Origin of the sequence: Methylobacterium sp. 275MFSha3.1, from assembly GCF_900108435.1 — a bacterium.
Lineage (GTDB): Bacteria > Pseudomonadota > Alphaproteobacteria > Rhizobiales > Beijerinckiaceae > Methylobacterium.
On sequence record NZ_FNWP01000009.1, the window covers coordinates 219,026 to 269,723 of the forward strand.

43 protein-coding genes are annotated in these 50,698 nt (G+C 70.7%); 26 read left to right on the forward strand and 17 right to left on the reverse strand.

From position 1 onward, the window contains the following. The first annotated feature begins 137 nt into the window (after positions 1-137). Positions 138-644 carry a retropepsin-like aspartic protease family protein gene (locus tag BLW78_RS13195; protein ID WP_244526933.1) on the forward strand — a complete coding sequence of 169 codons (507 nt, stop codon included), beginning with the start codon at positions 138-140 and terminating at the stop codon, positions 642-644. Positions 645-1,042: 398 nt separating this feature from the next. Further along, positions 1,043-2,164, forward strand: a complete 1,122-nt coding sequence (locus tag BLW78_RS13200; protein ID WP_244526934.1) for a glycosyltransferase — start codon at positions 1,043-1,045, stop codon at positions 2,162-2,164. 89 nt (positions 2,165-2,253) lie between these two features. Here the strand turns inward: BLW78_RS13200 and BLW78_RS13205 are convergent, their stop codons facing one another. The 4 genes from BLW78_RS13205 to BLW78_RS13220 form a co-directional block, all read right to left on the reverse strand. Next, positions 2,254-3,513: an adenylate/guanylate cyclase domain-containing protein gene (locus BLW78_RS13205; protein ID WP_020093530.1), complete on the reverse strand. Its 1,260-nt coding sequence runs from the start codon at positions 3,511-3,513 to the stop codon at positions 2,254-2,256. Positions 3,514-3,589: 76 nt separating this feature from the next. Then, a complete protein-coding gene (gene rpoD / locus BLW78_RS13210; RefSeq protein WP_020093531.1) occupies positions 3,590-5,572 on the reverse strand; it encodes an RNA polymerase sigma factor RpoD in 1,983 nt (660 codons plus the stop codon). A 198-nt stretch (positions 5,573-5,770) separates the two neighbouring features. After that, on the reverse strand, positions 5,771-7,660 hold the full coding sequence (gene dnaG, locus BLW78_RS13215; protein ID WP_091680131.1) for a DNA primase: 1,890 nt from the start codon (positions 7,658-7,660) through the stop codon (positions 5,771-5,773). Positions 7,661-7,760: 100 nt separating this feature from the next. Then, positions 7,761-8,222 carry a GatB/YqeY domain-containing protein gene (locus BLW78_RS13220; RefSeq protein ID WP_020093533.1) on the reverse strand — a complete coding sequence of 154 codons (462 nt, stop codon included), beginning with the start codon at positions 8,220-8,222 and terminating at the stop codon, positions 7,761-7,763. A 192-nt stretch (positions 8,223-8,414) separates the two neighbouring features. On the opposite strand from BLW78_RS13220, the gene carA reads away from it, so the two are divergent. Together carA and BLW78_RS13230 are read left to right on the forward strand one after the other, a co-directional pair. Further along, on the forward strand, positions 8,415-9,638 hold the full coding sequence (carA, locus tag BLW78_RS13225) for a glutamine-hydrolyzing carbamoyl-phosphate synthase small subunit (RefSeq protein ID WP_091680133.1): 1,224 nt from the start codon (positions 8,415-8,417) through the stop codon (positions 9,636-9,638). 187 nt (positions 9,639-9,825) lie between these two features. Then, the gene (locus BLW78_RS13230; protein WP_020093535.1) at positions 9,826-10,203 is read left to right on the forward strand and encodes a hypothetical protein; all 378 of its coding nucleotides are present in this window, start codon (positions 9,826-9,828) and stop codon (positions 10,201-10,203) included. A gap of 33 nt (positions 10,204-10,236) precedes the next feature. Here the strand turns inward: BLW78_RS13230 and BLW78_RS13235 are convergent, their stop codons facing one another. Then, positions 10,237-10,626: a pseudoazurin gene (locus BLW78_RS13235; protein ID WP_091680135.1), complete on the reverse strand. Its 390-nt coding sequence runs from the start codon at positions 10,624-10,626 to the stop codon at positions 10,237-10,239. A gap of 353 nt (positions 10,627-10,979) precedes the next feature. Between BLW78_RS13235 and carB the strand changes: the two genes are divergently transcribed. The 7 genes from carB to BLW78_RS13270 all read left to right on the forward strand — a co-directional run bounded on the left by carB (position 10,980) and on the right by BLW78_RS13270 (position 19,083). Continuing rightward, a complete protein-coding gene (gene carB, locus BLW78_RS13240; RefSeq protein ID WP_091680137.1) occupies positions 10,980-14,453 on the forward strand; it encodes a carbamoyl-phosphate synthase large subunit in 3,474 nt (1,157 codons plus the stop codon). A 90-nt stretch (positions 14,454-14,543) separates the two neighbouring features. Next, the gene (gene greA / locus BLW78_RS13245) at positions 14,544-15,020 is read left to right on the forward strand and encodes a transcription elongation factor GreA (RefSeq protein WP_170855149.1); all 477 of its coding nucleotides are present in this window, start codon (positions 14,544-14,546) and stop codon (positions 15,018-15,020) included. A gap of 4 nt (positions 15,021-15,024) precedes the next feature. After that, positions 15,025-15,525, forward strand: coding sequence for a hypothetical protein (locus BLW78_RS13250; protein ID WP_020093539.1), 501 nt, complete (start codon positions 15,025-15,027; stop codon positions 15,523-15,525). A gap of 51 nt (positions 15,526-15,576) precedes the next feature. After that, entirely contained in the window at positions 15,577-16,626 is a 1,050-nt protein-coding gene (locus BLW78_RS13255) for a mitochondrial fission ELM1 family protein (protein WP_091680138.1), read from the forward strand. 14 nt (positions 16,627-16,640) lie between these two features. After that, positions 16,641-17,621, forward strand: coding sequence for a thioredoxin-disulfide reductase (trxB, locus tag BLW78_RS13260; RefSeq protein WP_091680140.1), 981 nt, complete (start codon positions 16,641-16,643; stop codon positions 17,619-17,621). Between the two features lie 269 nt (positions 17,622-17,890). After that, positions 17,891-18,781, forward strand: coding sequence for a LysR family transcriptional regulator (locus BLW78_RS13265; RefSeq protein WP_012317569.1), 891 nt, complete (start codon positions 17,891-17,893; stop codon positions 18,779-18,781). Between the two features lie 41 nt (positions 18,782-18,822). Continuing rightward, complete coding sequence (locus BLW78_RS13270) at positions 18,823-19,083, forward strand: YARHG domain-containing protein (protein WP_091680141.1); 261 nt, start codon at positions 18,823-18,825, stop codon at positions 19,081-19,083. A gap of 96 nt (positions 19,084-19,179) precedes the next feature. On the opposite strand, the gene msrP is transcribed toward BLW78_RS13270, so the two are convergent. The 4 genes from msrP to BLW78_RS13290 form a co-directional block, all read right to left on the reverse strand. After that, the gene (gene msrP / locus BLW78_RS13275) at positions 19,180-20,133 is read right to left on the reverse strand and encodes a protein-methionine-sulfoxide reductase catalytic subunit MsrP (protein ID WP_091680143.1); all 954 of its coding nucleotides are present in this window, start codon (positions 20,131-20,133) and stop codon (positions 19,180-19,182) included. Positions 20,134-20,294: 161 nt separating this feature from the next. Next, complete coding sequence (locus tag BLW78_RS13280; RefSeq protein ID WP_026604991.1) at positions 20,295-21,986, reverse strand: AMP-binding protein; 1,692 nt, start codon at positions 21,984-21,986, stop codon at positions 20,295-20,297. Positions 21,987-22,139: 153 nt separating this feature from the next. Further along, positions 22,140-22,871 carry a hypothetical protein gene (locus BLW78_RS13285; protein ID WP_091680144.1) on the reverse strand — a complete coding sequence of 244 codons (732 nt, stop codon included), beginning with the start codon at positions 22,869-22,871 and terminating at the stop codon, positions 22,140-22,142. 49 nt (positions 22,872-22,920) lie between these two features. Then, positions 22,921-24,432 carry a leucyl aminopeptidase gene (locus BLW78_RS13290; RefSeq protein WP_091680146.1) on the reverse strand — a complete coding sequence of 504 codons (1,512 nt, stop codon included), beginning with the start codon at positions 24,430-24,432 and terminating at the stop codon, positions 22,921-22,923. Positions 24,433-24,616: 184 nt separating this feature from the next. Between BLW78_RS13290 and lptF the strand changes: the two genes are divergently transcribed. From lptF to rsmA, 5 genes are all read left to right on the forward strand, one after another. Next, positions 24,617-25,777 carry an LPS export ABC transporter permease LptF gene (lptF, locus tag BLW78_RS13295; RefSeq protein WP_020093547.1) on the forward strand — a complete coding sequence of 387 codons (1,161 nt, stop codon included), beginning with the start codon at positions 24,617-24,619 and terminating at the stop codon, positions 25,775-25,777. Positions 25,778-25,785: 8 nt separating this feature from the next. Further along, positions 25,786-26,874: an LPS export ABC transporter permease LptG gene (gene lptG, locus BLW78_RS13300; RefSeq protein WP_091680187.1), complete on the forward strand. Its 1,089-nt coding sequence runs from the start codon at positions 25,786-25,788 to the stop codon at positions 26,872-26,874. Positions 26,875-26,951: 77 nt separating this feature from the next. Further along, complete coding sequence (locus tag BLW78_RS13305; protein WP_091680147.1) at positions 26,952-29,531, forward strand: LPS-assembly protein LptD; 2,580 nt, start codon at positions 26,952-26,954, stop codon at positions 29,529-29,531. 110 nt (positions 29,532-29,641) lie between these two features. Continuing rightward, positions 29,642-30,757, forward strand: a complete 1,116-nt coding sequence (pdxA, locus tag BLW78_RS13310) for a 4-hydroxythreonine-4-phosphate dehydrogenase PdxA (protein WP_091680149.1) — start codon at positions 29,642-29,644, stop codon at positions 30,755-30,757. A 10-nt stretch (positions 30,758-30,767) separates the two neighbouring features. Continuing rightward, positions 30,768-31,646 (forward strand): 16S rRNA (adenine(1518)-N(6)/adenine(1519)-N(6))-dimethyltransferase RsmA, encoded by an 879-nt coding sequence (gene rsmA, locus BLW78_RS13315; protein ID WP_091680151.1) that lies wholly within the window; start codon positions 30,768-30,770, stop codon positions 31,644-31,646. 43 nt (positions 31,647-31,689) lie between these two features. Here rsmA and BLW78_RS13320 read toward each other — a convergent pair whose 3' ends face one another. From BLW78_RS13320 to BLW78_RS13330, 3 genes are all read right to left on the reverse strand, one after another. Continuing rightward, on the reverse strand, positions 31,690-32,676 hold the full coding sequence (locus BLW78_RS13320; RefSeq protein WP_026604993.1) for a TIM44-like domain-containing protein: 987 nt from the start codon (positions 32,674-32,676) through the stop codon (positions 31,690-31,692). A 172-nt stretch (positions 32,677-32,848) separates the two neighbouring features. Next, positions 32,849-33,946: a two-component system sensor histidine kinase NtrB gene (locus BLW78_RS13325; RefSeq protein WP_020093553.1), complete on the reverse strand. Its 1,098-nt coding sequence runs from the start codon at positions 33,944-33,946 to the stop codon at positions 32,849-32,851. Between the two features lie 131 nt (positions 33,947-34,077). Further along, positions 34,078-34,710, reverse strand: coding sequence for a S24 family peptidase (locus tag BLW78_RS13330; RefSeq protein WP_012317556.1), 633 nt, complete (start codon positions 34,708-34,710; stop codon positions 34,078-34,080). A 316-nt stretch (positions 34,711-35,026) separates the two neighbouring features. Here BLW78_RS13330 and BLW78_RS13335 point away from each other — a divergent pair, with 316 nt between their 5' ends. The 4 genes from BLW78_RS13335 (at position 35,027) to BLW78_RS13350 (ending at position 39,240) form a co-directional block, all read left to right on the forward strand. Further along, positions 35,027-35,377, forward strand: a complete 351-nt coding sequence (locus BLW78_RS13335; protein ID WP_091680153.1) for a DUF952 domain-containing protein — start codon at positions 35,027-35,029, stop codon at positions 35,375-35,377. Beyond that, a complete protein-coding gene (locus BLW78_RS13340; RefSeq protein ID WP_091680155.1) occupies positions 35,374-36,450 on the forward strand; it encodes a quinone-dependent dihydroorotate dehydrogenase in 1,077 nt (358 codons plus the stop codon). Before BLW78_RS13335 ends, BLW78_RS13340 begins: the two co-directional genes overlap by 4 nt. A gap of 199 nt (positions 36,451-36,649) precedes the next feature. Then, on the forward strand, positions 36,650-38,947 hold the full coding sequence (locus BLW78_RS13345; RefSeq protein ID WP_091680157.1) for an FdhF/YdeP family oxidoreductase: 2,298 nt from the start codon (positions 36,650-36,652) through the stop codon (positions 38,945-38,947). Next, on the forward strand, positions 38,944-39,240 hold the full coding sequence (locus BLW78_RS13350) for a hypothetical protein (RefSeq protein ID WP_091680158.1): 297 nt from the start codon (positions 38,944-38,946) through the stop codon (positions 39,238-39,240). The genes BLW78_RS13345 and BLW78_RS13350 overlap by 4 nt, the downstream gene beginning before the upstream one ends. A 78-nt stretch (positions 39,241-39,318) precedes the next feature. On the opposite strand, the gene BLW78_RS13355 is transcribed toward BLW78_RS13350, so the two are convergent. Then, positions 39,319-40,212 (reverse strand): HpcH/HpaI aldolase/citrate lyase family protein, encoded by an 894-nt coding sequence (locus BLW78_RS13355; RefSeq protein ID WP_091680160.1) that lies wholly within the window; start codon positions 40,210-40,212, stop codon positions 39,319-39,321. A 215-nt stretch (positions 40,213-40,427) separates the two neighbouring features. Between BLW78_RS13355 and BLW78_RS13360 the strand changes: the two genes are divergently transcribed. Further along, on the forward strand, positions 40,428-40,769 hold the full coding sequence (locus tag BLW78_RS13360; protein ID WP_091680162.1) for a YMGG-like glycine zipper-containing protein: 342 nt from the start codon (positions 40,428-40,430) through the stop codon (positions 40,767-40,769). A 29-nt stretch (positions 40,770-40,798) separates the two neighbouring features. On the opposite strand, the gene BLW78_RS13365 is transcribed toward BLW78_RS13360, so the two are convergent. Both BLW78_RS13365 and BLW78_RS13370 read right to left on the reverse strand, forming a co-directional pair. Beyond that, positions 40,799-42,163, reverse strand: coding sequence for an MATE family efflux transporter (locus BLW78_RS13365; RefSeq protein WP_091680163.1), 1,365 nt, complete (start codon positions 42,161-42,163; stop codon positions 40,799-40,801). Between the two features lie 142 nt (positions 42,164-42,305). Beyond that, entirely contained in the window at positions 42,306-42,659 is a 354-nt protein-coding gene (locus BLW78_RS13370; protein ID WP_020093561.1) for a DUF6460 domain-containing protein, read from the reverse strand. A gap of 276 nt (positions 42,660-42,935) precedes the next feature. On the opposite strand from BLW78_RS13370, the gene BLW78_RS13375 reads away from it, so the two are divergent. From BLW78_RS13375 to pdeM, 3 genes are read left to right on the forward strand one after another with little or no spacing between them, the layout of a single operon-like run. After that, positions 42,936-43,892, forward strand: coding sequence for an alpha/beta hydrolase (locus tag BLW78_RS13375; protein ID WP_091680189.1), 957 nt, complete (start codon positions 42,936-42,938; stop codon positions 43,890-43,892). Then, complete coding sequence (locus tag BLW78_RS13380) at positions 43,889-46,486, forward strand: ligase-associated DNA damage response DEXH box helicase (protein WP_091680191.1); 2,598 nt, start codon at positions 43,889-43,891, stop codon at positions 46,484-46,486. Before BLW78_RS13375 ends, BLW78_RS13380 begins: the two co-directional genes overlap by 4 nt. Positions 46,487-46,527: 41 nt before the next feature. Next, a complete protein-coding gene (pdeM, locus tag BLW78_RS13385; RefSeq protein WP_091680165.1) occupies positions 46,528-47,241 on the forward strand; it encodes a ligase-associated DNA damage response endonuclease PdeM in 714 nt (237 codons plus the stop codon). A 9-nt stretch (positions 47,242-47,250) separates the two neighbouring features. Here the strand turns inward: pdeM and BLW78_RS13390 are convergent, their stop codons facing one another. Both BLW78_RS13390 and BLW78_RS13395 read right to left on the reverse strand, forming a co-directional pair. Further along, positions 47,251-48,711 carry a methyl-accepting chemotaxis protein gene (locus tag BLW78_RS13390; protein ID WP_091680166.1) on the reverse strand — a complete coding sequence of 487 codons (1,461 nt, stop codon included), beginning with the start codon at positions 48,709-48,711 and terminating at the stop codon, positions 47,251-47,253. A gap of 208 nt (positions 48,712-48,919) precedes the next feature. Then, the gene (locus tag BLW78_RS13395) at positions 48,920-49,906 is read right to left on the reverse strand and encodes a CorA family divalent cation transporter (RefSeq protein WP_091680168.1); all 987 of its coding nucleotides are present in this window, start codon (positions 49,904-49,906) and stop codon (positions 48,920-48,922) included. A 211-nt stretch (positions 49,907-50,117) separates the two neighbouring features. Between BLW78_RS13395 and groES the strand changes: the two genes are divergently transcribed. Both groES and BLW78_RS13405 read left to right on the forward strand, forming a co-directional pair. Beyond that, entirely contained in the window at positions 50,118-50,408 is a 291-nt protein-coding gene (groES, locus tag BLW78_RS13400) for a co-chaperone GroES (RefSeq protein WP_020093567.1), read from the forward strand. 71 nt (positions 50,409-50,479) lie between these two features. Continuing rightward, the coding region (locus tag BLW78_RS13405) for a TCP-1/cpn60 chaperonin family protein (protein ID WP_280142462.1) at positions 50,480-50,698 on the forward strand (219 nt) is incomplete at its 3' end.

Sequence of the window (50,698 nt, forward strand, 5' to 3'; positions counted from 1 at the left end):
CCAAGCGGAGCGGAATCGGCGCGCGCGCCGCGGCGGCGACCGCGATCGCGCACCATCCCTTCACCGGTCTGGCATCTCATCACCGGGATTCCGGAACGTCTCCGGTCGCCGGCACTCCACGTCACGGGCGGACTCGCGTGCGCGCAATCCTATTGATCTGCCTGCTCGGCTTCCTCGGTGTCACGGCCGCCTTGAAGTTGCGCGACGGCATGAGGCCGGCGCCGGTGGCCCTCGCCGTCACGCCGCCGCCGGAGCCCGTTCCCGCAGTCGACGCCGCCGGCGTGGCTCTCCAGGCCGGGCGCAACGGCCACTTCTTCGTCAACGCGCTGCTGGACGGCCGCTCGCTGCCGATGATGGTCGATACGGGAGCGAGCGCCTGCGCGTTCTCCGAGGAGGATGCCGCGCGGATCGGGATCCGAGTTACTCCGGCCGATTTCACCCGCGTCTGGAACACCGCGAACGGCACGGTCCGCGTGGCGCCGATCCGGATCGCCATCGTGCAGATCGGATCGATCACGGTCCGGGACGTCGATGCGGTCGTGATCCCGCGCGGGCTCCTGTCGACGAGCCTGCTGGGCATGTCGTTCCTCAGGCGTCTGCGCGATTTCGGCATCTCCGGCAGCACGATGACGCTCAGGGGCTGAAGCGGCCGGAGATCAACGCTGATCTGTCTGGTCGAGGCGCGCCTGTGGCGGGCCCACGGGCTTGCACCACGGGATCGGCTGCGGGCCCAACGCCCGCGCCGATGACCTACGGCGTTCGGGCCTCGTGCCAGCCCGATGGAGGGCGTCTCCTGATCCGATCGATCAGTCTATCGGTCGCGGGTATTTGCAGTCATAAGACCGTGAGCCGGAGTATTTACATATAAGTGGCCGATTATATGTCGTTTCAGATATTTAATCCAAATTTTTACGAAGGATATGTTTGTTTTGTCAGCGCATTCCGGCAATGCTAGGAGCGTTCATGACTGCGCATCCGACACGTGAGCGCACGACGGGACGGCTTCGGTATGAAGAATCGCGGATCGACGATCTGTTTGTCCATGATCGTGAAGGACGAGGCCCACGTTATCCGGCGTTGCCTCGATTCTGTTCGTCCGATCATCGATCATTGGATCGTCGTCGATACCGGCTCGACGGATGGAACCCAGGATGTCGTCCGTGCCGCGCTCGCGGACATACCGGGTGCCCTGGTCGAGCGCCTCTGGGTTGATTTCGCTTTCAACCGGAACGAGGCCTTGAAACTCGCGCGGCGTCACGCGCAGTACGCATTGATCATCGACGCCGACGATGAGCTGATCATCCCGGCGGACTTCACGATGCCGAAGCTGCGTGCGCCCGGCTATCGGTTCGAGATCATAGACGCGCACACGCGGTACTGGCGCAACCAGCTGGTCAGCACCCGGGAGAACTGGCGTTACCGGGGCGTCCTGCACGAATTCCTCAGCTGCCCCGGCGTGACAGAGACACCGATCCTCCCCCTCGCGATGCGTCGGGGCGACGACGGTGCCCGCCACCGCGACTCGACGGCGGACGCGCGGGATATCGCCGTCCTCGAGAAGGCGCTGGCGGTCGAGACGGACCCCTTCATGATCGCCCGGTACACGATGTACCTCGGCACCACCTACGACGCCGCCGGCGAGTACCGGAAAGCGCTCGCCTGCTTCCTGAAGCGGGCCGATCTCGGCGGATGGGACGAGGAGGTCTATTTCAACCTGCTGATGGCCGCGGTGAACGCGGAGCGCCTCGACGAGCCGGAGGACAGGGTGCTGCAGCTCTACGAGCGCGCCACCGCAATCCGTCCGGGACGGGCGGAGGCGCGCCACGGGGCCAGCCGATTCTGCAGGCTGAGGAAGCGGTTCGTGGAAGGCTATCGTTACGCCGAGGCGGGCTTGGCTCTCGAGCTTCCCAGCGAGGGCATCTCCCTGAACCCGTGGGTCTACGAGTATGGTTTGCTCGACGAGTTCGCCCTCAACGCGTACCACAGCGGCCAGTTCAGCGCCTGCGGACATGCCTGCCTGAAGATCCTCGAGCGAGCGCATGTCCCTCGGGAGGTCGCCATACGCGCCGGCGCCCTGGCCCGGGACGTGATGGCGCAGATGATCGATCCGGTCTGGGGTTGCCGGCACACACCCTACGCTCTGCCGTTCGTGCCGACGTGGTGACACGCACCGCGCGCGGATCGCCCGCGAGCCTCAGATCGCGGCGGATCTCCGCGAGCGCCGCGTGACGTCGGGTCCGATCGGAGGGCCGCTCAGCTGGACTTGCGCGGCCGCAGGAATTTCGGCCGGAACACCGCCATGGGCTCGTCGAAGCCGTTGAGCCGGTGCTCTCCCATTGGGATCGGGTCTCCCCAGAGGAAGTCCACGAAGGGCTTCGACATCAGCAGCGGCTCGCCGAGGGCGCGGTTCAGCTGCGCGATGCGGCTCGCGAGGTTCACGTCGCGGCCGATCACCGTGAAGTCGAGGCGTGAGCCGGACCCGACATTGCCGTAGGCGGCCTCGCCGTGGTGGAGCGCGATGCCGGCGGCCACCGGCACCGGGAACTGGTGCAGGGCGTTCGCCTCGTCGAGGGCCGCCAGGGCGTGCTGGGCCGCCGTGAGCGCGCCCTTGGCCGCGCCGCCCAGATCGTCGCCGGTTTCCCGGAAGATCGCCAGCAGGCCGTCGCCGAGATACTTCAGGACCTCGCCGCCCTCACGCTCGATCGGCGGCACGAGGCAGTCGAAGAACACGTTGAGCAGGCCCACCGCCTCCTCCGGCGTCATGTCGGCGGTGGTGCGGGTGTAGTCGCGCATGTCGGCGAACAGGATCGCCGAGCGGATCCGGGTCACCTGCCCGCGGCGGATGTCGCCGGCCAGGATCGCCCGGTGCGGCTCGTCGCCGACATAGAGCCGGAGCACGTGGTCGAGCTGCTTGTTGAGGACGCGCATCTCCATCACGGCCGCCAGCGCCGGCATGACGAAGCGGAGGATCGCGATGTCGTCGTCCCGGAACCCCTCGGGGGCCCGCGTGGCGAAGGTGATGCCGTTCTGCGTGCCGTTCGTGAAGAACAGGGGCGCGACGACGTAGTGGGTGTAGCCGCCGGCCTTCAGGTCGGGAACGATCGCGTAGGCGTCGTCCGGGGTCTTCGACAGGTCGAGGATGAGCCACTCCCCGGTCTCGTGGACCGTGTGGAACGGGCTGTTGAGGTACGCGTCCGTCGAGCGGGCCCCGTGGGGGAACAGCCGCACGGTGGTGCCGCCGTCCCGCGTCCAGATGCGGCCGACGCCGGCATATTCCGAGTGCAGGGTGTCGATCGCCGTGGAGGCCCGGTCCACCGGCACGCCGATCGCGATCAGGCGCTCGGCGAGCCCGGCCAGCATCTCCTCGGCGTTGGGCATCCGCGCGCCCTCGCCGAGAAGCCAGTCGCGGATGCCCACGGAGGGCTGGAGCGCGCCGAAGGGCACGTCGTCGGCCTCCGAGCCGTCCGCGAAGGCCGTCGGGGATCCGGGCGTTGGCGGGCGGCGTTCGAGCATGGCGCCAGACTGGATGCCGCGCGGCACCGAGGCAACGCGGGCGACGGGGAAGCGCCGCGCGGTCCGCGGCGCGGGCTCAGTTGTCCAGGAAGCTCCTGAGCTTCCGGCTGCGCGAGGGATGCTTCAGCTTCCGCAGCGCCTTCGCCTCGATCTGGCGGATGCGCTCGCGGGTCACCGAGAACTGCTGGCCGACTTCCTCCAGGGTGTGGTCGGTGTTCATGCCGATGCCGAAGCGCATGCGCAGCACGCGCTCCTCGCGGGGCGTGAGCGAGGCGAGCACGCGCGTCGTGGTCTCGCGCAGGTTCGACTGGATCGCCGCGTCGATCGGCAGGACGACGTTCTTGTCCTCGATGAAGTCGCCGAGGTGGCTGTCCTCCTCGTCGCCGATGGGCGTCTCGAGGGAGATCGGCTCCTTGGCGATCTTCAGGACCTTGCGGACCTTCTCCAGCGGCATGGCCAGCTTCTCGGCCAACTCCTCCGGGGTCGGCTCGCGGCCGATCTCGTGCAGCATCTGGCGCGACGTGCGGACGATCTTGTTGATCGTCTCGATCATGTGCACCGGGATGCGGATGGTCCGGGCCTGGTCGGCGATCGAGCGGGTGATCGCCTGCCGGATCCACCACGTGGCGTAGGTCGAGAACTTGTAGCCGCGGCGGTACTCGAACTTGTCGACCGCCTTCATCAGGCCGATGTTGCCCTCCTGGATCAGGTCCAGGAACTGCAGGCCGCGGTTCGTGTACTTCTTGGCGATCGAGATCACGAGGCGCAGGTTCGCCTCGATCATCTCCTTCTTGGCCTGCCGGGCCTCGCGCTCGCCCTTCTGGACCATGTTGACGATGCGGCGGTACTCGCCGATCTCCAGGCCCGTCTCCGAGGCGAGGTCGAGGATCTGCGCGCGCAGCTCCGCCACCTGCCTCGAGCCGCGCTCGACCAGGTTCTTCCAGCCCTTGCCGCCGAGCGTACCGACGCGCTCCATCCAGTTCGGATCGAGCTCGTAGCCCTGGTAGTGGCGCAGGAACTCGTCGCGGGCCACGCCGTGGCTTTCGGCGAAGCGCATTAGCCGGCCCTCGTGGCCGATCAGCTGCTTGTTGATCGAGTAGAGCTGGCCGACCAGCGCCTCGATGCGGTTGTTGTTCAGAGACAGGGACTTCACGTCGGCGACGACGATGTCCTTCAGCTCGATCTGCTTCTGGTTCTGGGCCGGGGTGTTCTGCTCGCCGGCGGCCTTGCGCTCGGTGCCCTCAATCTGGAACTTGCGCAGCTTGCGGTAGTTCGCGGCGATCGCGTCGAAGGTCTCGAGGACCCGCGGCTTGATCTCCGCCTCCATGGCGGCGAGCGAGACGTTGTTCTCGAGGTCGTCCTCGTCGTCGCCACCCTCCGGCGGCGCGGGCGGCTCCGCGTCGTCCCCGCCATCCTCGCCCTCGGCGATCTGCGGCGCGTTCTTGCCGTCCGGGCCCGCGTAGGTCGCCTCGAGGTCGATGATGTCGCGCAGGAGGACCTTGCCCTCCACGAGCTCGTCCCGCCAGATGATGATCGCCTGGAAGGTCAGCGGGCTCTCGCAGAGGCCCGCGATCATCGCCTCGCGGCCGGCCTCGATGCGCTTGGCGATGGCGATCTCGCCCTCGCGGGACAGGAGCTCCACCGAGCCCATCTCGCGCAGGTACATGCGCACCGGATCGTCGGTGCGGTCGGTCGGCTCCTTGGTGGTCGTGGCGACCGCGACGGCGCGCGCCGGCGCGACCTCGGCGACCTCGCCGCCTTCGGCCTCCTCCTCCTCGCCGTCCGCGGCCTTCTCGCCCGCGGCCTCGTCGGTCTCCTCGGCCTCGACGACGTTGATGCCCATCTCGGAGAGCTGCGAGAGCACGTCCTCGAGCTGGTCCGGATCGGACTGCCCCTCGGGCAGGACCTCGTTGACCTCTTCATAGGTCACGTAGCCGCGCTTCTTGGCGAGCTTGACCATCCGCTTGACCGAAGCATCCGTCAGGTCGAGGAGCGGCCCGTCGGTCTGCTGCTCGGGGGCAGCGTCCGTCTCGTCCCGTTCCGTTGCCTTCGTCGCCATGATCAGCCTATTGTTTCGCACGCGGCGCGTAGCGGAGGCCCCGATGAGGCCGGTCCACGCCGTCGGCGCCGCTGTATGAGATCGGCGCCGGATCGCTCCGGTCGCCGTGAGTCGTCGGTTTCCGTATGCAAGCCCGAGGCTTGACCGATTGTTAACTATGGCGGGACACGTCACCCCGCCACCGCCATGACACAGGCATCACACGGCCGTCGAGTCGCTCGACACCGGTGCATCGGCCTCCGCCTCGGCGGCGATGACGGTTTCCAGCCTCGCCTTCACTTCGCAGAGCCATGCCCACCCGGCATCGGTCGGATCGTCCTCAAACGCCTGCCGTGCTTCGCGAAGTTCGCTATGTAGCGCTCCTGCCTGCCGGTGCAAGATCATCGCCTGTCGGAGCGCGTCTGCGCGGTGGGCAGGATCGGCGTGCGGGGCCAGGGTCGTGCGGTCCCGCGAGCGGGCCAGGGCGAGGATTCGGTCGGCCGCCCCTGTGAGTCCAGCGCGATTGATGCGGTTCTGCAACACCTCGGGCGCCGTGTCCTCGTCCTCGGCCGCGCAGGCCAGCAGGACCGACAGCAGCGCCCGGGCGTCGGGATCGGCGAAGTCGAGCTCGGCCGCCTCCTCGCCGAACTCCGCCATCATCTCGGGATGGGCCAGCAGGGTGCCGACGATCACCGCCTCGCGCACCGGGGCGGCGCCCGTGAAGCCCGCCGAGGCCGTCACCGAGGGACTCGGGCTCCCGGTGATGCGCGGCGAGACCGGCTCGCCGGGCCGGGTGAAGCGCTGGCGCCCGCGCGGGGCCGCGCCGGCGGCGCGGTTGGCGCGGGGCGACAGGCCGCGCAGGCGCTCCTCGACATCGTCGCGATAGTAGCGCCGCACGGTCTCGTCGCGGATCGTCGCGACGGTGGTGCGCAGAGTCTGGGTCAGGCCCGCGCGGCGCTCCGGCGTGTCGACCGGTCCCGCCTCGAGGGCGCGCCGCCACAGCAGCTCCGAGAGGGGAAGCGCGGCCGCGAGCACCTGGTCGATGGCCGTCGGGCCACCCGAGCGCAGCAGGTCGTCCGGATCCTGGCCGCCCGGCAGCAGCGCGATCCGCAGCGAGCGGCCGGGCTCGAGGAGCGGCAGCGCGATGTCGAGGGCCCGGAAGGCCGCCCGCTGGCCGGCCTTGTCGCCGTCGAAGCACAGGATCGGCTCGTCGGCGTGGCGCCAGAGCAGCCCGAGCTGGTCCTCGGTGAGAGCGGTGCCCAGCGGCGCCACCGTCTCGGGATGGCCCGCGAGCGTCATGGCGATGACGTCGACGTAGCCCTCCACCGCGATGATCGAGCCGCGATCATGCGCGGCCTTGCGGGCGCCGTGCAGGTTGTAGAGCGTCCGGCCCTTGTGGAAGAGCGGCGTCTCCGGCGAGTTGAGGTACTTGGCGCGCACCTCCTTGGCGAGCGCCCGGCCGCCGAAGGCCACGACCCGGCCGCGGGTGTCGGTGATCGGGAACATCACCCGGTCGCGGAAATAGTCGTAGGGGACGGAGCCCCCCTCCCCCGCCGCGAGCAGGCCGAGTTCGACCATCAGCGCCTTCTCGACCCCCTGCCCGGCGAGGTGGTCGCGTAGGGCGTAGCGCTCGCCCGGCGCGTAGCCGAGGCGGAAGGCCCGCTGCGTCTCGTCCCGCAACCCGCGCCGCTCGAGATAGGCGCGGGCCTCGCTGCCCTGGCCCGACCGCAGGCGCTCCTCGAACCAGCGCGCAGCCATCTCCATGACCTCGATCGCCCCGGCCCGCTTCTGCTCGCTGGCCCGGTTGTCCTCGGTGGGCGCCGGCAGGCTGACGCCGGCCTCGCCCGCCAGCCGCTCGACCGCCTCGGGGAAGCTGAGGCCCTCCGTCTCCATCAGGAAGGTGAAGATGTCCCCGTGCTTGGAGGACGAGAAGCAGTGGTAGAACTGCTTCTGGTCGTTCACGTAGAAGGACGGCGTCTTCTCGGCGTTGAACGGCGACAGGCCGCGCCACTCGCGGCCGGCCTTCTTCAACTGCACGCGGCGGCCGACCACCGACGAGGCCGGCAGCCGGGAACGGATCTCTTCCAGGATGTGGGGCGGATAGCGCACGGGGCCTGGGACGGGTTGCGTGAACCCGCTCCTATAGCGCGAGAGGCGTGACCGAGTCCCTCACACGCCCGGAATCCGGTGGAGGATTGCGGGGAGAGGTTCAGCCCTTCGCCGCCAGCGCGGCCTTCACCAGGCCGCTCGCCTTGCCGAAATCCATGCGGCCCGCGAAGGTGCCCTTCAGGGCGGCGATCACCTTGCCCATGTCCTTCGGGCCGGCCGCGCCGGTCTCGAGGATCGCCGCCTCGACTGCGGCCTTCGTCTCGGTCTCGTCCATCTGCTTCGGCAGGAACGTCTCGACGATGGCGATCTCGGCGCGCTCGTTGGCGGCGAGTTCCGGCCGGCCGCCCTGCTCGTAGACCGCGGCCGATTCGGTGCGCTGCTTGATCATCTTCTGGAGCAGCGACAGGATCTCCTCGTCGGAGATCGGCTCCTTGCCGTTGCCGCGGGCCTCGATGTCCCGGTCTTTCAGGGCGGCCTGAATCATCCGGACGGTCGCCAGCCGCTCCTTGTCGCCGGCCTTCATGGCCTCCTTCATCTCGGTGGTGAAGCGCGCGCGCAGCATCTCGATGAACCTTCCAACGGTCGAAGCGGGGGGCTGGCCTGCGATTTGCGGGTGTTGAGCCCTGCCGGCAGCGGAGCCACATTGACCCCATCGCGGGCCGCTCGCTAAGAGCGCCGCACACGATCATGCCGCAAGCCGAGAGCGCCGCAACCCGGCGCCCGCCTTCGGCCGGACATAAGCGAGACTCAGCCCATGCTGCAAGACGCCGCCGCGCATGCCCCCGAGCCTCAGGCTCCCGAGCCTTGGGCCGAGCCCGTCGCGACGGCCCTGCTGGTCCTGGCCGACGGCACCATCCTGGAGGGATTCGGCATCGGCCAGACCGGCGTGGCCGACGGTGAGGTCTGCTTCAACACCGCGATGACCGGTTACCAGGAGATCCTGACGGACCCGTCCTACGCCGGTCAGATCGTCACCTTCACCTTCCCGCATATCGGCAATGTCGGCACCAACGACGAGGATCTGGAGAGCCTCGAGGCGGCGCCGGCCTCGGGCGTCCGCGGTACCGTCATCGCCTCGGCGGTGACGAATCCGTCGAACTGGCGGTCCTCGTCGCATCTCGACGGCTGGCTCCGGGCCCGCGGCATCGTCGGCATCACGGGCGTCGACACCCGGGCGCTCACCGCCCGCATCCGCGACCAGGGCATGCCGAACGCGGTGATCGCCAACGATCCCGAGGGCAAGTTCGACCGCGAGGCCCTGAAGGCCCGCGCCGCGGCCCTCGCGCCGATGGAGGGGCTCGACCTCGTGCCGCCGGTGACCAGCCGCGCGCCGTCGGAATGGTCCGAGACCGTATGGGCGCTCGGCAACGGCTACGGCAAGCGCGCCTCCGGCGAGGGCCTGAAGGTCGTGGCCATCGATTACGGCGTGAAGCGCAACATCCTGCGGCTGCTGGCCCAGGCCGGCTGCGACGTCACCGTGGTGCCGGCGACCACCACAGCGGACGAGATCCTGGCGCTGAAGCCGGACGGCGTGTTCCTGTCGAACGGCCCCGGCGACCCGGCCGCCACCGGCGCCTACGCGGTCCCGGTGATTCGCAAGCTTCTCGACGAGAAGGTGCCGACCTTCGGCATCTGTCTCGGCCACCAGCTGATGGGTCTCGCCCTCGGCGGCCGGACCGTGAAGATGGGCCAGGGCCACCACGGTGCGAACCACCCGGTGAAGGACAAGACCACCGGCAAGGTCGAGATCGTGTCGATGAACCACGGCTTCGCGGTGGACCCGGACAGCCTGCCGGAGACGGCCGTGGAGACCCACGTGTCGCTGTTCGACGGCTCGAATTGCGGCCTGACCCTCACCGACCGCCCGGCCTTCTCGGTGCAGCACCACCCGGAGGCCTCCCCCGGCCCGCGCGACAGCCACTACCTCTTCGAGCGCTTCGTGACGCTGATGCGCTCGGGTGAGCCCGAGCGCGCCTGACGCGTCGTCCTCGCGAGCGCGGCAGAGCCGCGGCGCGCGGCCTTTCAGTCCTGCGTCCCGATCCCAATCGGGCCGCGGCGGGGCCATAAAATCCGCTAGATCGGACGGCTTAAGGGAGCCCACGACGGCCCCTGAACGGCGGCGCATCCGCGCCCGGCGACGGCGGCCCGTCGCAGGGGATTGCCGGATGACCATCGACGAGGCGCGCGACGATTTCTCCCGCCTGCACCGCAGCTTCACCTTCCATCTCGGCGTCGCCGCGGGCCTGTCCTGGCTGACCGCCCTCTACGCCGCCGTCTACGCCCCCTGGGTGCGCAACATCCGGGCGCTGATCGATCCGACCGGCGGCTTCGACCGCGTCGAGAGCACGGTGTCCTACCTCTTCGCCATGCCGGCGGTCCTCGCCCTCGCCTGGGTCTCGGTCTATTTCGGCCGCGAGGCCCTGCGCCGCGCGCAGACGCTCTCGAACGTCGCCGTGGAATTCGCGGCCGCCGCATTGGTGGCCTTCGGGGTGTTCTACCTCTCGATCGACCGGGCGGTCGCCGCGCTCCACGCCGGCTTCTGAGACGGATCGGGGCGGCCAGAGCCGCCCCGGCGCCTACTGGACCTTCTCGAACAGCGGCTCGAACCGCTTGGCGGCCAGCTTGTTCTGCGGCACCGCCCGGGCCGCCTCCAGGTTCTCGGGCTTGTCGCCGACCTGGACGAGGCCGACCATCCCCATGATGTAGTGCGGCGAGCACTTGATGCCGTAGAGGCCGGGCTTGTCGAAGGTCACGGCCTCCTCCTTGCCGACCACCGTCTTGAACGGCCCCGCGCCCTCGGGCGCCATCCCCTTGATCAGCTCGGCATTGTGACCCTTGTCGGCCGGCACGAACCGCACCGTGTCGCCGGGCTGGATTTTCACGAAGGCTGGGTCGAAGACCATCATCCCGCCCGGACCGCTATTCAAGGTCTTGATGGCGACCTCCGAAGCGTTCGCGCCCGTCATCGGGCCGATCAGAAGTATCGCGAAGAGTGTCGCTAGCCTGAGCATTTTCAGTCTCGAACGATGATGATGTCGATCGGCGCGCTGGCCGATCCATCGGAGCTTAAGGTCCGGCGTCAATTTCCTGCAAGAAATCGATGAATTCTTGTGAGAATTTATAAATTCTCCAAATCGAAGGATCGATGCCGCATCCATGCGCCGGGCGCGCGGCCAGACTGCGCGGTTGTCCCGGCCTTCCAATGCGCCCGTCGCCCGTGTAAACGCGGGGCTCAACGACATTCCCGCCACGCGCGTCCGGGAGCAGGGCTCACTCGAGCCGTGCCCGATCGGGCGCGCTTGGCCTGAGAAGGCCCACGATGCCCAAACGCACCGACATCTCCTCGATCCTGATCATCGGTGCGGGTCCGATCATCATCGGACAGGCCTGCGAGTTCGATTATTCCGGCACCCAGGCCTGCAAGGCGCTCCGCGAGGAGGGCTACCGCATCGTCCTGGTGAACTCGAACCCCGCGACCATCATGACCGACCCGGACATGGCGGACGCGACCTACGTCGAGCCGATCACCCCGGAGATCGTCGCCAAGATCATCGAGAAGGAGCGCCCCGACGCGATCCTGCCCACGATGGGCGGCCAGACGGCGCTCAACTGCGCCCTGTCGCTGCAGAAGATGGGCGTGCTCGCGAAGTACGGCGTGCAGATGATCGGCGCCACCGCCGAGGCCATCGACAAGGCCGAGGACCGGAGCCTGTTCCGCGACGCCATGACCAAGATCGGGCTCGACACCCCGAAATCGGCGCTCGCCAACGCGTCTGCCGCCAAGAAGGCGGACCGTCAGGCCTACCTGGCCGAGATCGCCAGGATCGAGGCGGCGAACAGCGATCCGGCGGCGCGCCAGACCGCGCTGGCGGCCTACGAGAAGAGCTGGGCCGCGGGTGAGACCGAGCGGCGCAAGCGCTACGGTGAGCACGCGATCGGGCAGGCGCTGATCGCGCTGGCCGAGGTCGGCCTGCCGGCGATCATCCGGCCGTCCTTCACCATGGGCGGCACCGGCGGCGGCATCGCGTACAACCGCGAGGAGTTCCTCGACATCGTCGAGCGCGGCATCGACGCGTCGCCGACCAACGAGGTGCTCATCGAGGAGAGCGTGCTCGGCTGGAAGGAGTACGAGATGGAGGTCGTCCGGGACCGGAACGACAACTGCATCATCGTCTGCTCCATCGAGAACATCGACCCGATGGGCGTGCACACGGGCGATTCGATCACCGTCGCCCCGGCGCTGACGCTCACCGACAAGGAATACCAGGTGATGCGCGACGCGTCCCTGGCGGTGCTCCGCGAGATCGGCGTCGAGACCGGCGGCTCCAACGTGCAGTTCGCGATCAACCCCGAGAACGGGCGCATGATCGTGATCGAGATGAACCCGCGCGTCTCGCGCTCCTCGGCGCTCGCCTCCAAGGCCACCGGCTTCCCGATCGCCAAGGTCGCGGCCAAGCTCGCGGTCGGCTACACGCTCGACGAGATCGCCAACGACATCACCGGCGGCGCGACCCCGGCCTCGTTCGAGCCGACGATCGACTACGTCGTCACCAAGATTCCGCGCTTCGCCTTCGAGAAGTTCCCGGGCGCCGAGCCGACGCTGACCACCGCCATGAAGTCGGTAGGCGAGGCCATGGCGATCGGCCGCTGCTTCGCCGAATCGCTTCAGAAGGCCCTGCGCTCGCTCGAGACCGGCCTGACCGGCCTCGACGACATCGAGATCGAGGGGCTCGGCAAGGGCGACGACCACAACGCCATCAAGGCGGCGATCGGCACCCCGACCCCGGACCGGCTGCTCAAGGTCGCGCAGGCCCTGCGGCTCGGCGTGAGCCACGAGCAGGTCTACGCCTCCTGCAAGATCGACCCGTGGTTCCTCGAGCAGCTCCAGGCGATCATCGACCTCGAGAACCGCGTGAAGGCCCACGGCCTGCCGAAGACGGCCGGCGCCTTCCGCCAGCTCAAGGCCGCCGGTTTCTCGGACGCCCGCCTCGCGGTGCTGGCCAAAACCGACGAGGCCGCCGTCAGCGCGGCCCGGCGCGCGCTGGCGGTGCGCCCGGTCTACAAGCGGATCGACACCTGCGCGGCCGAGTTCAAGTCGCCCACCGCCTACATGTACTCGACCTACGTGGCGCCGTTCGCGGGCGCGGTCGTGGACGAGGCGGAGCCCTCGGATCGCAAGAAGGTCGTGATCCTCGGCGGCGGCCCGAACCGGATCGGCCAGGGCATCGAGTTCGACTATTGCTGCTGCCACGCCTGCTTCGCGCTGTCGGACGCCGGCTACGAGACCATCATGGTCAACTGCAACCCGGAGACGGTCTCGACCGACTACGACACCTCGGACCGGCTCTACTTCGAGCCGCTGACCGCCGAGGACGTGCTGGAGATCATCGAGACCGAGCGGCAGGCCGGCACCCTGCACGGCGTGATCGTGCAGTTCGGCGGCCAGACCCCGCTGAAGCTCGCCCGCGCCCTCGAGGCCGCCGGCGTGCCGATCCTCGGCACCTCGCCCGACGCGATCGACCTCGCCGAGGACCGGGACCAGTTCAAGCGGCTCCTCGACAAGCTCGCGATGAAGCAGCCGAAGAACGGCATCGCCTACTCGGTGGAGCAGAGCCGGCTGGTGGCCGAGACGCTCGGCCTGCCCTTCGTGGTCCGCCCGAGCTACGTGCTCGGCGGCCGCGCCATGGCGATCATCCGCGACGAGACGCAGTTCGCCGACTACCTGCTCGACACGCTGCCGAGCCTGATCCCCTCCGAGGTGAAGGCCCGCTACCCGAACGACAAGACCGGCCAGATCAACACGGTGCTGGGCAAGAACCCGCTCCTGTTCGACCGCTACCTCTCGGACGCGGTCGAAGTCGACGTCGACGCAGTCTGCGACGGCAAGGACGTGTTCATCGCCGGCATCATGGAGCACATCGAGGAGGCCGGCATCCATTCCGGCGATTCGGCCTGCTCGCTGCCGCCGCGCTCGCTCTCGGCCGAGATCATGGACGAGCTGGAGCGGCAGACCAAGGCCATGGCGCTGGCGCTCAACGTCGTCGGCCTGATGAACGTGCAGTACGCCATCAAGGACGGCACGATCTACGTGCTGGAGGTGAACCCCCGCGCCTCGCGCACGGTGCCGTTCGTCGCCAAGGTCATCGGCGAGCCGATCGCCAAGATCGCGGCCCGGATCATGGCGGGCGAGCCGCTCGCGACCTTCGGCCTGAAGCCCAAGACCCTGCCGCACATCGCCGTGAAGGAAGCGGTCTTCCCCTTCGCCCGCTTCCCCGGCGTCGACGTGCTGCTCGGACCGGAGATGCGCTCCACCGGCGAGGTGATCGGGCTCGACGCCAGCTTCGGCGTGGCCTTCGCCAAGAGCCAGCTCGGCTCGGGCACCCAGGTACCGAAGGCGGGCGCCGTCTTCGTCTCGGTGCGGGATGCCGACAAGGCCCGCATCCTGCCGACCATGAAGCTCCTGTCCGATCTCGGCTTCACCATCCTGGCGACCGGCGGCACGCAGCGCTACCTCGCGGAGAACGGCGTTCCGGCCGAGCGGATCAACAAGGTTCTCGAGGGCCGGCCGCACGTGGTCGACGCGATCAAGAACGGCGGGATCCACCTCGTCCTGAACACCACCGAGGGGGCCGGCGCCCTCTCGGACTCGCGCTCGCTCCGGCGCGCGGCCCTCTTGCATAAGGTGCCGTATTACACCACTCTAGCCGGCGCGATGGCCGCGGCCGAGGGGATCAAGGCCTATCTAGAAGGCGATCTCAAGGTCCGCGCGTTGCAGGAATACTTCGCGGCCTGAACCTCAGGGTTCCGCTGACTTCATTTCATGGCCCGGGGAGAGTGCTGCACTCTCGGCCGGGCCTCTTCATTGTGGCGCGAGACGATGGCGATAGACAAGGTTCCGATCACGGTGCGCGGGCTGGCAGCCCTCGAAGAGGAGCTGAAGCACCGCCAGCAGGTGGAGCGCCAGCGCATCATCCAGGCGATCGCGGAGGCCCGCGCGCTCGGCGACCTGTCGGAGAACGCCGAGTACCACGCCGCCAAGGAGGCGCAGTCCCACAACGAGGGCCGCGTCCTCGAACTGGAGAGCATGATCGCGCGGGCCGAAGTGATCGACGTCACGAAGCTCTCGGGCGACAGGATCAAGTTCGGCGCCACCGTGAAGCTCGTCGACGAGGACACGGAGGAGGAGAAGACCTACCAGATCGTGGGAGAGCCGGAGGCCGACGTGCGCTCGGGCCGGGTCTCGATCACCTCGCCGATCGCCCGCGCGCTGATCGGCAAGGGCGTCGGCGACACGGTCGAGGTCACCACGCCCGGGGGCGGCAAGTCCTACGAGGTCGTCGCCGTCCAGTACGGCGGCTGAGCCGATGCGCCCGCGTACGTGGGGCCGGCTCGCCGGCCTGCTCCTCGGTGCCGTCGCGGGGTCCGCGGCGGCGAGCGACTTTCCGCCGACTCCGGTCTTCTCCGACGTCCGGGTCGACGTGCGGCCGCTCCTGAACAAGGGCGCGGGGCTGCAGGCCGAGGCGCTGGCCGGCGACCTGACCGACGCCCTGCGGAAGAACTTCGCCGGTCGGATCGGCGGCCGCGGGCCGCGCCTCGTCGTGGTCGTGACGAGCCTGTCGCTGCGGCCCTATGTCGGCAGCGGTTCCCTGCGCGGCCTGGGCGGCAACTTCGAGACCGACTACATGGAGGGCGAGGCGCTGCTCGTCGGGCCCAAGGGGCAGGTGCTCGGGCGCTACCCGCAGATGACCGCGACGCCGTCGAGCTACGGCGGCGCGTGGTACGATCCGCAATTCGAGCAGCGCCGGCTCGCCGCCATCGCCGACATCTACGCCCAGTGGCTCGCCCGCGACCTGCCGCGGGATTAGAAGGCGGCCGCCGGCCCCGGTCGGCAGCGTGGGGCGTATCCGGTGAGGAGCATGGCAAGCATCGACGTGTCGGAGGCGCAGAGCGCGCCGGTCAGCAATTCGGACCCACGGCGCGAGCGCCTGCCCGAGCTCGCCCGCGCCCGCGCCTGGATCGTCACGGACGGCAAGGCCGGCGACGAGAACCAGTGCGTCGGCATCGCCGAGACCCTGGGTCTCGACTTCGAGATCCGGAAGGTGCCGGCCTCAGGACCATTCGGCTGGATGGCGCCCTGGGGGCCGATCGACCCGCGCGAGGGCCCGCGCCGCCGCGCCGGAGCCCTGTCGGGCCCCTACCCCGACATCCTGATCGCCTCCGGCCGCCGGTCGGTCCCGTACCTGCGGACCGTGCGGCGCGCGACCGGCGGCCGGACCTTCACGGCCTTCCTGAAGGATCCGCGGACCGGCGCCGAAAGCGCCGACTTCATCTGGGTGCCGGATTACGACGATCTGCGCGGTCCCAACGTCTTCACCACGCTCACGGCGCCGCACCTCGTCACCGCGGCGCGCCTGGCCGCGGCCCGGGCCCGGCCGGATCCGCGGCTCGCGCGCCTCGACGGCCCGCGGGTGGCGGTGCTGGTCGGCGGCGACAGCCGTCACCTGAGCTACCGCAAGACCGACATGAACCGCCTCGTGGAGGATCTGCGCGGGCTGGCCGCGCAGGGCTGCCGGCTGATGGTGACGATCTCCCGCCGGACGCCGAACCCGCTCCGCGATGCCGTGAAGGTGCTCGCCGCCGAGACTGGTGGGTTCCTCTGGGACGGGAGCGGCGACAACCCCTACGTGGCCATGCTGGCGCTCGCCGAGGCGATCGTCGTGACCTCCGACTCGGCCAACATGGTGAGCGAGGCGGTGTCCACCGGCGCGCCGGTCCTGCTGTTCGACCTGCCGCGTACCTATATCCGGCATCGGCGCATGTTCGCCGGGCTGGCCATCGCCGGGGCGCTGCGACCGTTCACCGGTCAGTTGGCAGATCTGACGTACAAGCCGATCGACGCGACTCCGGTGATCGCCCGGGCGCTCGCCGACGCCTATGCCGCGCGCCGCGCGGCCGGACCGGCCTGAGGAGACCGAGACAGATGGCCCACACCCACGCCAAGCTCGTCATCATCGGCTCGGGACCCGCCGGCTACACGGCGGCGATCTACGCCGCCCGCGCCATGGTCGAGCCGTTGCTGATCTCCGGCTTCCAGCCGGGCGGCCAGCTCATGATCACCACGGATGTCGAGAACTACCCGGGCTTCGCCGAGGCCATCCCGGGCCCCTGGCTGATGGAGCAGATGCGCCTCCAGGCCGAGCACGTCGGTACCCGGATCGTCTCGGAATACATCACGAAGGTCGATCTCGAGCAGCGGCCGTTCCGCCTCGAGGCCGATTCCGGCGAGACCTACTCGTGCGACGCCCTGGTCATCGCCACCGGGGCGCAGGCCAAGTGGCTCGGCATCCCGTCCGAGGCGGCGTTCCAGGGCGGCGGCGTCTCGGCCTGCGCGACCTGCGACGGGTTCTTCTTCCGCGGCAAGGACGTCGTGGTGGTCGGCGGCGGCAACACCGCGGTCGAGGAGGCCCTGTACCTCGCCAACATCGCCAGCAAGGTGACGGTGGTCCACCGCCGCGACAGCTTCCGCGCCGAGCGGATCCTTCAGGAGCGCCTGTTCAAGCACCCGAACGTCGAGGTGCTGTGGCACCGCGAGATTTCCGAGATCTGCGGCGTGCAGAAGCCGGCACCGAACGTGACGCACGTCCGTCTCAAGGATCCGCGCTCGGGCGAGATCAGCGAGGTGAAGGCCGACGGCGTCTTCGTGGCGATCGGCCATCAGCCGGCGACCGCCATCTTCGAGGGTCAGCTGCCCATGCGCCACGGCGGCTATCTCACCGTGAAGCCCGGCACGACCGAGACCGAGATCCCGGGCGTGTTCGCCGCCGGCGACGTCACGGACGACGTCTACCGCCAAGCGATCACCGCCGCCGGCATGGGCTGCATGGCGGCTCTGGAGGCGGAGAAGTTCCTGGCCAATCTCGAGATCGGTGAGAGCCCGGTCCAGGCCGCCGCGGCGGAATGACGGCCGGACGGGCCTCCGCACCTCCCGCGCGAAGCCGTCGGGCCCCGCATTTCAACAAGTTCGCGCTGCTTATGCTTGCGCAGGACCATGCACCGTGTGCATAGGAGTGCTGACTGCGCCGGGATGCACCGATTGCATGCCCGCGCGGTGTCGGGAGCGGCCATCCGCACGCGGCACCGCGCAGTTCGCCCGGTGATCTGCCCGCCGCTTCGCGCCCCTTCTCCACCCCGGGCGCGACCCGCGGGCGCGCGCTGGTAGGGGTTCTCGCCTTGGACTGGGACAAGATCCGGATCTTCCTCAACGTCGCGGAGGCGGGGAGCTTCACCAAGGCGGGTGACGATATCGGGCTCAGCCAATCGGCGGTCAGCCGCCAGATCAGCGCCCTGGAGCGCGAGCTCAAGGCGCCGCTCTTCCACCGCCATGCCCGCGGCCTCCTTCTGACCGAGCAGGGCGACCTGCTGTTCCGCGCCGCGCGGGACATGAAGCTGCGCCTGGAGAATACCCGGGCCCGCCTCGTCGAGACCTCCGAGCGGCCGACCGGCGACCTCAAGGTCACCACCACGGTGGGCCTCGGCACGTCCTGGCTGTCGCAGCGGGTCGGCGAGTTTCTGGACCTCTACCCGGACGTGCGCATCGAGCTGATCCTCACCAACGAGGAGCTCGATCTGGCCATGCGCGAGGCCGACGTGGCGATCCGCATGCGCCGCCCGGCGCAGCCGGACCTGATCCAGCGGCGGCTGTTCACCGTGCACTACCACGCCTTCGCCAGCCCGGATTACGTGAAGCGGTTCGGCGAGCCCAAGACCATCGAGGAGCTCGACGACCACCGCCTCGTCTCCTTCGGCGGCAACGAGCCCTCGTACCTGCTGGCCGCCCACTGGCTCGCCGATGCGGGCCGCGAGGGCCGCGAGCGGCGCCAGGTCCACCTGACAGTGAACAATATCGGCGCCCTGCAGCGCGCCATGGAGGCCGGCGCCGGCATCGGCATCTTGCCCGATTACGCGGTGGATGGCGGCCAGCAGCTCGTGCAGGTGCTTCGCGAGACCGAGATGCCGAGCCTGGAGAGCTACCTCGTCTACGCCGAGGAGATGCGCTCGGTCGCCCGGGTGCAGGCGTTCCGCGACTTCCTCGTCTCGAAGGCGCAGCGCTGGACCTACTGAGCATCCGATGGTTGGATCCGGCTCCTCACGGAGACGATTCGATGCGCGCTGCTCTCTACGCTCTGATCCTCGTCGCGGGCTCCACCGGCGCGATGGCGGATGACTGCGCGGAAGCTTGGTACCAACGCAACCTGATCTACAAGCAGGCCGGCTACTGCTTCACCACGCCGCGCGCGGTCCGGACCTTCGGCAACGCCGATTGCCGGTACGACGCCATGGATCGCGTGCCGCTCTCGCGCCAGGAGCAGGCGACGGTGGCGGATCTGCAGGCCTTCGAGCGGGCCCATGCCTGCCCGCGCTAGGCCGCGGACCGTCGACCTCGTGGGCCGGGCAGCGTAGGAGCCGCGTCGTCGCTGCGGAAGCCGCGCCAGATCAGCGCGGCTCCGGCAGGCCCGTGCTCACACGAACAGGCGCTCGCCCTCGAGGCCCTTGTAGAGGCCGGCGACCTGCTCGCCGTAGCCGTTGTAGATCAGCGTCGGCACGCGCTGATCGGTGCCGAGGACGCGCTCGGTCGCCTGGCTCCAGCGCGGGTGCGGCACGGCCGGGTTCACGTTCGCCCAGAAGCCGTACTCCGAGGCCTGCAGACCCTCCCAGAAGGTCTTCGGCCGGTCGGCCGTGAACGAGATCTTCACCAGTGACTTGGCCGACTTGAACCCGTACTTCCACGGCACCGCGACGCGGATCGGCGCCCCGAACTGGTTGGGCAGCGGCTTGCCGTAGATCCCCGTGACCATGAAGGCGAGGTCGTTCCCGGCCTCAGCCAGGGTCAGGCCCTCCGTGTAGGGCCAGGGATAGAAGAACGCCCGCTGGCCGGGCGCCATCGCCTTGTCCATGAACGTCTCGAAGCGGATGTACTTCGCGCCGGAGGCGGGCTTGGCCAGCGCCACGAGCTTCGCCAGCGGGAATCCGGTCCAGGGCACCGCCATCGACCACGCCTCGACGCAGCGGTGACGGTAGAGACGCTCCTCTAGGCCGACCTTCCGGATCAGGTCGTCGACGCCGATCTCGAACGGCTTCTCGACGAGCCCGTCGATCTTCAGGGTCCAGGGCTGCGTCTTGAGGGCGTTGGCCGCCGGCAGCACCGTCTTCGACGTGCCGAACTCGTAGAAATTGTTGTAGTCGGCGCTGAAGCGCTCCGGGGTCAGGGGGCGGTCGAGCGTGTAGGCGGGGTTCTGCGGCGCCGGGTAGAGCGGCTGGTCGCCCGCCGCCGCGAGGGCCGCGCGCCCACCCAGGAGCGAGCCGGCCGCGAGCCCGGCCGCGCCGCCGATCAGGGCCCGCCGATTGAGGAAGACGGCCTCCGGCGTCGCCAGATGCTCCGGAATCTCCCAACCGCGCCTGCGCTTGATCAACATGGCCGTCTCCTCGGATCTCCTGCCTGCACAACCCACAGATCGGCCGCGGCCGACAGGGGCGCAAGCGCCGCAGCCTCACCTTTCGGCGAACGGCGCGCAGGAGTTACGCCGCCCGTGAGCGGCACCGGGACGCAGGCCGTCTTCCGCCGCGCGGACGACGCTCAGGCCGGCGGCGTCTCGTCGCGCAGCATCCGCCGCAGCACCTTGCCGACGTTGGTCTTCGGCAGGGTCTCGTGGAGCACCACGCGGCGGGGAACCTTGTAGCCGGTGAGCTGTGTGCGGGCATGCGCCCGCAGGATATCGGTGGAGACCGACGGGTCCTTCAGGACCACGTGGGCCACCACCATCTCGCCGGTCTCCTCGCTCGGCGCGCCGACCACCGCGCATTCGAGCACGGCCGGGTGGGCCGCCAGCACGTCCTCGACCTCGTTCGGATAGACGTTGAAGCCGGAGACGAGGATCATGTCCTTCATCCGGTCGACGATCCGGACCTGGCCGTCCGCCTGCAGGATCGCGACGTCGCCCGTCCGGAAGAACCCGTCCGCGGTCATCGCCCGCGCGGTCTCCTCCGGCCGATTCCAGTAACCGCGCATCACCTGCGGGCCGCGCACGCAGATCTCGCCCGGCTGCCCGGCCGGGAGGGGCTCGCCGGAGACGGCGCGGATCGAGACCTCCGTGGAGGGCAGCGGGTAGCCGATCGTGCCGGAGAAGTCGCGCATGCCCCGCGGGTTGACGCACACGACCGGCGAGGTCTCCGACAGGCCGTAGCCCTCGATGATCGTGTTGCCGGTCAGGGCCTTCCAGCGCTCGGCCACCGCCCGCTGGACGGCCGTGCCGCCGCCGACCACGAAGTCGAGGTGGGCGAAATCCACCGTGCCGATCTTCGGATGGTTGATCAGGACGTTGAACAGCGTGTTCACGCCCATCAGGTGGGTAAAGCGCGTGCGGCTCAGGGTCTTGACCATGCCGTCGCAGTCGCGCGGATTGGGGATCAGCAGGCAGGAGCCGCCGCTGCGCATGAACTGGAAGAAGCACGCGGTGAGCGCGAAGATGTGGTAGAGCGGCAGCGCCGTGACCACGCAGCGCGCGACGCTCGGATCCTTCGAGTTGAACCAGAGCTGCGACTGCTCGACGTTCGCCATGATGTTGCGGTGGCTCAGCATCGCCGCCTTGGCTATGCCGGTGGTGCCCCCGGTGTATTGCAGGAAGGCGAGGTCCTCCGGGTCGACCGCGGCGGACGCGCGCGGCATCGTCCGGCCCTGGCGGAGCACGGTGGCGAACGGGATCGCCAGCCCTTCCGGCAGGCGGAACGGCGGCACCGCCTTGCGGACGTGCCGGCTCGCGAGGTTGATCACCCGCCCCTTCAGCCCCAGCCCGTCGCCCGGCCCCACGAGGACGACCCGCTCCAGGGCCACGTCCGGCAGCGCCGCCGCGATGGTGGCGCCGAAATTCTCCAGGACGATCAGGATCCGCGCGCCGGAATCGTTGATCTGCTGCACGCATTCCCGGGGCGTGTAGAGCGGGTTGGTGTTGACCACCGTTCCCCCCGCCAGGAGGACGCCGAAGATCGCCACGGCGTAGGCGGGGACGTTCGGCAGCATGATCGCCACGCGGTCGCCCTTCGCCAGACCCTGTCCGCGCAGCCAGGCCGCGAGGTCGCGCGCCTGCTGGCCGAGGGTCGCGTAGGTCATGGTCGAGCCGAAGCACAGCATCGCCGGCCGGCTTGCGAAGGCGGTCACGCTGGTCTCGAACAGGTCGACCAAGGTCCCGAGGCCCGCGACGTCGATCTCCGCCGGGACTCCGGGCGGATAGAAGGGCAGCCAGGGCCGGTCGGAGGCCCCGTGGCCCGGCATCGCTCCGGCCGTGGCGGCTCGAGCGCCGTGCTCCATCACGTTCGCCTCATGCATCGCGATGCCTCCCGCGGGCCCGACTCTCGGGGGCCGAGTCCCGCAACGCCTGTCGCGCGGACTCTGCGGGAACGGAGGCCGGCCCGCAAGGCAGGGGGGTCAGAGGGCTGGACGATGCCGGCGCAATGTCGCCAGCACGGTGTGGGGCAGGGCCGCCGCGATCAGCAGGCCGGCGGCGAGCGCGGCCTCCTCCGGCCGCATCGCACGCCGCGGCCAGGGGCCGACGCCCAGGTCGCCGGCGAGGCCGATCAGGATCGCGCCGAGCCACAGGGTCAGGAAGGCGAGCGCGCCGTAGCCGACCCGGCGCAGCCGCGGCCGCAGGGGCCGGTTGGCCGCGATCGCGAACAGGCCGAGGACGCCGCCGAACGTCAGCGCGCCCACGGCGGCGCCGAGCCCGTAGGCCAACCACAGGGGCTGGTGGGTGAGGAAGGCCATGCCCCCGGTGGCGAAGGCGCCGCGCAGGACGAGGCCGCCGAAGGTCGGGTAGAGCCCGGCGGCGAGGAGCGCGGCCGCGCCCGCCAGTCCGAACACGATCCGGCGCGGCGCGGAGCCCGGGCCCGGGCCCGTCACCACCCGCGCGAGGTGGCCGAGCCCGTAGACCAGCGCGAAGGCGAAGAGCGGGTAGCGGCCGATGAAGTAGCCGAAGATCCAGGGCTCGAGGGCCTCCGGCACGGCGTCGCGCTGGCTCAGGCCGGTCGCCGCGACGAGAGCCAGGGCGGCCAGCATGGCGAGGATCGGCCCCGCCGCTGCCAGAAGGCCGCCAGCGCGGCCTCCGGACGTCCCGGCGCCCGGACCGACCCTGTCGAGCGCGTTGTTGGCGTGTGCGGCCATGCTGGGATCAGCCGGAGAGGCGCGCGGGGTCGGGACCGCCGCGGCCGCCTCAGCGGGCCTCGTAATGGTCGCGGATCAGCCGGTCGAGGAGGCGCACGCCCCAGCCCGCGCCCCAGCTGCGGTTGATCTCGCTGGCGTTCGACGACATCGCGACGCCGGCGATGTCGAGATGCGCCCACGGCACGTCCTCGACGTAGCGCTTGATGAACGAGGCCGCGGTGGCGGCGCCGCCGTGGCGGCCGCCGGTGTTCTTCATGTCGGCGAACTTGGAATCGATCGCCTTGTCGTAGGCGGGGATCAGCGGCATCCGCCACACCTTCTCGCCGGTCGCCTCGCCGGCGGCGTGGATGTTGCCCGCCAGCGTGTCGTCGTTCGAGAACATGCCGGCGATGTCCTGGCCCAGCGCCACGATGATCGCGCCGGTCAGCGTCGCGAGGTCGACGATCGCCTTGGGCTTGGTGCTGCGGATGACGTGGGTGATCACGTCGGCCAGCACCAGCCGGCCCTCGGCGTCGGTGTTGATCACCTCGATGGTCTGGCCCGACATGGAGGTCAGGATGTCGGACGGGCGGTACGAGCCGCCGTCCGGCATGTTCTCCACGATGCCGATGGCGCCGACCACGTTGCAGCGCGCCTTGCGGGCGGCGAGCGCGTGGAGCGCGCCGACGACGGCGGCGGCGCCGCCCATGTCGCCCTTCATGTCCTCCATGCCGCCGCCCGGCTTGATCGAGACGCCGCCGGAATCGAACACGACGCCCTTGCCGATGAGGGCCACGGGCGCCTCGGCCGCGGGGCCGCCGTTCCAGCGCATGATCACGATCCGCGGCTCGCGGGCCGAGCCCTGCGCCACCGCGAGCAGCGCGCCCATGCCGAGTTCCCGCATCCGGGCCGGCTCCAGCACCTCGATCTCGACGCCGAGCTTGGCGAGTTCCGAGGCGCGGCGGGCGAACTCAGCCGGGAAGAGCACGTTCGGCGGCTCGTTCACGAGGTCGCGGGCCAGGACCACGCCGTCGGACAGGCTCTTGGCGCCCTCGCCCTCGCGGGCGGCCGCGCCGTGATCGGCGAGCAGCAGGGTCAGCGCGGTGACGGTCTTGTCGTCGGCGTCGGGCTTCTTCTTGGTCTTGTAGCGGTCGAACGCGTAGGTCCGCAGGCGCGCGCCGAGAGCGAACTCGCCGGCCTGCGCCGCCGTGACCGTCGCGCCCGGCCAGTCGAGCACGACCCGGGCGGTCCGTCCCGCCACCTTGCCGGCGGTGAAGCCGCCGAGCGCCGGCCAGTCGGTCTTGGCCCGGTCCTTCTCCGAGCCCAGGCCCACGACCACGAGGCGGTCGGCGCCGACGCCCGCCGGGGCCGGCAGGGACAGGGCGCTGAGCGAGCGGCCCTTGAACTTCTCGGAGGCCGCGGCGCGCGCCACGAGATCCGCCCCGGAGGCGCCCAGCGCCTCGCGGGCGGCCGACCCGAGCGACAGGTCGTCGCCGACGAAGACCACGAGATCGCCGGATCCGCCGGGGCCCTGGCCGCTCTGCTCCAGGGGACCGAAACCGACCTCGATACCGTCCGCCATACCCGTCGCCCTGCCCGTTATTCCGGAGCCGTACTACGCACCCGCGCGCCGAGGCGCGGGCGATCCGCCCTGTGTAGCCGCTGAGACGGAGAACGCAACGCGGCGTGACAGCCCTGGAATCGCCCCTTTTGTCGGGTCCCTGCCGCCTCGAGGGCGCGAGAGGACGAGCGGGACTGCCGGGCCGATGAGGCAGATCGAGCGCTACATCTTTCGGATCGCCCTGGGCGCCACCCTCGCCTGCCTGATCGGGCTGACGGGCACCATCTGGCTGACCCAGGCCCTGCGCGAGCTCGATCTCGTGACCGCCAAGGGCCAGACGCTGCTGGTCTTCCTCTTCGTCACCGGCCTGTCGCTGCCGACCCTCGTCGTCGTCATAGCCCCCGTGGCGCTGTTCATCGGCACGATCTACGCGCTCAACAAGCTGAACGGCGATTCCGAGCTGATCGTCATGTCGGCGGCCGGGATGCCGCCGCGCTCGCTGCTGCGGCCCTTCCTCACCCTGGCGCTGTTCGTCAGCTTCCTGGTGGGATTCCTGGTCGTGGTGGTCATGCCCGCGAGCTTCCAAGAGCTGCGCGACGTGATCACCCGGGTGCGCGGCGACTTCATCGCGAACGTCGTCAAGGAAGGGCAGTTCACCCAGCTCGACAACGGCATCACCTTCCACTTCCGCGAGCGCGGGCCGGGCGGTACCCTCAAGGGGCTGTTCATCCAGGACCGGCGCGAGGCCGGGAAGACCAAGGTCTACCTCGCCGAGCGCGGCAACGCGGTCGACGTCGACGGCCAGAGCTACCTGATCCTGGAGAACGGCAGCGTCCACCAGCAGCAGAAGGACTCCCGCGATTCCTCGATCCTGACCTTCGAGCGCTACACGATCGACCTCGCGGCCTTCGCGCCCCCGGATTCCGACACGATCTACAAGCCGCGCGAGCGCTCGACGGCGCAGCTCCTGTTCCCCGACACGACGGAGGGCTACTACAAGCTGCAGAAGGGCCGGTTCCGGGCCGAGCTGCACGACCGGCTCTCCGCCTGCCTCTACCCGCTGGCCCTGGTCTTCATCGCCTTCGCGGCTCTGGGCGATCCCCGCACGACCCGGCAGGGGCGCGGCGTCGCGATCGCCGGCGCGATCGTCGCCGTCGTGGCGCTGCGCATCGGCGGCTTCGCGGCGGTCAGCGCCGCCGCGCGCAGCCCCGCCGCGGTCTTGGCGGTCTACGGCGTGCCGCTGCTGGCGATCCTCCTGTCGAGCCTCCTCATCTTCTACGGGCCCCGGGTGCGCGCCTTCAACGCCGCCCTGGCCCGCGCCGTCCGCGGCCGGTTCCGCGGCCCGCGCCTCGCGCCGGCGGCCTAGATCCGATGATGCTGATCGGTCCCACTCTCGGGCGGTACTTCGCCGCCCGGTTCCTCCGCACGGTGCTCGGCGTCTTCATCACCGTGTTCGCGCTGGTCTACACGCTCGACTTCGTCGAGCTGCTCCGCCGCGCCGGCGAGGCCCAGGGCGCGTCCGCCGGCCTGATGGCGCAGCTCTCGCTCTACCGCACCCCCGCGGTGGCGGAGGGCGTCCTGCCGTTCGCGGTCCTGTTCGGCTCCATGGCGGCCCTGCTCCAGCTCTCGCGCAAGCTGGAACTGGTGGTCGCTCGCGCGGCCGGGATCTCGGCCTGGCAGTTCCTGCAGCCCGGCTTCTTCGTGGCCCTCGCCCTCGGCGCGCTGGCGGTCGGCGTCTACAACCCGGTCTCCGCGATGCTGAAGCAGCGCTCCACCGAGATCGAGGCGAAGATCTTCGCCAAATCCACCAAGGCGAGTTCGGGCAAGGACCTCTGGATCCGCCAGAAGGGCCTCGACGGCGAGGCGATCCTGCGCGCCGAGACCGCCATCGAGGGCACGACCACCCTGGCGGGGGTGTCGGTCTTCACCTTCGACGACGCCGGCAAGTTCGCCGAGCAGCTCGTCGCGGCCCGCGCGACGCTCCACGACGGCTACTGGGAGCTCTCCGATGTGCGCGTTCTCACACCGGGCGCACCGCCTGAGTCGTTCGACACCTACCTGATCGCCTCGAACCTCGACCCCGGACAGGTGCGTCAGGGGTTCACCCCCCCGGAATCTGTGCCTTTCTGGCAACTTCCCACAACGATCGCGCGGACCGAGCGGGCCGGTTTGGACGCCACCCGCTACCGTCTCCAGTACGATGTCCTGTGGGCGCGGCCGGTGCTGTTCGTGGCCATGGTCATCGTCGCCGCAACCGTTTCCTTACGGTTCTTCCGCTTTGGTGGTGTCGGTAAACTCGTCCTCGGTGGCGTCGCGGCCGGCTTCGCCCTCTACGTGGTCCGACAGGTCATGGAGGGGCTCGGAGCATCCGGACTCGTCGCCGCACCGGTGGCGGCCTGGTTCCCGGCCGTGGTAGGCAGTCTTCTCGGTACGCTCACGCTTCTGTACCAGGAAGACGGCTGACTTCCGCGATCCTTCGCGGGACGGGAGACGGGTGTTGAGGTTGGTGGCGGCAGACGTCACAGGGGTTGGGACGCGCGTTGCGTAAGGTCGCCGACATCCTGCGGAAGGCTGGTTTCCGGGCCGCGCTGGCGCTCGCCGCGCCGCTGGCCGGGGGCCTGTCCGCCCATGCCCAGGGCCTGCCCGCCGTCGCGGCCGGGAAGCCCGGCGACAAGCTGCTCGTCGAGGCCGACGAGCTGATCTACGACAACGACCGCGGCACCGTGACGGCCCGGGGCAACGCCGAGCTGCATTACGGCCCCCGGACCCTGCAGGCCGACCGCGTGCGCTACGACCGGAATTCCGGCCGGGTCTTCGCCGAGGGCAATGTCCGCCTCACCGAGGCCGACGGCGGCGTCGTGACCGGCGCGCGCATGGAGCTCACCGACGACTTCAAGACCGGCTTCGTCGACGCCTTCCGCGGGCAGCAGACCGTGCAGCGGAAGTTCGAGACGGTGCGCACCCGCTTCTCCGCGCCGCGGGCCGAGCGCCTGAACGGCGAGCAGACGAGCTTCGAGTCCGGCAGCTACACGGCCTGCGAGCCGTGCAAGGACAACCCTGAGACGCCGCCGCTGTGGCAGATCAAGGCGAAGAAGATCATCCACGACAACGAGACCCACACGGTCTACTTCGACGACTCGACGCTCGAGATCGCCGGCATCCCGGTGGCCTACCTGCCGTATTTCGAGGCGCCGGACCCGACGGTGAAGCGCAAGACCGGCTTCCTGACGCCGCGCTTCGTCACGACGACCGCGCTCGGCAACGGCGTGTCGCTCCCGTACTTCATCAACCTCGCGCCGAATTACGACCTGACGCTGACGCCGACCCTGCTCAGCCGCCAGGGCCTGCTCGCGCAGGGCGAGTTCCGCCAGCGGATCGACAACGGCTTCTACAACATCCGCCTCTCGGGCATCTCGCAGACGACCCCCTCGGCGTTCCTGCCGAGCCCCCTCGGCGCCGGCGAGCGCGACTTCCGCGGCTCCGTCGAATCGCAGGGCCGATTCTACATCAACCCGCGCTGGCGCACGGGCTGGGACCTCGTCGGCGTGACCGACAAGTGGTTCCTCGACAATTACCGGATCCGCAACCAGAACATCACCACGGACTATTTCCGTGAGGCCACCTCGACGGCCTTCCTGATCGGCCAGGGCGACCGCTCGTGGTTCGAAGCGCGGGGCTACTACTTCAAGGGCCTGTCGAGCTTCGACTGGCAGAAGCAGCAGCCGATCGTGGCGCCGGTGATCGACTACGACAAGCGGATCAACGGCCCATCGGAGATCGGCGGCGAGGTGCGCTTCCAGGCGAACATCACCAGCCTGACCCGCGAGACCACGCAGTACCAGGGCCTGCCGCGGACCTCGAGCTACCTGTTCTCGCCGAGCGTCAACGGCGTCAGCTTCCCGCTCTACCAGACCTGCACGGTCTTCCAGCGCGGCCTGTGCGCCATCGACGGGCTCGCCGGCACGAACACCCGTGCCTCCGCGGAGCTGTCCTGGCGCCGCAGCTTCATCGACGATCTGGGCCAGAAATTCACGCCCTTCGCGTACCTGCGCACGGACGCGTTCTTCAACAGCACGAGCTTCTCGGGCTACCAGAACGACCTCGTCCCGCAGGTCGCGCACGTCGACCAGGGCTTTGCCGGGCGGGTCATGCCGGCGATCGGCCTCGACTACCGCTACCCGTTCGTCGCCAATTTCGGCGCCCTCGGCGTCCACACCCTGGAGCCGATCGGCCAGATCATCGCGCGCCCGTCGGAGACCCGGATCGGCCGCCTGCCGAACGAGGACGCGCAGAGCCTCGTCTTCGACGACACCTCGCTGTTCGAGTGGGACAAATTCTCGGGCTACGACCGGGTCGAGGGCGGCGTGCGCACCAATCTCGGCGGCCAGTACTCCGTCGTGACCCCGTCCGGCTGGTACGCGAACGTCCTGTTCGGCGAGTCCATCCAGCTCGCGGGCGTCAACTCGTTCCGCCGCGGCGACATCGCCAACACCGGCCTCGATTCGGGGCTCGAGACGCAGCGCTCGGACTTCGTCGGGCGTTTCCAGGTCTCGCCGAACCAGAACATCACGTTCATCAGCCGGGCCCGGTTCAACCAGTCCGACTTCCACGTGGCGCGGTTCGAGACCGGCGCGACGGCGCGGTTCGCGCCGTTCCTGCCGCTCACCGTCTCGGCCTTCTACTCGTACTACGAGGCGCAGCCGCTGCTGGGCTACAGCCACTACCGCGAGGGCATCACCGCCACCGCGACCTACAACATCACGCCGAACTGGTTCGTGTCGGGCTCGCTGCTCGTCGACCTGACCCACTACCTCGACGTGCGCAACACCTACACGGACGCGCTGAGCTCCTACCTGGCGAACCCGATCGGGACGGTGCCGATCTACCAGAACCCGGGCCGCTTCTACCTGTCGGGCGCGAGCTTCGGCGGCGGCTACCAGGACGAGTGCACCACCGTCTCGCTGAACTACATCAACTCGCCGATCGCGACCGCGACGGGCGTCCGCGAGCGCAACCAGACGGTGCTGCTGCGGGTCGAGCTTAAGACCCTGGGCGAGGCCGACCTGCGCCAGAACGTAGGGACCGCCACCACCGCCGACGGCATCGCCTCGATCCGCTGAGGAACCGGGACCGGCGGCGCGCCGGTCCGGCGCGTCGCCCGCCGCGATCCCGCCGCTCGGTCTGAGCCGCCGAGGATGCGCCCGCGCCGCGCGGGCGCTATAGAGCGCCCATGCCGCCCCTCGCCCTCACCCTCGGAGATCCCGCCGGCATCGGCCCGGAGCTGGCGCTCAGCGCGTGGCTCGGGCGCGGCGGGGCGGATCCGTTGCCGCCGTTCTTCCTGGTGGCCGATCCCGACTTCGTCGAGCGCCTCGCCCACCGCCTCGACCGTCCCGTCCCGGTGGCGGAGGTCGATCCGGAGACGGCAGCCGAGGTGTTCCCGCGCGCGCTCCCCGTGGTGCCCTTGCCGAGCGGCGCCCGCGTCGCCGCCGATCCCGGCGTCCCCGATTCCGGCAATGCCGGCGCGACCATCGAGTCGATCACCGCGGCGGTGGAGTTCGTGAAGGCCGGGCGCGCGAGCGCGGTGGTGACCAACCCGATCGCCAAGTTCGTGCTGACCCGGACGGGCTTCGCCCATCCCGGGCACACCGAGTTCCTGGCCGCCCTCGCGGTGCCGCCCGGCGTGACGCCGCCCCGGCCCGTGATGATGATCTGGAGCGCCGGCCTCTCGGTCGTGCCGGTGACGATCCACGTGCCGCTGAGGGACGTGCCGGACCTGCTCACCCAGGAACTCGTCGAGGAGACCGCCGCGATCGTCGCCCGGGACCTGCGGGAGCGGTTCGGCCTGCCCGAGCCGCGCCTCGTCCTCGCCGGCCTGAACCCGCACGCGGGCGAGGCCGGGACGATCGGCCGGGAGGACCGCGACGTCCTCGCCCCCGCCGTGGCGCGCCTGCGGGCGCGGGGCATCGACATCCGCGGGCCGCTCCCCGCCGACACCCTGTTCCACGCCCGCGCCCGGGAGACCTACGACGTCGCCCTCGCGCCCACGCACGATCAGGCCCTGATCCCGATCAAGACGATCGCGTTCGACGACGGCGTGAACGTCACCCTCGGCCTGCCCTTCGTGCGCACCTCGCCGGACCACGGGACGGCCTTCGACATTGCCGGCCAGGGCGTCGCCCGGCCGGACAGCCTCGTGGCGGCCCTGCGCCTCGCCGACCGGCTGGCCGCCAACGCGGCGGCGCGGAGCGAGGCCCCCGCCGGGGCCGAGATCATCCCGTTCAGCGTCTATGCCGGCCGTCCCCGGCCCGTCGGCGCCCGCCACTTCGATCCCGAGGACGAGCTGTGAGGCAGCCAGCATGAGCGCCGGGGACGGTCTTCCCCCGCTGCGCGAGGTCGTCGCCCGCCACGGCCTGGAGCCGAAGAAGGCGCTCGGCCAGAACTTCCTCTACGACCTCAACCTGACCGGCCGGATCGCCCGGGCGGCCGGTCCGCTCGCGGGGGTGACCGTGGTGGAGGTCGGGCCGGGCCCGGGGGGGCTGACCCGCGCGCTCCTCGCCGAGGGCGCCGCCCGCGTCGTGGCGATCGAGCGCGACCCGCGCGCCCTGCCGGCCCTCGCCGAGATCGCTGCCCACTATCCCGGCCGGCTCGAGGTGGTCGACGCCGACGCCCTCGCCTTCGACCCGCGGCCGCTGGTGGGCGAGGCCCCGGCGCGGATCGTCGCCAACCTGCCCTACAATGTCGGGACCGCCCTGCTCACCGGCTGGCTCGACGGGGAGGTCTGGCCGCCCTGGTGGGACCAGGCCGTGCTGATGTTCCAGCGGGAGGTCGCCGAGCGGATCGTCGCCGGCCCGGAGGAGCGGGCCGATTACGGCCGGCTCGGCGTCCTCTGCGGCTGGCGCACGGAGGCCGAGATCCTGTTCGACGTCAGCCCCTCGGCCTTCGTGCCGCCACCCAAGGTGACCTCGAGCGTGGTCCGGCTGGTGCCGCGCGCCCAGCCCCTGCCCTGCCGCGCCGGCGCGCTCGAAGCCGTCACCCGGGCGGCCTTCGGCCAGCGGCGGAAGATGTTGCGCCAGAGCCTCAAGGCCTTGACGCCCGAGGCCGGCGCCCTGCTGGCCGCCGCCGGCCTGTCCGAGACCGCGCGCGCCGAGGAGATCCCGGTGTCCGGGTTCGTCGATCTCGCCAATCGGTGGGACGCGCACAGAAAGGCCGGCGCCCCGGTGAGGACGCCGGCCTGACGGAGAGCCGTGGCTCCGGCCCGGACGCCGGAGCGCTGCCGGGTCAGCGGGTCTGCTGGATCGCCGAGAGCACCCAGCCGCGGCCGGGCTGGCGCAGGAACGTCCAGAGCTCCGTCGCCTCGGACGAGTCCGTGGAGACGACGCGGCCGCTCGACCGCTCGATCATCACGTCCTTGAGGGCGTAGCGCATGGCCACGGTCGCGTAGTCGGTGCGGTCCTCGCCCCAGGCCTCCGCGAGGTCGCCCTGCAGCAGCTTCACGTCCGAGATCTTGTTCACCACGCCGCGGGAGGCGTTGCCGCGCAGCTCCTCGTCGAAGTAGCTGACCATCTCGGGCGTCGACAGGTTGCCCAGGGTCACCCGATCCTCGCGCGAGTAGGCGTCCTGGATGTCGCCGAGCAGGCGCTCGAAGGCCTGGTAATCGGCCGGGCCGATCTGCACCGGGCGCGTCTGCGGCGGGCGCTGCCCACCGCCGAACATGCCGCCGGGAGCCGGGCCGCCCGGAGCGCCGCCCGAAGCGCCACCCATCGGGCCGCGGGCGCCCGGCTGATCGTCGAGCGACGAGCGGACGTAGGGCGCGCCGGCGCCGGCCGGCTCGTTCCGGCGGCGGAAGAACCGCAGGGCCAGCATCACCACGAGCACGACGAGACCGACCTGGAACAGCAGGCCGATCATCGAGGCGAGGCCGCCGAGGCCGCCGAAGAAGCCGCCGCCGAGCAGCGCGCCGATCAGGCCGGCGCCGAGCAGGCCCGCGAAGAAGCCGCCGCCGAAGCGGCGACCGGGCGCGGCCGGGGCCTGCATGCCGGGGCTGCCCATGCCGGGCGAAGGCGCGGTCTGCGAGCGCTGCATCGTCGTGCCGCCGCCGGGGGCGGTCGGCGTGGCGGAGGGCGCCGTGTAGGTGCGCGAGCCGCGGGACCCGACGGACCCGCCGCCGCCCGGACGGGCTTCCACGACGGGTGCCGCGACGGTCAGCGCAGCGGCCAGCGCCAGGAGGGCGGCCACACGCCGGCGGCGCGAAATCTCAGTAAACATGTACACGCCTCAGAGGACGAGAACCGGGTGGCGCGGAGCGCCAGTGACGATATGGGAACGGTCGGGCAGCGGTTTTAGTCCTGGGCGCCGTCGCCCGGGCGACGTTTTCCACCGGATCGGTGCTGCGCATTCCGAGCCCGCCCGTCGCGCCCATCGCGTGAATGGCACGGCTCTAGTGGAGCGTGCGCTCCGGGGCGGCCGGGAAGGAGAGGCGCACCTGCGTCCCCTCCCCGCTGCGGCTGTCGAGGGTGATGGTCCCGTTCTGCCGCTTCATGAGGCCGTGGACGATCGCGAGGCCCGCGCCGCGCCCGGCCTCGTGGCTGGTCTGGAACGGGGCCAGGGCCCGGGCGAGCATCTCGGGCGACATGCCCTGCCCGGTGTCGCCGACCGCGATCCCGACGCTCCCCTGGCCCGGCTGCTGCAGGGAGCGGTCGCCGGGATCCACCCGGAAGGTCGACAGGGTCAGCGTCCCACCCGACGGCATCGCCTCGCAGGCATTGGCGACGAGATGCCGCAGGGCGAACTCGATCTGCGTGGGATTGCTGATCGCCCGCGGCAGGCCCGGCGTCGCCGCCACGGTGAGGCGGATCCCGGGCGGCAGGTCGGGCTCGAGGCGGGCGGCGAGGTCGGCCACGATGGCGTCGAGGTCGACCGACCGGACGTCCGGCGCGATGCGGCGCGAATAGGCGAGCAGGTGCCGGGTCAGGATCGCCGCGCGCTCGGTGGCGTCGGCCGAGCGGGCGATCGCCCGCTGGACGAACGGCTCCTGCCGGTCCCCGAGCCGCCGCTTGAGCCCGTCGATGTAGCCGATCAGGATCTGCAGGAAGTTGTTGAACTCGTGGGCGACGCTGTTGGTCAGGAGCCCCAGCGCCTCGCGCTGGCGGGAGAGCGCGAGCGCGCCCTCGGCCTCGCGCCGGGCCGTCTCGTCGCGGATCTGGCCGATGCGGAACGGGGTCCCGGGCAGGGCCGCCGTCTCCAGGCGGGCCCAGAAGCTCGTCCCGTCCGCGCGGCTGGCCAGGAATTCCTGAGGCTCGGTGCCGGCGGGGTCGAGGGGCGCCGTGCGCTGCGCCAGGATCAGGTCGAGTCCCTGCGCGACGAGCCGCTCCGCCGGGTAGCCGGCGATCCGCTCCAGGGCGGGATTGGCGTGGCGGACACGGCCCTGCGGATCGAGCACCAGGCTGGGCGTCGGCAGCGCGTCGAGGAGCGCGCGGGCCTCGTCCGCCAGCGACCCGCCTTCGGCCGCGCTGTGATCCGTCCCGGGCTGCGCCATGCTGCGTTCGCGCTCAGCGGATGCGGAAGGTCCGCGACGGGCCAGCGATAGCGATGAACGGCCTCACGGCCAAGCGTGGATCCGCGGTGGATCCGCGCGTCGAACGGCGTGCCGACCCGTCCGGGCACCGCCTACTGGCGCACCCACATCACCCGGGCCATCCAGGCCACCTCGCCGAGATTGAGGACCCGGTCCTCGTGCTCGGGGTTCAGGGAGGCCAGTTCCACGGTCCGGGCGGTGCGCCGCCGCAGCTCCTTGGCCAGGACCTCGCCGCCGTGCAGGCGGACCACGACGCGGTCGCCCTTGCGCACGCTGGCCGTCGGCGACACGATCAGGACGTCGCCGTCCCGGAACAGCGGCAGCATGGAATCGCCCTGGATCTCCAGCGCGAAGGCCCGCTCCTCGCCGAGATCCGGAAACTCGATCTCCTCCCAGCCGGCGCCCCCGGTGGGCATGCCCTCGTCGGTGAACAGGCGGCCGGCCCCGGCCTGGGTCAGGCCGATCAGCGGCACCATCGTGCGGGCGGGGATCTCGCGGGCCTCGATGAGCCGCAGGAACTCGTCGAGGCTCGAGCCGGTGGCGGCCAGGACCTTCGACACGGATTCGGTGGACGGCCAGCGCTTGCGGCCGTCGGCGCCCACGCGCTTCGACCGGTTGAAGCTGGTCGCGTCGAGGCCGGCGCGGCGGGCGAGGCCCGAGGCCGAGTAGCCGTGGCGCTCGGCGAGCCGGTCGATGGCGTTCCAGATCTGCTCGTGCGACAGCATAGCGGGCTCGGAAGCTCAGCCTGAGCGGGCCGGCACCCCCGTCTCACCAGCCGGGATCCGGCTGCCTCGGAGGCACGGAGACGGTTCGCCCGCCGGGTCCGTTCGACACCCGCCGGGTACGCGCGGAGATACTTGACAATCTGCTTTCCGGGTCCGCTCTGCCGGTCCGGACGGGGCTGTGTGACGTCCAGCCTAGTCGTAGGAAAGTAGAACTACGGGCGGCAGATTGCAATCGCTCCTCGAATCGGGCGGGGCGCGGCGCGGTTGCCGCCGCGGCCGCGCGCCTCTATCGCAGCGTCGTCTCCGGGGAGCTTCGATGCCGCTCATCTACAAGATCTGTCCGCGCGCCCTGTGGCGCGAGGCCGAGGCCGCGGGCCGGTTCACGGGCGCCCCGATTGATCATCAGGACGGCTTCATCCACTTCTCGACGGCCGCACAGGTCGCCGAGACGGCGGCCCGGCACTTCGCCGGGCAGGACGACCTGCTCCTCGTCGCGGTCGAGGCCGACGCCCTCGGCGACGGCCTGCGCTACGAGCCCTCTCGCGGCGGCGACCTGTTCCCGCACCTCTACGGCCCGCTACCGCTGTCCGCCGTGGTCGCGGTGGACGATATGCCGCTGGGCGCCGACGGCCGGCACGCCTTCCCGGCCGGGATCCTGCCGGCATGATCGCGGCCGCCTTCCCCCTCGTCAGACCGCTGCTGCACCGCCTCGACGCGGAGCGCGCGCACGACCTGACCCTCGCCGCCCTGGCGCTCCTGCCCGCGGGCCCGCGGCCGGTGGACGACCCGCGCCTCGCCGTCGACCTGCTCGGCCGCCGCTTCCCCAACCCGGTCGGCCTCGCGGCCGGCTTCGACAAGGGCGCGCGCGTTCCCGACGCGCTGCTGGGCCTCGGCTTCGGCTTCGTCGAGGTCGGCGGGGTCGTGCCGCGGCCCCAGCCCGGCAACCCGCGGCCGCGGGTCTTCCGCCTCCCCGACGACCGCGCCGTGATCAACCGCTTCGGCCTCAACAGCGAGGGGCTGGAGGTGGTGGCCGACCGTCTGCGCGCCCGGAGGGGGCGACCCGGCATCGTCGGCGTCAACATCGGCGCGAACAAGGAATCCGCCGACCGCCTCGCCGACTACGCCGCCTGCACCGCAGCCCTCGCGCCGCTCGTCGACTTCGTCACGGTCAACGTCTCCTCCCCCAACACGCCGGGCCTGCGCGATCTCCAGGGTGAGGCCTTCCTCGACGAGCTGCTCGCCCGCACGGTCGAGGCCCGGGACGCGGCAGGCGCCGGCGCGGCGATCCTCCTCAAGATCGCCCCCGACATGGCGCTCGACGCCCTCGACGCGGTCTGCGCGACGGCGCAGCGGCGCGGGGTCCAGGCCCTCGTCGTGTCCAACACCACGGTGGCCCGCCCGGCGAGCCTGCGCGAGCAGGGTCTCGCGCGGGAGACGGGCGGCCTCTCGGGGCGGCCGCTCTTCGGCCCGGCGACGCGGATGCTCGCCCAGACGCGCCTGCGCGTCGGGGACGCGCTGCCGCTCATCGGGGTCGGCGGCGTGGATTCGGCCGAGGCGGCCTGGACCAAGATCCGGGCCGGGGCGAGCCTCGTGCAGCTCTACTCGGCGCTGGTCTACGAGGGGCCGGGCCTCGTCGGGCGCATCAAGGACGGGCTCCTTCGGCGCATGAGCGAGGCCGGCATCGCCTCGCTCCGGCAGGTCGTCGGGCGCGACGCCGCCGACCTCGCCCGCGGGGACTGAGCCGGCGCGGGCGAACCGTTCGCGGAGCCGCGCCGGACAATTTTTTTGGGGCCGCAGTTTAGAAAGGCTTTGCACAGCGGGAGCTTAGCCTGTGCCCCGTGCATGAGGGGCCTGCGCCGGCACGCCATTGTGAGGGCGTCGGAGAGGCGCTTATCTCGCGGTTGCGAGACACATCGCGTCAGCCAATCCAGGACGGTTCATGGCCCAGTCTGAAGGGTCCACCAAGCGCTCCTCCGCCGCTGGCGGCTGGGGTGCTCTGAAGAGCTGCGGCAAGCACCTGCTCGGCAGCCGCGCACCCCTCACCGGCGCCCGCGCGCTGCTGAAGGCGAACCAGCCCGACGGGTTCGACTGCCCCGGCTGCGCCTGGGGCGACCCGGAGCATGGCTCGTCCTTCGAGTTCTGCGAGAACGGCGTGAAGGCGGTCTCCTGGGAGGCGACCGACAAGCGCACGAAGCCGTCCTTCTTCGCCAAGCACACCCTGACCGAGCTGCGCACCTGGAGCGACTACGCCCTGGAGGGCCAGGGCCGCCTGACGCACCCGATGCGCTACGACGCTGCGAGCGACCGCTACCTGCCGGTGAGCTGGGCCGAGGCCTTCGCGGAGATCGGCGCGACCCTGCGCGGGCTCGACCATCCGGACCAGGCCGAGTTCTACACCTCGGGCCGCGCCTCCAACGAGGCGGCGTACCTGTACCAGCTCTTCGCCCGCGCCTTCGGGACCAACAACTTCCCCGACTGCTCGAACATGTGCCACGAGGCGAGCGGCGTCGCGCTGATCGACGCCATCGGCATCGGCAAGGGCACGGTCCTGCTGGAGGATTTCGAGAAGGCGGACGCGATCTTCTGCGTCGGCCAGAATCCCGGCACCAACCACCCGCGCATGCTCGGCGACCTGCGCCGGGCGGCCGAGCGCGGCGCCAAGGTCGTGGTGCTGAACCCGGTCCGGGAGCGCGGCCTGGAGCGTTTCGCCGACCCCCAGAACACCGTCGAGATGCTGCGCGGCGCCAGCCGCCCCATCGCCAGCCACTACCTGCAGCCGCGCTCGGGCGGCGACATGGCGGCCTTCCGGGGCATCGCCAAGGTCGTGTTCGCCCGCGACGCCGAGGCGCTGGCGGCCGGCCGGCCCTCGCTCCTCGACCGCGCCTTCCTCGAGCACCACACCGCCGGGCTCGAGGCCTACCGCGCCGCCGTCGAGGCGACGTCCTGGGACGCGATCCTCGACCAGTCGGGCCTGACCGTGGACGAGATCACCGCGATGGCGGACGTCTATCTGGGCGCCCAGCGGGTCATCGCGACCTGGGCCATGGGCGTGACCCAGCACCGCCACTCGGTGGCGACGATCCGGGAGATCGCCAACCTGCTGTTCCTGCGCGGCCATATCGGCCGGGCCGGCGCGGGCCTCTGCCCGGTGCGCGGCCACTCGAACGTGCAGGGCGACCGCACGGTCGGCATCAACGAGCGCCCGTCCGCAGCCTTCCTGGATTCCCTGGAGCAGCATTTCGGCCTCGCCATGCCGCGCCGGCACGGCCACAACGTCCTGGCGGCGATCCGGGCCATGCGCGACGGCACCGCGAAGGCCTTCATCGGGCTCGGCGGCAACTTCCTGCGGGCGACGCCCGACACGCCGGTCGTGGCGCAGGCGCTGGCCTCGTGCCGGCTCACCGTGCACATCGCCACCAAGCTCAACCACGCCCACCTCGTGCCGGGCGCGGTCGGCTACCTGCTGCCCTGCCTGGGCCGCACCGAGATCGACCGGGGCGCCGAGGGCAAGATCCAGATCGTGACCGTCGAGGATTCGATGAGCATGGTCCACGGGTCGGGCGGCATCAACAAGCCGGCCTCGAAGGAGCTCCGCTCCGAGATCGCCATCATCGCCGGCATGGCGCAGGCGACCGTCGGCTCCGCCGCCATCGACTGGGCCGGCTTCGCCGCGGATTACGACCGGATCCGCGAGGCGATCGCCGCCACGATCCCGGGCTTCACCGGCTACAACACCCGGGTGCGCAAGCCGCGCGGCTTCATGCTGCGCAACCTCGCCGCCGAGCGGGTGTTCGAGACCGCCACCGGCCGGGCCACCTTCTCGGCCGACGCCCTGCCGGCCGAGACCGAGCACCAGGCCGCGCGAAAGACCCGCGACACGTTCGTGCTGCAGACCTTCCGCAGCCACGACCAGTACAACACGACGATCTACGGCCTGGATGACCGCTACCGCGGCGTCTACGGCGAGCGCCGCGTGATCTTCGCCCACCCGGACGACCTCGCGGAGATCCGCGACCGGCTCGGCGACCGGGTCGACGTCGTCGGCACGCACGACGACGGCGTCACCCGCCGCGCGGAGGATTTCCGCCTCGTGCCCTTCGACATGCCGCGGGGCGCGCTGGCCGGCTACTATCCGGAGCTGAACGTGCTCGTGCCGCTCTCGACCTACGGCGAGAAGAGCGACACGCCGACCTCCAAGTCGGTGCTGGTCACCCTGCAGGCGCGCGCGGCCGCGTGAGCGCGGAGCCCGACGAGGCGGCGTTCGTCGCCGCCCTCGACCGGGCTTCGGCCGCCCGCCCGGATCTCGACCCGCTGGCGGCGGGCCTCCTGGCGGCGCTCGACCTCGGTCTGCCGGGCGACAGCCGCGCCTTCGCCCGCACCTTCGGGGTGGAGCACGCCCTGGTGCTGCGCGCCCTCTCGGGCCTGGACGAGGCGGGCCTCGTCGCCGTCACGGCCCGCGACGGGCGCACCCAGCGGACGCGCTACACGACCGCCGATTCAGGGCCGTCGGTGCCGTCATCACGCGCGTAGCGAAGTGACCCAGGGACCGCGACAGACTCGGGCGTGGCGCTGCCCTGGATCGCTTCGCTCCGGCGAGGACGGACGCGCTCAGAACCCCTTCGCCTTGATCGCCTCGGCCCAGGTGACCGCCCGCCGGTTCACGCCGAGATGCTGCCGCTCGTAGAGCCGGCCCTCCAGCTTGATCGCGCCGCGCTTGGCGTATTCCGGGCGCTCGAACGCCTCGATCACCAGCTTGGCGCGGCGCACCTCCTCCTCGGTCGGAGCGAAGGACGTATTGGCCGGCTCCAGCTGCGTCGGGTGGATCAGGGTCTTGCCGTCGAAGCCCAGGTCCCGGGCTTGCCGGCACTCGTCGCGGCAGCCCTCTGTGTCGGCGATGTCGTTGTAGACGCCGTCGAGGATCGCGAGCCCCTCCGCCCGCGCGGCGGCCAGCGCCATCATCATCCAGGGCAGCATCGGCACGCGGCCGGGGACGATCTTGGCCCAGGTGTCCTTGGCGAGGTCGTTGGTGCCGAGCACGAGGCAGGTCAGCCGGTTGCGCGGGTCGCGCTTCGCCCGGGCGATCTCCTGGATGTTGAGGATCGAGGCCGGGGTCTCGATCATCGCCCAGATCGCGATGCCGTCCGGCGCGTCGAGGGATTCGAGCCGGTCGGCGATGCTCTCCAGCACGGCGGGGGACGAGACCTTCGGCATCAGGATCGCGTCGGGATTGGCCTCGATGGCGGCGTGGAGATCCGCCTCGCCCCACGGGGTCTGCGGGGCGTTGACCCGGATGACCAGTTCGCGGCTGCCGTAGGCGCCGCTCTTCACCGCGGCGCAGACCTGATCGCGGGCGAGCTCCTTCTCCTCCGGGCCGACGGCGTCCTCGAGGTCGAGGATGATGCTGTCCACCGGCAGGGACTTGGCCTTGTCGAGCGCCCGCTGGTTCGAGCCGGGCATGTAGAGCACGCTGCGGCGCAGGCGCAGATCGGTGGTCGTGGCCATCGGCTTCTCCCTCCTGGGCCGTCGCGCGGCCTCCCGTCGTTGCGCTGCACCCTAAAGCACGAACCCGGCCGCGCCACACCCTAAAGGTCGGGGCGGGTGAGTCCCCGCGCGGTTTGATACCGCGCCGTCTCTCCGCAGATCGAAGCCGCGGTTTGGTCATGTTCCGCCGCTTAAAGGCCGGACGAAACCAATTCTCGAAGTCCGGAATCTCTACGATGCGCAAAGTCTTGGTCACCCTCGCCTTGCTCGGAACATTGGCGGCACCTGAGGCGGCCCGGGCCCAGAGCCGGACCACCCTCGGCGTCGGCTCCGGCGCGGTCGCGGGGGCGCTGGTCGGCGGCCCGATCGGCGCCGTCGCGGGGGCCGTGGTCGGCGGCTTCGTGGGGAACTCGTCGGAGCGCGGGCGCCGGCACGTCCGCCGGGGACGCCGCTACGGCTACGCGGCCCCGCGCCGGTCCTACCCGCGGCGGGCGGAGGCGGCCGTGCCGCGCACCACCGGCTCCGTGGCCCGCGCCGCGCCAGCGGCCCAGCCCACCACCTGGAAAGACCCGCGCTAGCACGCCTCGAGGTTGCGCGCGGCTGCCGCCTAGGCCGCGGTTCCGAGGGCGGCCGCGGCCGGCGTCCGGAACGTGTCCCGGGCGAGGCGCGGGAAGGCGATCGCCTGCCCGACGCCCCGGGCGCCCAGGAAGCTCACGAAGGCGAGCCACAGCCCGGTATTGCCGAAGCCCAGGCTCTCGACGAGCGCGAGGATCGCGCAGTAGGCGGCGAGCGCGCACACCATCAGGTTGCGCATCGCCCGCGTCCAGGTCGCGCCGATATAGATCCCGTCATACGCGAAGGGCGCCGCGGCGGCGAGCGGCGCCAGGGCGGCGAGGACGAGGTAGGACCGGGCCGCCTCGCGGACCGGGCCGTTCGTGGTCACGGCATCGATGAAGGCCGGGCCGCCCGCCAGCGACACAAGACTGACCGCGAGGCCGAAGCCGAGGCACCAGCGCAGGCTCAGTGTGGCGGCCGCGTCGAACGCCTCCCGGTCCCGGGCGCCGACGGCCTGGCCGCACAGGGTCTCGGCCGCCGTGGCGAAGCCGTCGAGGAAGAAACCGCCGATCAGGAAGAGATTCCACAGGACCGAGTTCGCGGCCAGGACCACGTCGCCCTGCCGGGCGCCCAGCGCCGAGAACAGCACGATGCCGGTGATCAGCGCGAGCGTCCGCAGGATGACGTCGCCGTTGACGCTGAGCGTCCGGCGGAGCGCCGCGGCGTCGCGGAGGTCGCGCAGCGGCACCCGGAAGGGCCGGGAGCCGAGCCGCGCCAGGAGAATCAGCCCGAGGCCGAGCCCGAGCGCCTCGGCGCCGAGGGTCGCCAGCGCCGCGCCGGCGAGGCCCAGGCCGAATCCCAGGACCAGAATGAGCGTCAGCGCGACGTTGGTCAGGTTGATGGCGATCTGCAGCAGCAGGCCGAGATCGGTGCGCCCGCGCCCCAGGACCGAGCCGAGCACGCCGTAGCTCGCCAGCACGAAGGGCGCGGACAGGATGCGGATGTGGAAGTAGGTCGCGAGACCGGCGATGACCGCCGCGCTCGCCCCGCTGATCGCGAAGGCGAGCTGCGCGAGGGGACCCTGCAGGACCACCAGGACGAGCCCGATCAGCGCGCCCGCCGCCAGCGCCCGCGCCAGGATGCGGTCGACCTCGGCGTCGTCGCGTCCGCCGACCGCCTGCGCGGTCAGGCCGGCGGTCGCCATGCGGAGCGCCCCGAACGACCAGAAGATCGCGTCGAAGATCACCGCGCCGAGGGCGATGGCGCCGAGCAGCGCCGCGTCGCCGAGCCGCCCGATCACCGCCGCGCCGACGAAGCCGAGCATCGGCGTCGTGACGTTGGCGATCGTCATGGGCAGCGCCAGGGCCAGGACGCGGCGGTTCGTCGGGCGGGCCGAGCTGGCGACGGTGTGCATCATGCCGCACGCTAAGAAGCCGCGCCCTCCGCGCAAAGCGGGGTGATCGCATCGGCGGGTTGCGATAGCGGGCGGCCGATCTACCCGAACCCCCGGCGCGCCGGGCCGTCGGGGCGCGACCGGGCCGGATCGGCCGCGGACCCTGTCAGCGGGAGACGGCGAACAGGCGCGCGATCAGCCAGAGCGGCACGACCACGATCGCCCCGGCGACGATCCAGCCGCCGAAATCGTGGAGCGACGCCAGCCCGACCTCCACCAGCGCCCGCGCCGAATCGTAGACGTGCCAGAACAGCCGCCCCGGCGTCAGGCCGAGCATCGACATGAAGGCGCCGACCAGCACCGACAGGAACAGGAGCCGCAGGAACACGCCGGCCGGCGAGCCGCCGAGGAACCGCCGCAGCGCTGAGGGGCGCGACCGGTAGCTGTCCGCGCCGTAGGGGGCGTTCGGCGGGGCGCCCTGCTGATAGCCTTGCCGGCGCCGGTCGTGATCGACGAGCATTGCGTCCTCGTGAAGCCTCAGGGCCCTCGGATCGGCGACGAAGCGGGCGGAACCGTGACCGGCACACCACACCGCGTCGAAACCCGAGCGCGGATCAGGCGTTGGCGGGTTTCTCGCGCGCCGTGCAGATGGCAAGCGGCGTCGCGCGCGCCAAGATGCCGGACGGGGCGGACTACGCTGCGGGACTCTCGCGGCGCGGCCTCGGCCAAAGGGAGAACTCCCGGGAATCGGGAATTGGTGTGAGAGGCTCTGAGTGCCGACGGGACCATACGCACGATGATCGACCACGCCCTGTTCGACCCGGCGACGATCGATCCCGAGACGCTCCGGCTCAATGCCGAGATCGTCGCGGCGCACGCCGCGCTGCCCGATCCCTGGTCGCTGCCGATCGCCGAGGTGCGCGAGCGGCGCCGTCTCGGCACCAAGGCGGCGCCCGCCATGCCGCACAGCGCCCGGGCGGAGTGGCTGACGATCGACGGGCCCGGCGGCCCGCTCAAGCTCCGCGTCGTCCGGCCCAAGCCCGGCACGAAGCTGCGCGGCGCCTACCTGCACATCCACCGCGGCGGCTGGGTCTGGGGCTCCGCCGATGAGCAGGATCCCTGGCTGGAGCGCATCGCCGACACCTGCGGCTTCGTCGCCCTGTCGGTCGAGTACCGCCTCGCCCCCGAGCACCCGTATCCGGCGGCGCTGCTCGACTGCGAAGCGGCGGCCCTGTGGCTGGCCGGTCCGGGCAAGACCGAGTTCGGCATCCACGCGCTGACCATCGGCGGCGAGTCGGTGGGGGCGCATCTCGCCGTGATGGTGCTGCTGCGGCTGCGCGACAAGCACAACCTGCCCCGGGCCTTCCGGGGCGCCAACCTCAACGCCGGCTTCTTCGACCTCGGTCTCACACCGTCGGTGCGGAACTGGGGCGAGGAGCGGCTGGTCGTGAACACCCGCGATCTGACCAAGTTCGCCGACGGCTACGTCCGCGAGGGCATCGACCGGCGCCGGCCGGACGTGTCGCCGATCTACGCCGACCTGAAGGGTCTGCCGCCGGCCCTGTTCACCATCGGCACCGCCGATCCGCTCCTCGACGACACGCTGTACATGTCGGCGCGCTGGGCGGCGGCGGGCAATGGCGGCCACACGGCGATCTATCCCGGCGGCTGCCACGTCTTCGCCCGCTACCCGAGCCCGATGAGCGAGCGGGCGCTGGAACTGATCGACCGCTTCCTGATGGCGCTCGCCTGAGCGACCCGTCCGAGATCCTGCCGGAGCGGTTCCGCGCCTGGTTCGCCGGGCGGGGCTGGACGCCGCGGTCGCACCAGCTCGACCTCCTGCGGATCGCCGGCGCGGGCCGCTCGGCGCTACTGGTGGCGCCGACCGGGGCCGGCAAGACGCTGGCCGGCTTCCTGCCGAGCCTCGTCGCCCTCGCCGAGCGCGGCCCCCAGCGGAAGGCGGCGTGTCTCCACACTCTCTACGTGTCACCCCTCAAGGCGCTGGCGGTGGACATCGCCCGCAACCTCGACGCGCCGATCGCCGAGATGGCGCTGCCGGTGCGCGTCGAGACCCGCACCGGCGACACGCCGGCGCACAAGCGCACCCGCCAGATCAGCCGGCCGCCGGACATCCTGCTGACCACGCCCGAGCAGCTGGCTCTGCTGATCGCCCATCGCGAGGCGGCGGAGTTCTTCTCCGGACTGCGCTGCGTGGTGCTCGACGAGTTGCACGCGCTGGTGACGTCGAAGCGCGGCGACCTGCTGTCCCTGGCGCTTGCGCGGCTGCACAGGCTGAGCCCCGGCCTCGCGGCGATCGGACTCTCCGCCACGGTGCGAGAGCCGGACGAGCTGCGGAAATACCTGGTGCCGCAGGGGTTGCTTCCCCCTCCTCCCGCCGCGCGCGGCGACGGTGCGGCCGATCCCCACGCGTCTCCTCCCCCACCCCGGCCCTCTCCCGGACGGGACGGGGAGCCCGTCGCGCCGCCCATGGCCGATCTCGTCACCGTGGCGGGCGGGGCGAAGGCGGACCTGCGCATGCTCGACCTCGGCCGGGCGCTGCCGATCTCCGGCCACACCGCGTGGCACTCGATGCCGGCGATCTACGACCTCATCCGCGAGCACCGGACCACGCTGGTCTTCGTGAACACCCGCCTTCAGGCCGAGTACACGTTCCAGGAGCTGTGGCGGCTCAACGACGACGCCCTGCCGATCGCGATCCACCACGGCTCGCTCGACGCCCAGCAGCGCCGCCGGGTCGAGGCCGCCATGGCGGCGGGCCAGCTCCGGGCGATCGTCTGCACCGCCACCCTCGACCTCGGCATCGACTGGGGCGACGTCGACCTCGTGGTCAATGTCGGCGCGCCGAAGGGGGCGAGCCGCATCATGCAGCGGATCGGCCGGGCCAACCACCGCATGGACGAGCCCTCGAAGGCCTACCTCGTCCCCGGCAACCGCTTCGAGATGCTGGAGTGTCAGGCGGCCCTCGACGCCGTCGAGGAGGCCGCCCAGGACACGCCGGACGCCCGCCAGGGCGCCCTCGACGTCCTCGCCCAGCACGTCCTCGGCATGGCCTGCGCCGACGCCTTCGATCCGCTCCACCTCTACGACGAGATCGTCTCGGCCGCGCCCTACGCCGGGCTGACCTGGGAATCGTTCGAGCAGGTGGTCGACTACGTCGCCACCGGCGGCTACGCGCTGCGCGCCTACGAGCGCTTCGCCAAGATCCTGCGCGGTGCGGACGGGCTCTGGCGCGTGCGCGACGCCCGCACCGCCCAGGCCTACCGGATGAATGTCGGCACGATCGTCGAGGCGGCCCGGGTGAGGGTCCGCCTCGGCCGGACCCTGCGCGGCAAGCCCGGCACGGTGCTGCCGAAGACCGGCCGCGTGCTCGGGGAGATCGAGGACGAGTTCGCCGAGACGCTCACGGTCGGCGACACGTTCCTGTTCGCGGGCGAGACCCTGCGCTTCGAGGGGCTCGCCGAGGATGAGTGCCTCGTCACCCGCGCGCCGGCCGGCACCGACCCGGCGATCCCGTCCTACGCGGGCGCGAAGTTCCCGCTCTCGACTTTCCTGGCCGCCCGCGTGCGCGCGCTGATCGCCGACCCGTTCGAATGGGACCGCCTGCCCGAGCAGATCGGCGCGTACTTGCTGCAGCAGCGCCGCCGCTCCGTCCTGCCGGGCGAGCGCGACCTCCTCGTCGAGACCTTTCCGCGCGGCAAGCGCTACTACCTCACGGCCTTCCCGTTCGAGGGCCGCCTCGTCCACCAGACGCTCGGCATGCTGCTGACCCGGCGGCTGGAGCGTTCCGGCCTGCGCCCGCTCGGCTTCGCGGCCAACGATTACGGCATCGCCATCTGGTCGACCCGCGACGTCTCGGAGCGCGCCGCGATCGATCCGGACTTCATCGGCGACCTCTTCGCCGTCGACATGCTGGGCGACGATCTTGAGGCGTGGCTCGACGAATCGGCCATGATGAAGCGCACCTTCCGGCAATGCGCGGTGATCGCCGGGCTGATCGAGCGCCATCACCCGGGCCAGAAGAAATCCGGCCGGCAGGTCACGATCTCGACCGACCTGATCTACGACGTGCTGCGCAAGCACCAGCCCGACCACCTGCTGCTGCGGGCCGCGCGGCAGGATGCGGCAACCGGACTCCTCGACGTGAGGCGCCTCGGCATGATGCTAGAGCGCATCCAGGGGCGAATCATCCACAGGTCTCTCGACCGGGTCTCGCCGCTCTCCGTGTCCGTGATGCTCGAGATCGGGCGCGAGCGGGTCTACGGCGAGGGCGCCGACGAGATCCTGGCCGAGGCCGAGGCGGAGCTTCTCCAAGAGGCTCTGTCCTGACCGTCGATCCGCCCTCCCCCGACGACACCGAGGATGCGATCTTGGCGGCCGGCCTGAGACTCGAGAAGACTCCCAAGCACCCCACCCTGCAGCTCGCGGGCGAGACCCTGGTGCTGGACCTGTGCGGCGGCCTCTGGCTGCCGGAGCACCGGACGCTGATCGTGTCCGATCTCCACCTGGAGAAGGGCTCGTCCTACGCGGCCCGCTCCGGCCAGTTCCTGCCGCCCTACGACACCCGGGAGACGCTCGCCTGCCTGCACGAGGCAGTGGTGCGGCACGATCCGGCCCGGGTGGTGGCGCTGGGCGATTCCTTCCACGACGCCCGCGGTCCCGAGCGCATGGAGCCGGGCGACCGCGCCCTGGTGGCGGCCTTGCAGGAGGGCCGGGACTGGGTCTGGATCGCCGGCAACCACGACGCGGCCGTGAACGAGGGCGTCGGCGGCCGCTACGCGGACGCGCTGACGCTCGGCGGCCTCGTCCTGCGCCACGAACCGAGCCCGGAGCCCGTGCCCGGCGAGATCGCCGGCCACCTCCATCCCTGCGGGAAGGTGGCGATGCGCGGGCGGGCGGTGCGCCGCCGCTGCTTCGTCACGGACGGCACCCGCCTCGTCATGCCGGCCTTCGGCGCCTACGCCGGCGGCCTGAACGTCCGCGACCGGGCGATCGAGAGCCTGTTCCCCGACGGCTTCACCGCCCATCTCCTCGGGGACGGGCGGGTCTTCGCCATCGGCCGGGCGCAGCTCGCCCGGGACTGAGTCGCCCGATCAGGCCGTCTTCATGAACCGGATCACGCTCTCCGACAGGCTCGTCGAGTGGCCGGCGAGGCTCTCGGCAATGCCCTGGACCGTCTGGGCGAGCTGACCGGTTGCGTTGGCGGCCTCGGAGACGCCGCCGATATTGCCCGCCATCTCGTGGGTCGAGACCGCCTGCTCCTCGACGGCGCTCGCCATCGCCAGGGTGAGCTTGGACAGTTCGTCCACCGCGGCCGTGATCATCTCGATGGCGCCGACCGCCTCGCCGGTCGCGCTCTGGATCGCCGAGACCTGTTGCGTGATCTCGCCGGTCGCCTTGGCGGTCTGCTCGGCGAGCGCCTTCACCTCGGAGGCCACCACCGCGAAGCCGCGCCCGGCGGCGCCCGCGCGGGCCGCCTCGATGGTGGCGTTCAGCGCCAGCAGGTTGGTCTGGTCGGCGATCGACTTGATCATGCCCACCACCGCGTCGACCTTGCGGGCGTTCTCGGCGAGCTGGCGCATGGTCGCGTCGGTGGTCCCCGCCTGGGCGGCGATCTGCTGCGCGCGCTCCGAGACCCGCCCGACCTGGCCGGAGATCTCCTGGATCGCGCCGTTCATCTGCTCGGAGTTCGACGCGACCGACGACGCCTTGTGGCGCGCGGACTCGGCCGACTGCATCAGGCCCACGGCCGAGCTCTGCATTTCCTGGATGGCGGAGCCGACGGCCTCGACGACCCGCTTGACGTCGGTCTCCATGTTCACCTGCGCGGTGACCACCGCCCAAGTCAGCATCGGACCGAGGTACTGCCCCTTCTCGTCGTTCACGGCCGTGACCCGCAGGTTGAGGGTCTCGGGCCCGACCTTGATCTTGGTGCTGTGCGGCAGCCGGCTCGCGTCGGCCAGCATCGTGCGCTGGTGGCTGGGGTTCTTGTGGAAGATGTCGAACGAGCGGCCGAGCATGTCGTCGACCTTCACCGGCAGGTGCTGGTCGATCGTGCCGAGCGTCTTGCGCGACGTGGCGTTCATATAGTCGATCTTGAAGTTGTCCTTCAGATCGGCCGTCATGACCGCCACGGGAACGTTGTCGATCATCGTCAGGAGCCGGTTGATCTCCTTCTTCTTCGCCGAGATGTCCGCGGCGAACTTGACGACCTTGATCGGCTTGCCGCGCGCGTCGAGGACAGGATTGTACGTCGCCTCGAGCCAGACCGAGTCGCCCTCCTTGTCGAGGCGCAGGAACTCGCCCGTGACGTACTGGCCGTCCTTCAGCTTGCTCCAGAACGCCGCGTAGTCGGCGGACTCGGCGTAGCTCTTGTCGACGAAGATGCGGTGATGGCGGTTCTGGACGTCGCTGAGGCCGTATTTCATCAATCGCAGGAAGTTCTCGTTCGCGTGAAGGACCGTTCCGTCCATCGAGAACTCGATGATCGCCAGCGAGCGGTCGAGCGCGTCGATCTTGGCCTGGGCTTCATTGAAAACAGTGCGATTGAACATGGTACGGCTCGCGTTCCCCCGGCGTGGGGTGTAGCCTCACAGCGTTAATGAATCCCTTATTCTGGCATTCGTTCAGTTTAAGAGTTGCCTGACGGAAATCGAATGCTTGGAGCGCCGCGCCCTCTGTGCGTCCGTAGCCGGATCGACGCCATCGTCGAGATTGGATTCGAATGTAAACCCAGTCAGAGCAGAAACATGCTTGCGAATATCAGAACCAGCCGCGCATGCGAAAGTATACGATCGGCGCGACCGCGCTGATGAGGATCAGGCCGAGCGCGTAGGGATATCCGAGCGCCCAATCCAGCTCGGGCATGTGCTTGAAATTCATGCCGTAGATCGACGCGATCAGCGTCGGCGGGACGCCGACCACCGAGACGACGGTGAGGACGCGGAAGACGTTGTTCTGCTCGATGGTGATCAGGCCGAGGGCCGCGTCGAGCAGGAACTGCACGTTCTCGGCGAGCCGCGTCTCGAACTCGTCGAGGGATTCGATGTCCCGCTTGATCGTCTCGAAGCGCGCATCCTCCGGCAGGCCGAGGCTGTCGCAGGCCGCGGCGACGAAGGGGATGATCCGTTCGAGCCCGAGCAGGCTCGACCGGATCTTGCCCAGAACCTTCCCGCGGTTGCTGATGCCGCGCAGGATCCGGCGCAGGGCGAGGTCGCGGCGCCGGGGCGGCGGGCTCTCCAGGCGCCGCCGCTCGGCACCGCGGACGTCGAAGTCGAAGATGCGGGTCGAGAGCGTGTCGAGCTCGGAGCCCATATCCTCGAGGGCGTCGGCGAGGCTGTCGACCAGTTCCTCCAGCACGACGAGGAAGATCTCGCTCGGCGTCGTGCTGCCGTCGCCGTCGGCGATACGCTTCGCGGACGCCTCGAAGGCGCGCAGGTCGTGGAAGCGGATCGTGACGAGGTGATCCTTGGTCAGCAGGAAGCCCAGCGGCTTCAGCTGCGACGCGCTCTGCTCGAACGTGATCATCGGGGTCGAGAGCGAGAGGCCGCCCTTCACCCGGCGCAGGCGGCTCGACGTCTCGACCTCCGAGAGCGCCGCCCGCGACGGCACCCGCAGTCCGGTCGCGGCCTCGACCGCCGCAGCCTCCTCCGGCGTGGGGTCGTTCAGGTCGAGCCACACGGTGTCGCGCGCGATCGGGCCGCCGGGTCGCAGCGCCACCGGGCCTTCGGGTCCGTGCAGGCTCAGCATGAGAGCGCGTTATCCATGAGGGGGAACGGGGCCGCCGGCGCGTCATCGCACCGTCGCGCGGGGGTGCGACAGCCTTGACTCGGAACCCGCCCGCGCCTATCTCGCGGCCGTCTTTGGCACTCGCCGAGACAGAGTGCTAACAGTCGAGTTTGCGAGCGGTCCCGCCGGCCGCATCAACGCCAACTCAAGACCTGAAGCAAGAGGGCAGCTCATGAAGTTCCGTCCGCTGCACGACCGCGTGGTCGTCCGTCGCATCGAAGGCGAAGAGAAGACCAAGGGCGGCATCATCATCCCGGACACCGCCAAGGAGAAGCCGCAGGAGGGCGAGGTCGTCGCCGTCGGTCCCGGCGCCCGCGACGAGGCCGGCCGCGTCAACGCGCTCGACGTGAAGGCTGGCGACCGCGTCCTGTTCGGCAAGTGGTCCGGCACCGAGGTCAAGATCGACGGTCAGGACCTCCTGATCATGAAGGAATCCGACATCATGGGCGTCGTCGCCGCCTGATCGGGTCACCCGCCATCGCCCTTTGAGGCCGTCCCGGCCTTGGGGTTCAACAATTAGCTAAGAGGCACACAATGGCAGCGAAAGACGTTCGTTTCTCCGCCGACGCCCGCGATAAGATGCTGCGCGGCGTCGACATCCTCGCCGACGCGGTGAAGGTGACGCTCGGCCCGAAGGGCCGCAACGTCGTGATCGAGAAGAGCTTCGGCGCCCCGCGCATCACCAAGGACGGTGTGACGGTCGCCAAGGAGATCGAGCTCGCCGACAAGTTCGAGAACATGGGCGCCCAGATG

Bases quoted from the DNA above. Each gene is read 5' to 3' on its own strand.
- BLW78_RS13200 (WP_244526934.1), top strand. From the start codon at position 1,043: ATGATCGTGAAGGACGAGGCCCACGTTATCCGGCGTTGCCTCGATTCT.
- BLW78_RS13205 (WP_020093530.1), bottom strand. From the start codon at position 3,513: ATGCTCGAACGCCGCCCGCCAACGCCCGGATCCCCGACGGCCTTCGCG.
- rpoD (WP_020093531.1), bottom strand. From the start codon at position 5,572: ATGGCGACGAAGGCAACGGAACGGGACGAGACGGACGCTGCCCCCGAG.
- BLW78_RS13220 (WP_020093533.1), bottom strand. From the start codon at position 8,222: ATGCTGCGCGCGCGCTTCACCACCGAGATGAAGGAGGCCATGAAGGCC.
- carA (WP_091680133.1), top strand. From the start codon at position 8,415: ATGCTGCAAGACGCCGCCGCGCATGCCCCCGAGCCTCAGGCTCCCGAG.
- BLW78_RS13230 (WP_020093535.1), top strand. From the start codon at position 9,826: ATGACCATCGACGAGGCGCGCGACGATTTCTCCCGCCTGCACCGCAGC.
- BLW78_RS13235 (WP_091680135.1), bottom strand. From the start codon at position 10,626: ATGACGGGCGCGAACGCTTCGGAGGTCGCCATCAAGACCTTGAATAGC.
- carB (WP_091680137.1), top strand. From the start codon at position 10,980: ATGCCCAAACGCACCGACATCTCCTCGATCCTGATCATCGGTGCGGGT.
- BLW78_RS13250 (WP_020093539.1), top strand. From the start codon at position 15,025: ATGCGCCCGCGTACGTGGGGCCGGCTCGCCGGCCTGCTCCTCGGTGCC.
- BLW78_RS13255 (WP_091680138.1), top strand. From the start codon at position 15,577: ATGGCAAGCATCGACGTGTCGGAGGCGCAGAGCGCGCCGGTCAGCAAT.
- trxB (WP_091680140.1), top strand. From the start codon at position 16,641: ATGGCCCACACCCACGCCAAGCTCGTCATCATCGGCTCGGGACCCGCC.
- BLW78_RS13270 (WP_091680141.1), top strand. From the start codon at position 18,823: ATGCGCGCTGCTCTCTACGCTCTGATCCTCGTCGCGGGCTCCACCGGC.
- msrP (WP_091680143.1), bottom strand. From the start codon at position 20,133: ATGTTGATCAAGCGCAGGCGCGGTTGGGAGATTCCGGAGCATCTGGCG.
- BLW78_RS13280 (WP_026604991.1), bottom strand. From the start codon at position 21,986: ATGCCGGGCCACGGGGCCTCCGACCGGCCCTGGCTGCCCTTCTATCCG.
- BLW78_RS13285 (WP_091680144.1), bottom strand. From the start codon at position 22,871: ATGGCCGCACACGCCAACAACGCGCTCGACAGGGTCGGTCCGGGCGCC.
- BLW78_RS13290 (WP_091680146.1), bottom strand. From the start codon at position 24,432: ATGGCGGACGGTATCGAGGTCGGTTTCGGTCCCCTGGAGCAGAGCGGC.
- lptF (WP_020093547.1), top strand. From the start codon at position 24,617: ATGAGGCAGATCGAGCGCTACATCTTTCGGATCGCCCTGGGCGCCACC.
- lptG (WP_091680187.1), top strand. From the start codon at position 25,786: ATGCTGATCGGTCCCACTCTCGGGCGGTACTTCGCCGCCCGGTTCCTC.
- pdxA (WP_091680149.1), top strand. From the start codon at position 29,642: ATGCCGCCCCTCGCCCTCACCCTCGGAGATCCCGCCGGCATCGGCCCG.
- rsmA (WP_091680151.1), top strand. From the start codon at position 30,768: ATGAGCGCCGGGGACGGTCTTCCCCCGCTGCGCGAGGTCGTCGCCCGC.
- BLW78_RS13320 (WP_026604993.1), bottom strand. From the start codon at position 32,676: ATGTTTACTGAGATTTCGCGCCGCCGGCGTGTGGCCGCCCTCCTGGCG.
- BLW78_RS13325 (WP_020093553.1), bottom strand. From the start codon at position 33,946: ATGGCGCAGCCCGGGACGGATCACAGCGCGGCCGAAGGCGGGTCGCTG.
- BLW78_RS13330 (WP_012317556.1), bottom strand. From the start codon at position 34,710: ATGCTGTCGCACGAGCAGATCTGGAACGCCATCGACCGGCTCGCCGAG.
- BLW78_RS13335 (WP_091680153.1), top strand. From the start codon at position 35,027: ATGCCGCTCATCTACAAGATCTGTCCGCGCGCCCTGTGGCGCGAGGCC.
- BLW78_RS13340 (WP_091680155.1), top strand. From the start codon at position 35,374: ATGATCGCGGCCGCCTTCCCCCTCGTCAGACCGCTGCTGCACCGCCTC.
- BLW78_RS13345 (WP_091680157.1), top strand. From the start codon at position 36,650: ATGGCCCAGTCTGAAGGGTCCACCAAGCGCTCCTCCGCCGCTGGCGGC.
- BLW78_RS13355 (WP_091680160.1), bottom strand. From the start codon at position 40,212: ATGGCCACGACCACCGATCTGCGCCTGCGCCGCAGCGTGCTCTACATG.
- BLW78_RS13360 (WP_091680162.1), top strand. From the start codon at position 40,428: ATGCGCAAAGTCTTGGTCACCCTCGCCTTGCTCGGAACATTGGCGGCA.
- BLW78_RS13365 (WP_091680163.1), bottom strand. From the start codon at position 42,163: ATGATGCACACCGTCGCCAGCTCGGCCCGCCCGACGAACCGCCGCGTC.
- BLW78_RS13370 (WP_020093561.1), bottom strand. From the start codon at position 42,659: ATGCTCGTCGATCACGACCGGCGCCGGCAAGGCTATCAGCAGGGCGCC.
- BLW78_RS13375 (WP_091680189.1), top strand. From the start codon at position 42,936: ATGATCGACCACGCCCTGTTCGACCCGGCGACGATCGATCCCGAGACG.
- BLW78_RS13390 (WP_091680166.1), bottom strand. From the start codon at position 48,711: ATGTTCAATCGCACTGTTTTCAATGAAGCCCAGGCCAAGATCGACGCG.
- BLW78_RS13395 (WP_091680168.1), bottom strand. From the start codon at position 49,906: ATGCTGAGCCTGCACGGACCCGAAGGCCCGGTGGCGCTGCGACCCGGC.
- groES (WP_020093567.1), top strand. From the start codon at position 50,118: ATGAAGTTCCGTCCGCTGCACGACCGCGTGGTCGTCCGTCGCATCGAA.